Annotated in this window: 52 protein-coding genes (1 of these 52 cut by a window edge); 29 read left to right on the top strand and 23 right to left on the bottom strand. The window is 63.2% G+C overall.

The genetic code is table 11. The features are described 5' to 3' along the window. The 5 genes from hydA to VG320_RS10885 form a co-directional block, all read right to left on the bottom strand. A protein-coding gene (hydA, locus tag VG320_RS10905; RefSeq protein WP_327200120.1) for a dihydropyrimidinase crosses the window boundary here: on the bottom strand, positions 1–1,201 show its 5' portion. The gene continues 257 nt to the left of window position 1, outside the view; the window shows 1,201 of its 1,458 coding nt (coding positions 1–1,201); it begins with the start codon at positions 1,199–1,201; the stop codon falls past the left edge of the window. Positions 1,202–1,250: 49 nt separating this feature from the next. Continuing rightward, positions 1,251–2,765: an NCS1 family nucleobase:cation symporter-1 gene (locus VG320_RS10900; RefSeq protein ID WP_327200119.1), complete on the bottom strand. Its 1,515-nt coding sequence runs from the start codon at positions 2,763–2,765 to the stop codon at positions 1,251–1,253. Positions 2,766–2,819: 54 nt separating this feature from the next. Next, positions 2,820–4,097 carry an NAD-dependent dihydropyrimidine dehydrogenase subunit PreA gene (gene preA / locus VG320_RS10895; RefSeq protein WP_327200118.1) on the bottom strand — a complete coding sequence of 426 codons (1,278 nt, stop codon included), beginning with the start codon at positions 4,095–4,097 and terminating at the stop codon, positions 2,820–2,822. Between the two features lie 51 nt (positions 4,098–4,148). Then, positions 4,149–5,555 carry an NAD(P)-dependent oxidoreductase gene (locus VG320_RS10890; protein ID WP_327200117.1) on the bottom strand — a complete coding sequence of 469 codons (1,407 nt, stop codon included), beginning with the start codon at positions 5,553–5,555 and terminating at the stop codon, positions 4,149–4,151. 107 nt (positions 5,556–5,662) lie between these two features. Next, a complete protein-coding gene (locus VG320_RS10885) occupies positions 5,663–6,928 on the bottom strand; it encodes a Zn-dependent hydrolase (protein ID WP_327200116.1) in 1,266 nt (421 codons plus the stop codon). 435 nt (positions 6,929–7,363) lie between these two features. Here VG320_RS10885 and VG320_RS10880 point away from each other — a divergent pair, with 435 nt between their 5' ends. Further along, positions 7,364–8,083 carry a TetR/AcrR family transcriptional regulator gene (locus VG320_RS10880; protein WP_327200115.1) on the top strand — a complete coding sequence of 240 codons (720 nt, stop codon included), beginning with the start codon at positions 7,364–7,366 and terminating at the stop codon, positions 8,081–8,083. A gap of 18 nt (positions 8,084–8,101) precedes the next feature. Here the strand turns inward: VG320_RS10880 and VG320_RS10875 are convergent, their stop codons facing one another. Then, positions 8,102–8,584 carry an Lrp/AsnC family transcriptional regulator gene (locus VG320_RS10875; RefSeq protein WP_327200114.1) on the bottom strand — a complete coding sequence of 161 codons (483 nt, stop codon included), beginning with the start codon at positions 8,582–8,584 and terminating at the stop codon, positions 8,102–8,104. Positions 8,585–8,982: 398 nt separating this feature from the next. On the opposite strand from VG320_RS10875, the gene VG320_RS10870 reads away from it, so the two are divergent. Further along, the gene (locus VG320_RS10870) at positions 8,983–9,615 is read left to right on the top strand and encodes a LysE family translocator (protein WP_327200113.1); all 633 of its coding nucleotides are present in this window, start codon (positions 8,983–8,985) and stop codon (positions 9,613–9,615) included. A gap of 45 nt (positions 9,616–9,660) precedes the next feature. On the opposite strand, the gene VG320_RS10865 is transcribed toward VG320_RS10870, so the two are convergent. Together VG320_RS10865 and VG320_RS10860 are read right to left on the bottom strand one after the other, a co-directional pair. Beyond that, a complete protein-coding gene (locus tag VG320_RS10865; RefSeq protein WP_327200112.1) occupies positions 9,661–10,779 on the bottom strand; it encodes a DUF2242 domain-containing protein in 1,119 nt (372 codons plus the stop codon). Between the two features lie 392 nt (positions 10,780–11,171). Beyond that, positions 11,172–12,329, bottom strand: a complete 1,158-nt coding sequence (locus tag VG320_RS10860; RefSeq protein WP_327200111.1) for a branched-chain amino acid ABC transporter substrate-binding protein — start codon at positions 12,327–12,329, stop codon at positions 11,172–11,174. 378 nt (positions 12,330–12,707) lie between these two features. Here VG320_RS10860 and VG320_RS10855 point away from each other — a divergent pair, with 378 nt between their 5' ends. Continuing rightward, positions 12,708–13,379 (top strand): GntR family transcriptional regulator, encoded by a 672-nt coding sequence (locus VG320_RS10855; RefSeq protein WP_327200110.1) that lies wholly within the window; start codon positions 12,708–12,710, stop codon positions 13,377–13,379. 118 nt (positions 13,380–13,497) lie between these two features. Here the strand turns inward: VG320_RS10855 and VG320_RS10850 are convergent, their stop codons facing one another. After that, a complete protein-coding gene (locus VG320_RS10850) occupies positions 13,498–14,850 on the bottom strand; it encodes an APC family permease (protein WP_327200109.1) in 1,353 nt (450 codons plus the stop codon). A 284-nt stretch (positions 14,851–15,134) separates the two neighbouring features. After that, entirely contained in the window at positions 15,135–15,965 is an 831-nt protein-coding gene (locus VG320_RS10845) for a carbon-nitrogen hydrolase family protein (RefSeq protein ID WP_327200108.1), read from the bottom strand. 144 nt (positions 15,966–16,109) lie between these two features. On the opposite strand from VG320_RS10845, the gene VG320_RS10840 reads away from it, so the two are divergent. After that, the gene (locus tag VG320_RS10840) at positions 16,110–16,961 is read left to right on the top strand and encodes a helix-turn-helix transcriptional regulator (protein ID WP_327200107.1); all 852 of its coding nucleotides are present in this window, start codon (positions 16,110–16,112) and stop codon (positions 16,959–16,961) included. Positions 16,962–16,980: 19 nt separating this feature from the next. Here VG320_RS10840 and VG320_RS10835 read toward each other — a convergent pair whose 3' ends face one another. The 6 genes from VG320_RS10835 to VG320_RS10810 all read right to left on the bottom strand — a co-directional run bounded on the left by VG320_RS10835 (position 16,981) and on the right by VG320_RS10810 (position 21,385). Then, positions 16,981–17,412 (bottom strand): rubredoxin, encoded by a 432-nt coding sequence (locus VG320_RS10835; protein WP_327200106.1) that lies wholly within the window; start codon positions 17,410–17,412, stop codon positions 16,981–16,983. 59 nt (positions 17,413–17,471) lie between these two features. Next, positions 17,472–17,603, bottom strand: a complete 132-nt coding sequence (locus tag VG320_RS10830; protein ID WP_327200105.1) for a hypothetical protein — start codon at positions 17,601–17,603, stop codon at positions 17,472–17,474. 286 nt (positions 17,604–17,889) lie between these two features. Beyond that, a complete protein-coding gene (locus tag VG320_RS10825) occupies positions 17,890–18,447 on the bottom strand; it encodes an FUSC family protein (RefSeq protein ID WP_327200104.1) in 558 nt (185 codons plus the stop codon). Between the two features lie 156 nt (positions 18,448–18,603). Beyond that, complete coding sequence (locus VG320_RS10820) at positions 18,604–19,965, bottom strand: aspartate aminotransferase family protein (RefSeq protein WP_327200103.1); 1,362 nt, start codon at positions 19,963–19,965, stop codon at positions 18,604–18,606. A gap of 173 nt (positions 19,966–20,138) precedes the next feature. Further along, positions 20,139–20,552 carry a DoxX family protein gene (locus VG320_RS10815; RefSeq protein WP_327200102.1) on the bottom strand — a complete coding sequence of 138 codons (414 nt, stop codon included), beginning with the start codon at positions 20,550–20,552 and terminating at the stop codon, positions 20,139–20,141. A 107-nt stretch (positions 20,553–20,659) separates the two neighbouring features. After that, positions 20,660–21,385 carry a pirin family protein gene (locus tag VG320_RS10810; protein ID WP_327200101.1) on the bottom strand — a complete coding sequence of 242 codons (726 nt, stop codon included), beginning with the start codon at positions 21,383–21,385 and terminating at the stop codon, positions 20,660–20,662. Positions 21,386–21,503: 118 nt separating this feature from the next. On the opposite strand from VG320_RS10810, the gene VG320_RS10805 reads away from it, so the two are divergent. The 4 genes from VG320_RS10805 to VG320_RS10790 all read left to right on the top strand — a co-directional run bounded on the left by VG320_RS10805 (position 21,504) and on the right by VG320_RS10790 (position 25,602). Further along, positions 21,504–22,412 (top strand): LysR family transcriptional regulator, encoded by a 909-nt coding sequence (locus tag VG320_RS10805; protein ID WP_327200100.1) that lies wholly within the window; start codon positions 21,504–21,506, stop codon positions 22,410–22,412. Positions 22,413–22,846: 434 nt separating this feature from the next. Further along, positions 22,847–23,410, top strand: coding sequence for an alkyl hydroperoxide reductase subunit C (gene ahpC, locus VG320_RS10800; protein ID WP_069261621.1), 564 nt, complete (start codon positions 22,847–22,849; stop codon positions 23,408–23,410). A gap of 198 nt (positions 23,411–23,608) precedes the next feature. Further along, a complete protein-coding gene (ahpF, locus tag VG320_RS10795; RefSeq protein WP_327200099.1) occupies positions 23,609–25,210 on the top strand; it encodes an alkyl hydroperoxide reductase subunit F in 1,602 nt (533 codons plus the stop codon). Positions 25,211–25,335: 125 nt separating this feature from the next. Next, a complete protein-coding gene (locus tag VG320_RS10790; RefSeq protein WP_327200098.1) occupies positions 25,336–25,602 on the top strand; it encodes a cupin domain-containing protein in 267 nt (88 codons plus the stop codon). 53 nt (positions 25,603–25,655) lie between these two features. Here the strand turns inward: VG320_RS10790 and VG320_RS10785 are convergent, their stop codons facing one another. After that, complete coding sequence (locus tag VG320_RS10785; protein ID WP_327200097.1) at positions 25,656–27,035, bottom strand: AcvB/VirJ family lysyl-phosphatidylglycerol hydrolase; 1,380 nt, start codon at positions 27,033–27,035, stop codon at positions 25,656–25,658. Continuing rightward, on the bottom strand, positions 27,032–29,644 hold the full coding sequence (mprF, locus tag VG320_RS10780) for a bifunctional lysylphosphatidylglycerol flippase/synthetase MprF (RefSeq protein WP_327200096.1): 2,613 nt from the start codon (positions 29,642–29,644) through the stop codon (positions 27,032–27,034). The genes VG320_RS10785 and mprF overlap by 4 nt, the downstream gene beginning before the upstream one ends. Positions 29,645–30,322: 678 nt before the next feature. Between mprF and VG320_RS10775 the strand changes: the two genes are divergently transcribed. After that, positions 30,323–31,486 (top strand): porin, encoded by a 1,164-nt coding sequence (locus VG320_RS10775; RefSeq protein WP_327200095.1) that lies wholly within the window; start codon positions 30,323–30,325, stop codon positions 31,484–31,486. A 58-nt stretch (positions 31,487–31,544) separates the two neighbouring features. Here the strand turns inward: VG320_RS10775 and VG320_RS10770 are convergent, their stop codons facing one another. Then, a complete protein-coding gene (locus tag VG320_RS10770) occupies positions 31,545–31,991 on the bottom strand; it encodes a DUF2917 domain-containing protein (RefSeq protein ID WP_327200094.1) in 447 nt (148 codons plus the stop codon). Positions 31,992–32,488: 497 nt separating this feature from the next. On the opposite strand from VG320_RS10770, the gene VG320_RS10765 reads away from it, so the two are divergent. From VG320_RS10765 to VG320_RS10745, 5 genes are all read left to right on the top strand, one after another. Further along, complete coding sequence (locus tag VG320_RS10765; RefSeq protein WP_327200093.1) at positions 32,489–32,713, top strand: hypothetical protein; 225 nt, start codon at positions 32,489–32,491, stop codon at positions 32,711–32,713. Between the two features lie 20 nt (positions 32,714–32,733). Beyond that, complete coding sequence (locus VG320_RS10760; RefSeq protein WP_327200092.1) at positions 32,734–33,462, top strand: GntR family transcriptional regulator; 729 nt, start codon at positions 32,734–32,736, stop codon at positions 33,460–33,462. Positions 33,463–33,877: 415 nt separating this feature from the next. Beyond that, positions 33,878–35,125, top strand: coding sequence for a formyl-CoA transferase (gene frc / locus VG320_RS10755; RefSeq protein WP_327200091.1), 1,248 nt, complete (start codon positions 33,878–33,880; stop codon positions 35,123–35,125). Between the two features lie 46 nt (positions 35,126–35,171). After that, positions 35,172–35,984: a fumarylacetoacetate hydrolase family protein gene (locus VG320_RS10750; protein WP_327200090.1), complete on the top strand. Its 813-nt coding sequence runs from the start codon at positions 35,172–35,174 to the stop codon at positions 35,982–35,984. A gap of 42 nt (positions 35,985–36,026) precedes the next feature. Continuing rightward, positions 36,027–36,986: a hypothetical protein gene (locus VG320_RS10745; RefSeq protein ID WP_327200089.1), complete on the top strand. Its 960-nt coding sequence runs from the start codon at positions 36,027–36,029 to the stop codon at positions 36,984–36,986. A gap of 25 nt (positions 36,987–37,011) precedes the next feature. On the opposite strand, the gene VG320_RS10740 is transcribed toward VG320_RS10745, so the two are convergent. Beyond that, positions 37,012–37,956: a LysR family transcriptional regulator gene (locus VG320_RS10740; protein ID WP_327200088.1), complete on the bottom strand. Its 945-nt coding sequence runs from the start codon at positions 37,954–37,956 to the stop codon at positions 37,012–37,014. A gap of 361 nt (positions 37,957–38,317) precedes the next feature. On the opposite strand from VG320_RS10740, the gene oxlT reads away from it, so the two are divergent. Both oxlT and VG320_RS10730 read left to right on the top strand, forming a co-directional pair. Continuing rightward, on the top strand, positions 38,318–39,661 hold the full coding sequence (gene oxlT / locus VG320_RS10735) for an oxalate/formate MFS antiporter (protein WP_327200087.1): 1,344 nt from the start codon (positions 38,318–38,320) through the stop codon (positions 39,659–39,661). Positions 39,662–39,683: 22 nt separating this feature from the next. Then, a complete protein-coding gene (locus VG320_RS10730) occupies positions 39,684–40,655 on the top strand; it encodes a LysR family transcriptional regulator (RefSeq protein ID WP_327200086.1) in 972 nt (323 codons plus the stop codon). 56 nt (positions 40,656–40,711) lie between these two features. On the opposite strand, the gene VG320_RS10725 is transcribed toward VG320_RS10730, so the two are convergent. Both VG320_RS10725 and gltS read right to left on the bottom strand, forming a co-directional pair. Further along, complete coding sequence (locus VG320_RS10725) at positions 40,712–41,689, bottom strand: 2-dehydropantoate 2-reductase (RefSeq protein WP_327200085.1); 978 nt, start codon at positions 41,687–41,689, stop codon at positions 40,712–40,714. A 162-nt stretch (positions 41,690–41,851) separates the two neighbouring features. After that, positions 41,852–43,057 (bottom strand): sodium/glutamate symporter, encoded by a 1,206-nt coding sequence (gltS, locus tag VG320_RS10720; RefSeq protein WP_327200084.1) that lies wholly within the window; start codon positions 43,055–43,057, stop codon positions 41,852–41,854. 261 nt (positions 43,058–43,318) lie between these two features. On the opposite strand from gltS, the gene VG320_RS10715 reads away from it, so the two are divergent. The 9 genes from VG320_RS10715 (at position 43,319) to VG320_RS10675 (ending at position 51,335) form a co-directional block, all read left to right on the top strand. Beyond that, the gene (locus VG320_RS10715) at positions 43,319–44,728 is read left to right on the top strand and encodes a DUF2252 domain-containing protein (protein ID WP_327200083.1); all 1,410 of its coding nucleotides are present in this window, start codon (positions 43,319–43,321) and stop codon (positions 44,726–44,728) included. Between the two features lie 124 nt (positions 44,729–44,852). Then, positions 44,853–45,734, top strand: a complete 882-nt coding sequence (locus tag VG320_RS10710) for a LysR family transcriptional regulator (RefSeq protein ID WP_327200082.1) — start codon at positions 44,853–44,855, stop codon at positions 45,732–45,734. 33 nt (positions 45,735–45,767) lie between these two features. Continuing rightward, entirely contained in the window at positions 45,768–46,565 is a 798-nt protein-coding gene (locus VG320_RS10705; RefSeq protein ID WP_327200081.1) for an SDR family oxidoreductase, read from the top strand. A 76-nt stretch (positions 46,566–46,641) separates the two neighbouring features. Beyond that, positions 46,642–46,851, top strand: coding sequence for an oxidoreductase-like domain-containing protein (locus tag VG320_RS10700; RefSeq protein WP_327200080.1), 210 nt, complete (start codon positions 46,642–46,644; stop codon positions 46,849–46,851). Between the two features lie 31 nt (positions 46,852–46,882). Next, positions 46,883–47,758 carry an NAD-dependent protein deacetylase gene (locus VG320_RS10695; RefSeq protein WP_327200079.1) on the top strand — a complete coding sequence of 292 codons (876 nt, stop codon included), beginning with the start codon at positions 46,883–46,885 and terminating at the stop codon, positions 47,756–47,758. 74 nt (positions 47,759–47,832) lie between these two features. Continuing rightward, positions 47,833–48,450, top strand: coding sequence for a pyridoxamine 5'-phosphate oxidase family protein (locus VG320_RS10690; protein ID WP_327200078.1), 618 nt, complete (start codon positions 47,833–47,835; stop codon positions 48,448–48,450). 16 nt (positions 48,451–48,466) lie between these two features. Next, positions 48,467–49,114, top strand: a complete 648-nt coding sequence (locus VG320_RS10685; protein WP_327200077.1) for a DUF938 domain-containing protein — start codon at positions 48,467–48,469, stop codon at positions 49,112–49,114. 222 nt (positions 49,115–49,336) lie between these two features. Further along, on the top strand, positions 49,337–50,749 hold the full coding sequence (gene gndA, locus VG320_RS10680) for an NADP-dependent phosphogluconate dehydrogenase (protein WP_327200076.1): 1,413 nt from the start codon (positions 49,337–49,339) through the stop codon (positions 50,747–50,749). A gap of 256 nt (positions 50,750–51,005) precedes the next feature. Continuing rightward, complete coding sequence (locus tag VG320_RS10675) at positions 51,006–51,335, top strand: DUF4148 domain-containing protein (protein WP_327200075.1); 330 nt, start codon at positions 51,006–51,008, stop codon at positions 51,333–51,335. A 1,194-nt stretch (positions 51,336–52,529) separates the two neighbouring features. On the opposite strand, the gene VG320_RS10670 is transcribed toward VG320_RS10675, so the two are convergent. Beyond that, positions 52,530–52,787 (bottom strand): hypothetical protein, encoded by a 258-nt coding sequence (locus VG320_RS10670; protein ID WP_327200074.1) that lies wholly within the window; start codon positions 52,785–52,787, stop codon positions 52,530–52,532. Positions 52,788–52,915: 128 nt separating this feature from the next. Between VG320_RS10670 and VG320_RS10665 the strand changes: the two genes are divergently transcribed. The 4 genes from VG320_RS10665 to VG320_RS10650 all read left to right on the top strand — a co-directional run bounded on the left by VG320_RS10665 (position 52,916) and on the right by VG320_RS10650 (position 55,952). After that, complete coding sequence (locus VG320_RS10665) at positions 52,916–53,683, top strand: hypothetical protein (RefSeq protein ID WP_327200073.1); 768 nt, start codon at positions 52,916–52,918, stop codon at positions 53,681–53,683. A gap of 197 nt (positions 53,684–53,880) precedes the next feature. Then, the gene (locus tag VG320_RS10660) at positions 53,881–54,600 is read left to right on the top strand and encodes a hypothetical protein (RefSeq protein WP_327200072.1); all 720 of its coding nucleotides are present in this window, start codon (positions 53,881–53,883) and stop codon (positions 54,598–54,600) included. A 15-nt stretch (positions 54,601–54,615) separates the two neighbouring features. Further along, entirely contained in the window at positions 54,616–55,698 is a 1,083-nt protein-coding gene (locus VG320_RS10655) for an XRE family transcriptional regulator (RefSeq protein WP_327200071.1), read from the top strand. A gap of 50 nt (positions 55,699–55,748) precedes the next feature. After that, positions 55,749–55,952: a hypothetical protein gene (locus tag VG320_RS10650; protein WP_327200070.1), complete on the top strand. Its 204-nt coding sequence runs from the start codon at positions 55,749–55,751 to the stop codon at positions 55,950–55,952. Positions 55,953–56,128: the final 176 nt, after the last annotated feature.

The following is a 56,128-nucleotide window of genomic DNA, read 5'->3' as shown; positions in this document are numbered from 1 at the left end:
TGGCTTCCGGGTCCCAGACCACGAGATCGGCGTCCGCGCCAACGGCCACCGCGCCCTTGCGCGGATAAAGGTTGAAGATCTGTGCCGCGTTGGTGGAGGTGACACGCACGAATTCGTTCGGCGTGAGGCGCCCGGTATTCACGCCCTGATCCCATAGAATCGCCATGCGGTCTTCCACGCCGCCGCATCCGTTAGGAATCCGTGTGAAATCGTCGCGGCCCATCGCTTTCTGCGAGGCGCAGAACACGCAATGATCGGTGGCCGTGGTTTGCAGGAGGCCGCCTTGCAGGCCGCGCCAGAGCGCGTCGCGATGTTCTTTGGTGCGGAACGGCGGGCTCATCACGTGGGCGGCGGCGCGCGTCCAGTCGGGATCGCGATAAACGGCTTCGTCGATCACCAGATGTCCCGCGAGCACTTCGCCGAACACGCGCTGGCCTTCGGCGCGTGCGCGCGTGATCGCTTCCAGCGCCTCTTTTGCCGATACGTGCACGATATAAACCGGCACGCCTAGTACCTGAGCGATGCGGATCGCGCGATTCGCGGCCTCGCCTTCGACTTCGGGCGGACGCGAAAGCGGATGCGCCTCCGGCCCCGTGAAGCCGCGCGCGAGCAATTGCCGCTGCAACTGGAACACCAGTTCGCCATTTTCCGCATGGACGGTCGGCAATGCGCCCAGTTCGAGCGAGCGCGCGAAGCTGTTCACGAGGATTTCGTCGTCGGCCATGATGGCGTTCTTGTACGCCATGAAGTGCTTGAAGCTGGAGACGCCGTGATCGTTCACGAGCAGGCCCATGTCGCGATGCACGCTCTCGTCCCACCACGTCACGGCCACGTGAAAGCCGTAATCGGCGGCGGCTTTTTCGGCCCAGCCGCGCCACTCGCGAAAGGCTTCCATGAGCGGCTGCTTCGGGTTGGGAATCACGAAGTCGATGATCGACGTCGTGCCGCCCGCGAGGCCCGCTGCCGTACCCGTATAAAAGTCGTCGTGCGCCTTGGTGCCCATGAAGGGCAGTTCCATGTGCGTGTGCGGATCGATGCCGCCTGGCATCACGTACTGGCCGCCTGCATCGACCACGGTGGCGCCGGCGGGCGCGTCGAGGTTTTCGCCGATCGCCGTGATCGTGCCGTTGTCGCAGAGCACATCGGCGCGATACGTCTTGTCTGCGTCTACGACGGTGCCGCCTCGAATCAGGGTCGCCATGATGCTATGTCTCCTTCGGTTGAGTCTGCATTTCCAGTGCTAATGGATCTCATGCGCTCGCGACGCTCGGCCTGCGGCTCTTGCCGAGCTTCATCAGCACGCCGTAGACCACGGCGGCAATCGCGAGGCCCACGAACCATGCGTAGGTATAAAGCCCCTTGAACGCGTCCGGCACCGAGGGGAACGCGTTGGGGAACGCCACATTCAGAAAGCCCGGCAGGTTAGGCAGTACGCCCGCGAGCAGCGCGATCACGGCGGCGGGGTTCCAGCCGTTCGAGTACGCGTATTCGCCGTTTTCTTCAAAGAGTTGTTCCGTATCGAGCCGCGTGCCGCGAATCAGGAAGTAATCGACCATCAGAATGCCGGCAACGGGACCTAGCAGCGCCGAATAACCCACGAGCCACGTAAAGATATAGCCCTGCGTGGTGGCCAGAATCTTCCACGGCATCATGACGATGGCGAGGCCCGCCGTGATGAGGCCGCCCGCCTTGTACGAAATGCCCTTGGGCCAGAGGCTCGAAAAATCGTAGGCGGGGCCGACCAGATTCGCGGCCAGATTGCAGCACATCGTATCGAGCGTGAGGATCACCAGCGCGATACCCACGCCGACGCCTTCCATACGGCTGGTGAGGTCGATGGGGTCCCAGATCGCCTTGCCGTAGATCACCACCGTCGCCGAGGTGACCACGACGGAGACGATGGAAAGCAGCGCCATCGGGATCGGCAAGCCGATTGCCTGGCCGACCAGTTGATCCTTCTGCGTCTTCGCGAAGCGCGTGAAGTCGGGGATGTTGAGCGCGAGCGTGGCCCAGAAGCCGACCATCGCCGTGAGGCTTGGCCAGAACGTGACCCAGAAGAGGCCTGCTTTCTTGCCGCCCGCCGCGAACTGCGAAGGCTGCGAAAGCATACTGCCCACGCCGCCCGCCTTCGAACAGGCCCACCAGACCAGCGCCACGCACATCACCACCTTGATCGGCGCGGACCAGCTTTCGAGCCAGCGGATCGAATCCGTGCCGTGCAGGATGAAGTAGAGCTGCAGCACCCAGAACAGCAGGAAGCACGCGCCCTGGCCGATCGAAATGCCCAGGAACGGCAGCGCATCGCCCACCAGCGCGTTATGAAACAGGATATTTGCGAGCGTGTAGATTGCACTGCCGCCCAGCCACGACTGGATACCGTACCAGCCGCACGCCACGATGGCGCGCAGCATGGCGGGCAGTTTCGCCCCCTGGGTGCCGAACGACGAACGCACCAGCACGGCATAGGGGATGCCGTATTTCGTGCCCGCATGGCCAATCAGCAGCATCGGCACGAGCACGATCACGTTGCCGAGCAGCACAGTGATGACCGCCTGCCACGGCGACATGCCCTGCTCGGTCAGCCCAGCCGCGAGCATATAGGAGGCGATATTCATCACCATCCCCACCCACAGCGCCGCGAAGTGATACCAGCGCCACGTGCGCTGCGCGACGCCCGTGGGCGCGAGGTCGTCGTTGTACAACTCGCTTGCACTGCGGCGCGCGCTCGCGTCGCCTACGTCCCCACTCGCTGCTGGCTGGCTCATGATGCGGATTCTCCGGGTCTTGTCGTTAGGTTTATGTTGAATGACTACGAGCGATCAGGCCGCCTTCGGATCGGCCACACGGGCCGGATTGTTGGGATGCGTGGTCCAGTTCGAATAGCGGCCGGAGTCGACGCGCTCCATCGTGATGCATTCGTCGACCGGGCAGACATGCATGCATAAATTGCACCCGACGCAATTCGCGTCGACGACTTCGAAGTGACGCTGGCCGTCCTTCGTCGCGGTGATCGCCTGGTGCGAGGTGTCTTCGCAGGCGATATGGCAAAGGCCGCACTGGATGCAGCGGTCCTGATCGATGCGCGCCTTGATGTCGTAGTTCAGGTTCAGGTATTGCCAGTCGGTGACGTTCTGCACGGCGCGCCCGCGAATCGCATCGAGGTTGGCGTAGCCCTTGTCGTCCATCCAGTTCGACAGGCCGTCGATCATGTCGCTGACGATTCGGAATCCGTAGTGCATCGCGGCGGTGCAGACTTGCACGCTGCCCGCGCCCAGCACCATGAATTCGGCGGCGTCGCGCCAGTCGGAAATCCCGCCGATACCCGAGATCGGCAGGCCTTGCGTTTGCGGATCGCGCGCGATTTCGGCCACCATATGCAGGGCAATGGGCTTGGCGGCGGGGCCGCAATAGCCGCCGTGCGTGCCCTTGCCGTCCACGGTCGGCAGCGGTGCCATGACGTCCAGATCGACGCCCACGATCGAGTTGATGGTGTTGATGAGCGAGACGCCGTCGGCGCCGCCCTTGAACGCCGCGCGCGCGCCGTGGCGGATGTCGGTGACGTTGGGCGTGAGTTTGACGAGGCAGGGCATGCGCGTGCCTTCCTTGACCCAGCGCGTGACCATTTCGATGTACTCGGGCACCTGGCCCACGGCCGCGCCCATGCCGCGCTCGCTCATGCCGTGCGGGCAGCCGAAGTTCAGTTCCACGGCATCGGCGCCGGTGTCTTCCACTAGCGGCAGGATCCATTTCCAGTCGCTCTCGGTGCACGGCACCATCAGCGAGACGATCAGCGCGCGGTCGGGCCAGTCGCGCTTTACTTGAGCGATCTCTTTGAGATTGACGTCGAGCGGGCGGTCGGTGATCAGTTCGATATTGTTCAGGCCTGCGATGCGCTGGCCGCGCCAGGTGGTCGCGCCATAGCGCGAACTCACGTTGACCACATGCGGGTCGAGGCCGAGCGTTTTCCAGACCACGCCGCCCCAGCCCGCCTCGAAGGCGCGGTTGACGTTGTAGGCCTTGTCGGTGGGCGGCGCGGAGGCCAGCCAGAACGGGTTGGGCGATTCAATACCGGCAATCGAGCAGCGCAGATCGGCCATGATGCGACTCCTTGTTTTATCGATGGGGATGTGTCGTCGGGCGCGTGCGGATCACGCGGCCTTGCCGGTTTGCGCGGCCAGATAGCGGTCGATCGCGCGCGCCGCGAGCTTGCCATCCTGCACCGCCTGCACGGTGAGATCGGTCGCGCCGTGGCCCGCACAATCGCCGCCTGCCCAGACGCCTGCGAGTGAAGTCGCGCCATCGGCATCGACGGCGATACGCGCGCCGCCATCGCTCAATTGCAGTGCTTCCAGCCCGGCGGGCAGGAGCTTTTGCCCGATTGCCTTCAGCACCATGTCGGCTTCGATGCGCTCGATCTCGCCGCTTGCCTGCAATGCGCCGTTGGCGTCGAGCGCCACCCGCTCGAATTCCACTGCCTGCGCCGCTTGCTCTCCAAGGATACGCACGGGCTTCATCCACTCAACGATTGTCACGCCCTGCTGCCGCGCGAATTCCTGCTCGGCCCACGTTGCGCTCATCTGCGCGCTGCCGCGCCGGTAGGCGAGCGTGACGTGCTCCGCGCCCAGCTTGCGGCTTTGCACCGCCGCGTCGATGGCGGTGTTGCCGCCGCCAATCACCACCACGCGGCGGCCCACGGGCAGCGCGCCCAGATCGTCCGCTTCGCGCAGTTGTGCGATGAAGTCCACCGCGTCGCGCACGCCGTCGAGCCCTTCGCCTTCGATCTTCAGCGCATGTGTGCCGCCCAGCCCGATGCCGATGAACACGGCATCGAATTCACCACGCAGCGCATCAAGCGTGAAATCGCGGCCCAGTTGCTGACCCTGCTTCAATTCGATACCGCCGATGGACAGCAGCCAGGCCACTTCGCGTTGCGCGAAATCGTCCACGGTCTTGTACGCGGCGATGCCGTATTCGTTGAGGCCGCCCGGTTTCTCGCGCGCGTCGAACACGCTCACGCTATGCCCCACGAGCGCGAGCGTATGCGCGCACGCCAGACCCGCCGGCCCGGCGCCGATCACGGCGACTTTACGGCCCGTCTCGCTCGTGCGATGAAACAGCGGCGTGGCGCCCGCAGCTTCGCGCGCCATCTGGAAGTCGGTGGCATGGCGTTGCAGCGCGCCGATCTGAACCGGTTCGCCATCCTGATGATTTCTTACGCACGCGCCTTCGCAGAGGATTTCAGTCGGGCACACGCGCGAGCACATGCCGCCCAGCGGATTGGCGCTCAGAATATCGCGCGCGGCGCCCTTGAGATTGCCGTTGCCGATCTTGCGGATAAAGCTGGGAATGTCGATGCCGGTGGGGCAGGCCGCGACGCAGGGCGCGTCGTAACAGTAGTGACAGCGGTCGGAGGCGATGACGGCCGCGTTGGCGGAAAGCGGCGGGGCGACATCGGCGAACTGGCAGCCTAGTTCTTCTGCGCTGAGCCGTCCTGCGGCGATGCCCTGGGTGGCACGCGCGCTGTTACCGACAGGGTTCTTGACGGAGTGGGACATCCGGATGCTCCTTGCGAGGCAAAACACGGGTCCACCGGCTGCGCGCAAAGCGGCAGCCGGTACGTGGGGAACAGATTATTGATAGCGTTATGTTTTATACAGACGGCTCAACCGGGCTCGCTCGCGCGTTCGAGCATCGCATGCAGCAGCACGTTCGCGCCAGCCTCGATCCATTCCTGGGTCGCGTCCTCGATCTCGTTGTGGCTGATGCCGTCGATGCACGGCACGAATACCATCGACGTCGGCGCGACCGTCGCCAGATAGCAGGCATCGTGGCCCGCGCCCGAAACGATATCGCGATTCGAATAGCCAAAGCGCTCGGCCGCGGCGCGCACGGACTTCACGCAGGCCGCGTCGAACGGCACTGGCGCGTAATAGAAAATCTGCTCGATCTCGGCTTCCAGCTTGCCTTGCTCGACGATCTTCGCGATGCCTTCGCGCAACTCCGCATCCATCTTCGCGAGCACTTCATCCAGCGGATGGCGGAAGTCGATGGTGAAGAACACGCGGCCCGGAATCACGTTGCGCGAGTTCGGATGCACCTGCATCATGCCGACCGTCGCGCACGCAAGCGGCGCGTGACGCAGGCCGATTTCGTTGACGAGCTGCACGACGCGCGAAGCGCCCAGCAGCGCGTCGCGGCGACGCGGCATGGGCGTGGGACCGGCATGCGCTTCCTGACCCGTTAGCACGACTTCATACCAGCGTTGGCCTTGCGCATCCGTCACCACGCCAATGGTCTTGTTCTCCGCTTCGAGAATCGGCCCCTGTTCGATATGCAATTCGAACGCTGCGTGAATCTTGCGGCCGCCGCACGGCAGATCGCCCGCGTAACCGATGCGCTTGAGTTCCTCGCCGATGGTCTTGCCGTCCACGTCCTTGCGCGACAGACCGTAATCGAGCGTGAACACGCCTGCGAACACGCCGGAGGCCACCATCGCGGGCGCGAAGCGCGAGCCTTCCTCATTGGTCCAGATCACGGTTTCGATCGGGTGTTCGGTTTCGATGCCGTGGTCGTTGAGCGAGCGAATCACTTCGAGGCCGCCCAGCACACCATAGATGCCGTCGAAGCGGCCGCCTGTGGGCTGCGAATCCGCGTGCGAGCCGGTCATCACGGGCGGCAGGTCGTTGTTGCGGCCCGCGCGGCGCATGAACACGTTGCCCATCTGATCGACGCTCACCGTGCAGCCCGCTTCCTTCGCCCATTTGACGATGAGATCGCGGCCCTGTTTATCGAGGTCCGTGAGCGCGAGACGGCACACACCGCCCTTGGGCGTCGCGCCGATCTTCGCCATCTCCATCAGACTGTCCCAGAGACGCTGGCCATTCACGTGAATCGCGGTGGTCAGTGCGGCTTCGCTTACTACGTTCATGCGTGCTCTCCTGTCAATGTTCGACTGGGCGGTGCAGGGCGACGCGGCCTGTTTTCAAATGGCTGCTGTGGGGATCGCGACTGCCGTTATTCGATCAAGCGTGTTCATGAAGCGTGCATCGGCGCCATCGTCTGGGGCGTCTTGCGCGAAGTCGGTGCACGCGCTCGACGCTCATTCGGGGCGATGATTTTGCGCTCTCCGAATCCTGTCCGATTGGACAGGTTGTAGGCCATAAACTTCGGGAATTCAATGCGGTAATACGAGCGAAAAGCGTGCCATCGATGTTGCAGTGCGTGAAAAAGCGCGTGGCGCGCCACTCTTTCCGCAGGTTTACCCGCGGATTAGCAACACGCCCGACCACCTTGCGCGTCTCGCGTGTCTACAATGAAACCGGCATTGCTTTGCGATGCCTTCTCTTCCGAACGGACCGATGCCATGCGCGACGACGACACGAACACGCCAGCCGCGACCCTTGCCCTGCGCCAGAGTGCGAGCGAGGACCAGGACGCCAAACGCAAAGAGGTCAAGCCGCGCCGCAAGGCGTCGATCCGCGCGTCGAATGAAACGCATCTGCTGGCGTGCGCGGAAGCCGTATTCGCCGAGCGTGGTTTCGAAGGCGCCAGCACCGCGCTGATCGCCGAACGCGCGGGCCTGCCCAAAGCGAATCTGCATTACTACTTCCCGACCAAGCTTTCGCTTTACTGGCGCGTGCTGGACGATCTGTTCGAGGAGTGGAACGCAGCAGCCGATACCTTCGACGCGAGCGACGATCCCATCGAAGCCATCGGCGGTTATGTGCGCGCGAAGATGGAACTCTCGCGCCGCCGGCCTTTAGGATCGAAGGTGTGGGCCAACGAAATCATCAGCGGCGCGACGCACATGCAGGACATTCTGCTCAAGCGCGTGAAGCCGTGGATGGAGTCGCGCGTGACGCTGATCGAGCGCTGGATCGCGGAAGGGCTGCTCGCGCCCGTCGAGCCCAGGACGCTGCTCTTCATGATCTGGGCGACCACGCAGCACTACGCGGATTTCGAGGCGCAGATTCGCGCGCTCGCGGGCAAGCGCGCGTTGTCGGCGGCAAGCTTCGAGACGACGACCGAGGAGGTCGTCAAAATGATTCTGCGGGCGAGCGGGGCACGCTCACCAAACGCATGATTTAGTTTGGATGCCGAATCAAACCTGCATCGACGCCACATCCTTCATACAGCGCAACGCAAACATCGAACGGCTGTGGCGAATGCTGGAGATGCGATAGAGCTTCTCGCGCAGGAAGCGCTCGTAGCCCGCCGTGCCGTCCACGGCCACCTTGATCCAGTAGTCGTATTCCCCTGAGACCAGATACGCCTCCAGCACTTCGGGCAGCGCCGCTAGCTCCGAGCCGAAGCGCGCCAGCGCGTCGTCTTCGTGCCGGTCGAGCGTGACCTCCAGAATCACGATATCGGCGAAACCCAGCTTGCGCTGATTCACCAGCGCTACGTAGCCGTCGATATAGCCGTCGGCTTCGAGCTGGCGCGTGCGGTTCCAGCAAGCCGTGGTGGACATGCCGACCTGCTCGGCGAGTTCGGCATTGGATAGACGCGCGTTCTGCTGCAGCGCGCGCAGGATCTTGCGGTCCTGGTTGTCGAGGGTTTTAGGCGGGCGTTCGCGGCTGCTCATGGCGAAAAAGAATCTTGTACAGGGAAAGTCGATTCTATCGGAATAAGCTTCTGGTTTGACGGGGTTTCGGCTGGAAAACAGGGCGCTAATTCCGCCCCAATCCCGGTATATTTTTCACATGCCTTCTCGTCCGGCACGACCCACGCGGCCACCTCCCCGCGTTGGGGCGAGCCGCCGCAGCCACAAGCCGCGGTGGACCGTCTGAGCCGATCCTTCGCTGCACCCTGCGGCGGCTATCGGACGCGGCGCGCGACTATCTCGCGGCCAGCGGCGTCCGATCGGGCGAATGGCATTTGAAAACCGCGCTTTTGCGCGGTTTTTTGTTGCCCAGATTTGCGTGGCCGCGCCCTTTTTTGCGCCTCGCTTCCATCCACACGCCTTCGCCAGAACTTTCGGACATGTCGCTCCAGCTGTATTTGTCGTTTCTCGCCGCCGCACTGGTCCTCGTCTACACCCCCGGTCCCGTCAACGTGCTCACCATGAGTCAGGCGCTGCACGCCGGCTGGCGTCGGGCGCTGCCCTGCGTGTGGGGCGGCACGCTCGCCGTACTGTTGCAACTTGTGTTGACGGCGCTTTGTCTGAATTCGCTTCTGCTCATCAGTGAGCACTCGCTCACGGTGCTTCGCTGGGTCGGGGCGGCCTATCTGGTGTGGCTCGGCTGCAAACAATGGCGCAGCCGTACGCTAGGCGGCCCGCAGGAGAGCGAAATGGCGGAGCCTGCGCTCACTTCGCAGCGCGATCTGTTCTGGCGCGGGTTCGCCACGTCCGGACTCAATCCGAAGACGCTGCTGTTCTTTCCGTCGTTTTTTCCGCAGTTCATTAGTGCCGATGCGGCGTGGGGCGCGAACCGCCAGTATCTGGTGCTGGCGGCGACGTTTGCGGTGCTGTTCGCGGGCGGCGTGGCGTCGATGGCGCTGTTTTCGCACCGGCTGCGCCATGTGCTGCAACGGCCGAAGCGCTTGCGCGCGGTCAATCGCCTGATGGGCGGTCTGCTGGTGGGAATGGGCGCGATGATGGCGGGGCTGCGCTAAACCTGCGTCCGGCGCGCCGCCCCGTTTTGCCCCGTGAGATGCGCGTCAGGGGGCCGTGGTGGCCACCGGCGTGGCGCTGGCGGCGCTGGCCGTCGCCGCAGGCGATGCGGCGGCGAGCGTTTGCGCTGCGCTGGCGGGCGTGGCCGCCGAAGCTTGCACCGCCGAAGCCGCTGATGCTGCGGAAGTCGCCGCAGGTGCGGCCGCTACGCTTTGGCTTGCCGCGTGATCGGCGGCTGCAACCGGGGCGCTGGCAGGCGCCGCTGCACTAGCCGCGCTGGCCGCCGCCGCAACCGCAGCGGGCACCACCGGCGTGAGCAGGGTCGCCGTGGCAGCGGGTGCGACCGGCATGACCGCGTGCACCGCGCTGGTCGACTGTGTGGCCTGCACCGGCTGGATCGGTTGCATCGCGCCCAGCACCGGCGTTGCGGGCAGCGTGTCGGTATGAGCGACTGCCGCGCCCGTGGCCGCAGCAGCCACCGCCGCAGCAGGCGCGGCGGACGTGCCGGGCGTCGCTACGCCCGGAGTCGATACGCCGGGCGCACCGGCGTTGGCCAGCGCCGTGACCGGCTCCAGGCTCGGCGGCAAGGGCGTGATCTTGATCGCGCCGCTGCCGGGGATCGGCTCGCTTTTCGCAACCGTGTTCAGATAGCGGCTGACCAGGTCGAAGAAGCGCGTGTAGAACGCGCCCGACTGAATCGTCTCGCTCGACACCTTCACCATCTCGTCGCTATTCGAGCGGATCGGCAGCGACACCGACCCCAGAATCGACAAGCCGACGCTCGCCGACGTGTCGCTCTTCTTGAGCGCGTAGCCGTTCTGCACGGCATTCACGTACACGACGCTGGTGTTGCTCGCATCGGCCACGGTACAAACCACGTGCACTTCCACGACGATGTGCTGATCGTTGGTCGGCTGGAAGTTCTTGGTGGCGTCGACGGTGTCGTTGTGCGTCATCGTCGTCATGTAGCCCTGGCTCAGCAGCGCGCGGCGCGAAGCCTCGCAGGCATCGGCGCTGGCGTAGCTGAAATTGCGCGAGAACGGGCTTGGCGCGCTGCTCAGCAACTGGTCATCCTGAAACTTGTTGGGCTTCGCAGACGAGCAGGCGCCAAGCGCGGCAACCAGCGGAATCAGCAGGAACGGGGAAACTCTGAGAAAACGGGGCATGTTTGGTGCAAACGGGACGGCGTTCGAGACACAAACTCATATAACGAACGACCGGCAAACCAGTGGACGGCATGCATTGTAGTTCGGTTCCGGCCTGGACGACCGAACGCTCTTTTCGCACCGACCCTAAAGGGGCGCAAAGCCCCGCCCAGTGGCGCATGGTGGACTGCGGCGAATCGCTCTTGCAGCGCCCGAAAAAAATCGCGCAACAAAAAAACGGGCGTTCGCGTCGCACGAAAGCCCGTGTCAACCCGGCGCGCTGGCCGGCGAGCGGAGAAGGGTGCCCACCGGTTTGCGCCCCGCAGCCGGATACCGCCGGCTGTTTTGTGCACACCGCGCTGCCTCAAGCGTCTTGCAGGCCGTCGATGTGAGCATTCACTTACTTTGCGGCTTTACCGGGTGCCCACCGTCGTGAGCGGCTGCCACTGGCCGTTGACGACCTTGTAGACGGTCACGCCGCCGTACTTGAGGTCGCCGTACTGGTCGTAGCCCAGTTCGTTGGTGGTCACGCCCTTCATCGACGTGGTCTTGAGCGAGGCCAGATAAACGCGCGGATCGGTCGAATTGGCCTTCTTCATGGCCGCGAACACCGCGCGCGTGCCGTCATAGGCGTACGGCGAATACAGCTCGACCGGCTTGTTGTAACGCTTCGTATAGCGCTCGACGTAGCTCTTGCCGCCCGGCATCTGTTCGAGCGGACTGCCGCCCGAAGAAGCCAGCGCGCCATCGGCGGCCGGACCGGCGATCTTGATCAGTTCGGCGGAATGGACCATGTCGGGGCCGATCAGCGTCGCCTTGATGGCGAGCGACTTCATCTGCTTGAGCATTGGCGCGGCCTGGGTGTCGGCGCCGCCGTAGAAGATCGCGTCCACATCCGCCGACTTGATGTGCGTGAGGATCGAGCGGAAGTCGACGGCCTTGTCGTTGGTGAATTCCTGCGCGACCACCGTGCCGCCCGCCGCCTTCACGGATTTCGCGAACTCTTCCGCGACGCCCTGGCCGTATGCCGTGCGGTCGTCGATCACGGCGAAGCGCTTGAACTTCAGGTCCTTCACCACGTAAGCGCCCAGCACGCTGCCTTGCTGCGCGTCCGAGGTCACGAGGCGGAAGGTAGTCGGCAGGCCCTGGCGCGTGTAGGCGGGTGCAGTGGCCGTGGCGATTTCCGGAATGCCGGCCTTGGCGTAGATCGGTGCGGCCGGGATGCTGGTGCCTGAGTTGAAGTGGCCGATTACGGCGGCGACGTTGTCGTCGACGAGCTTTTGCGCGACGGTCGTGCCGGTGCGCGGGTCGGCCTGGTCGTCGTAGGCGTCCAGCACGAAATGCACGGGCTTGCCGCCAATGGTCGGGTTGGTGGCGTTCTCGTCCTCGATCGCCATTTCCACGCCGCTGCGGAAGTCGGCGCCGTAGTGGGCCTGGCCGCCGGTGAGCGGCGCGGCAAAGCCGATCTTCACGTCGTCGCCCTGGGCCAGCGCGGCGGCGCTCCACAGGCCGGCCAGCGCGGCGATCAGGACGGGTGCGCGCAGGCGCGGATTACGGATGTTGCGTGCCATCTTGGTTCTCTCCTCTGCGTTCTACGTTTTTCATGGGCGCAAGCGGGCCCGCACCGCGTGCCAAACGCGCGGCGTGCCTGATGCGCAGGGGTGAATCGACTGGAGCCGGGCAGGCGTCATCCCGTACCGTTGCGCACGCAACAGTCTCGGGAGGCCCGCGCGGATACGCTAAAATTGTTTGTTTTTCAGACGCTTACAACATCCCATAGGGTCTCCGGACAAGGATGCAGCAACAGTGAAGGACAGCTTTGCGGATACAACCAGGCAACATGCGTATCCATAGCTGACTGGATTGTATCCAATACTGGCAGACGAAAAAAACGACGACAACTGTTTTTCGTCGGCCTACGCTCGGCCGGCCAAAACGCTCACGAACACATGACGACAGTGCAGGGCAAGGAAGACCAACGATCGCTGCCTCAAACCATCCGCGATCAACTGCGCGACGAGATCCTGCGCGGCGTGCTGCCGCCGGGTGCGCAGTTGCGCCAGGAGGGGCTGGCGGAGCGCTTCGGCGCGAGCCGCATTCCCGTGCGTGAGGCGCTGCGCCAGCTCGAGGCCGAAGGGCTGGTGAGTTACCAGCTCAATCGCGGCGCGGTGGTGATGGCGATGTCCACGCGCGAGATCTGCGAACTGCTCGACATTCGCGCGGCGCTGGAGACGTATGCCGCAAAGCTGGCGGTGCCGAACATGGTGGCCGCCGATATCGACGTGATGAAGCGCATCCTCGCCGCCTACGACGCATCGACTTCGCCCGCCGACTGGGCCGAGTACAACCGCCAGTTCCACCTCGCGCTGTGCGCGCCCGCGAACAACACGCGGCTGCGCAAGATGATCGAGGAGTACTGTCTTTCGACGACGAACCGCTATCCGCATCTGCGCATGTCGCTGGATACGGAAAAAGGCGATGTGCAGCGCGATCACTACGAGATCGTCGATGCCTGCAAGCGGCGCGCGGTGGAGGATGTGGTCGCGTTGATCGAGCGGCATATTCTCGATACCAAACGCGAAGTGATGGCCGCCGCGCGGCTGGCGGGGCTTTCGGACTGAAGCTGCTCAACGCGCTTATGAATGATTGCGCGCACAACGAAAAACGGCGAGCGCCCCTTGCGGGACGCTCGCCGTTTGCTTTGACGCCTGGCTTAAGAGGCGCGCTGGCTGACGGTGCTTAAACAGCCATTTCCGGCGGCGCGCGGCGGAAGCAGCGCGTGATCCAGCCGAGGTAGGCCAGACCCAGCACGAACCAGATCACGCCCAGCACGATCGCCGTCTTTTCCAGGCTGCACAGCAGCCAGATATCGGTGACGGCGCCGATCAGCGGGAACACCACACCGCCCATGAAGCCGAAGCCGCGCGAACCGGCCGAGCCGCTGAAGTATTGGCGGATCACGCACAGGTTCACCGACGTGAACGCGAGGAACGCGCCGAAGTTGATGAACGAGGTGGACGTGGCGACGTCGAGCTTCAGCGCGATCAGGCCGACGATACCGGCGATCACGATGTTGATTGCAGGCGTGCGGAAGCGCGGGTGGATGTAGCCGAAGATCGACTTGGGCAGCACTTCGTCGCGGCCCATCGCGTAGAGCAGACGGCCCACGCTTGCCTGCGCCGAGATGCCCGAGGCGAACTGCGCGAGGATCAGGCCAGCCAGGAAGATGGTCACGAAGATATCGCCGCCCACTTTGCGGGCGATTTCGAACGCGGCCGAATCCGGGTCCTTGAACACTGCGCCCGGATGCGCGAGTTGCAGCGTGTACGCGGCGATCACGAAGATCGCGCCGCCCACCAGCGCGATCAGCACAATGGCGCGCGGAATGGTCTTTTCAGGCTCGATGGTTTCTTCGGTCAGCGTCGACACGGCGTCGAAGCCGAGGTACGAATACGCAGCGATCGCAGCGCCTGCCATCGTCGCCGACAGCGGCACGTGCGGCTGGAAGAACGGCTGCACCGTCAGCAGGCTGCCCGTACCCGCGGCCGTCACGTAGTGGCAGCACAGCACCACGAACATCGCGGCAATGCCCAGTTGCACGACCATCAGCACGATATTGAAACGCGCGGCCAGTTCGATGCCGAGCACGTTCAGGCCGCTGGTGAGCACGATGAACGCGACGATCCAGATCCACGTGGGCACGCTCGGGAACGCAGCGCCCAGATAGGCCGCGCCGATCAGCCAGATCACCATCGGCAGGAAGAAGTAGTCGAGCAGCGTGGCCCAACCGATCATGAAGCCCAGGTGCGCGTTAAAGCTCTTGCGCGTGTAGGTGTAGGCGGAGCCTGCCACCGGGAACAGGCGGGCGAGTTTGCCGTAGCTCAGCGCCGTGAAGACGATGGCGACGAGCGCGATCAGGTAAGCGAGCGCGGCCGTGTCCTGGCTGGCGCCGGCGAGCACGCCGTAGGTGCCGTAGACGATCAGCGGCGCCATGTAGGCGAGGCCGAACAGCAGCACGGACGGCAAGCCGAGTGTGCGCTTGAGATGAGTTTCTCGTGCGCTGCCGGCGGCGGGCGGTGATGATGGCTTCATGATGCAGGTGTCTCCAAAATGCTGCGGGTGTGGGTTGCGCCAACTCGCATGGCCGTGGCCGGCGAATCCGCGACAAACGTGCGGCGCGCGCTCTCCCTGCGTTGCGCGCCAGGTATTTCAGTTCGACTTCGCGATTCGTTTTGGTGTCCGAATCACTGGATGTTGCTTGCTTGAGCCCCTTGGGCCCTTCGTTAAGCGCGAAGGGCCAGGGTCATCGAGAAACCATGCTGCGGGGACCGGGCCGATAAACGCTGCGTGTGCGTTACCGACCCGGGTAAAGTGATTTAGCGTGTGCGCGCACGGATATTGAGCGAGCGGCGGCCTTGCGCGTCGTTCTCGTCCGCGAGGTTCAGCGCGATGCGCGCGTCGTGCAGATAGCTGTAGTGTTCGCGGCTTTGCGCGAGCAGCGCGCGGTCCGCGGTCACGGCCAGCACGGCGTCTTCGTTTTTCAGCTCGGCCAGCACGTCGCCGAACGGGCTCACGAGTGCCGATTCGCCGGGGAACGTGAGATTGTCGTCGCCTGCGCCGATGCGGTTCACGAGCGCCGCGAACATCTGGTTCTCCTGCGCGCGCGCGACGATGGCGCGGCGGTGCACCGGACCGAACGGGTCCATATTGCCGTTGGTGACAACCAGCATTTCCGCGCCGAGCGAGCCGACTGCGCGCGCCGATTCGGGAAACTCGATGTCGTAGCAGATCAGCAGGCCAACGGTCATGCCCTTGAATTCGCAGACCTCGAAACGGTCGCCGGGCGTGAAGACGCCGACGTCGGTGGCCCACAGGTGCGTCTTGCGATAGCGCAGGGCGATCTCGCCGCGCTCGTCGATCAGCACCGTGGTGTTGTAGAAACGATCGCCGTCACGTTCGGAAAGGCCCACGGCGACGGCCACGTTGGCGGCGCGCGCGGCGTCACGCACGGCGGACAGCGACGGGCCGGACAGCGTCTCGGCGATGTCGCGCACGTTCTCGCGCGTGGGGAAACCCGTGAGGGTGGCTTCGGGGAAGACCATCAGGTCGGTGCCCGCGCGGCGCTGGCCGATCGCGTCGATCGTGCGCGCCAGGTTCGGGGCGACAGCGCCGTCGACGAGGGGAATTTGCGCGAGTTCGAGTTGCATGCTTGTCTCCAAAAGCGTCTCAATCTTTCAGGCCCGGCGGCGATGGTGCTTTTAATTAGCCGCGTGAGCGTCTGGAGCGGCTATTATCACCACGTTATTTTTGTCCAGGAATTACCCAGCAGGGGTACCCTGATCGGAGGAACCATGGAACTCGACTGGCAGGACCGCGCGTTCCATCACCACATCGCGACGCTGATCGACGCCCTCGACGGCCCGGATTTCTGGACCCGCACGACACGCGTGATCGAACGCTTCGCCGCCTTCGACAACTGGGTCGCGCTCGTCTTCATACGGGGGCGCGCACCGCTTGTCTGCGCCGAGTCGCCCATGCCCGACGGCACCGTGGATCTCTTGTTCCGCGCGTATCTGGAGGGGATGTACCAGCTCGATCCGTTCTATATCAACGCCTGCGAAAGACCGCGCGCGGGGCTCGTCACGCTGGCCGAAGTCGCGCCCGATAACTTCCGCATGACGGACTACTATCAGCGCTATTTCAAGAGCAACATCATCGGCGATGAAGTGCAGTTCAACGTGCCGTTCGACGCGCAGCGCACGTTGATTTTCTCGCTGGGTGCAAAGCACCATTACACGGAGCGCGACATTGCGCAGTTCGCGCTGTTCGCGCCCTGGGTGATTGCGCTGATGCGCCAGCGGCTGGCTTACGAGCCGCTGATCGCGAACGATGGCGTGGCGGACGTGCCGCAATCGGAGGCAGTGGAGCCGAGTGCGCTGGCCGCGCTGCGCGAGGCGGACAGCGCGGGACGCTTCGAGGCGGTCACGCAGCAGAACGGCCGCACGCCGCTCACGGCGCGCGAAATCGAAGTGGTGCGGCAGAGTCTGTCGGGGTTTTCGACGCGCGCGATCGCCGAACGGCTCGAAATCTCATTCGAAACCGTGCGGGCGCATAAGAAGCACATTTACGCCAAGCTTGGCGTGAGTTCGCAGTCGGAACTGTTCGCGCTGTTCTACGAGCCGCATGCGCGCGAAGGCGGCTAGGCGGTAGCCGCCAGACGCCTCAAAACTCGACCAGCGCGAAGTCTTCCTTGCCCACGTCGCACAGCGGGCAGCGCCAGTCTTCGGGCACGTCAGCCCAGCGCGTACCGGGGGCAAGGCCGTCGTCGGGTGCGCCGGTGGCCTCGTCGTAGACCCAGCCGCAAATCACGCAGACCCATTGCTTGAAGGCGGTGTCGGCAGCGGCTTGCGTTGCGCTGGCTGCATGGGCTGCCTCAGTGGCAGGCGCGTCGGCTTGCGGCGTTTCGCGCGGCGTGTCGAGCGCGACCACGAGCGGCGCGGACGTGCTTTCGCGCGTGGCGAGCTTCGTTTGCAGCGTGTCGAGCAGCGCGGCGGCTTCTTCGGCGGTGAGGTCGATCCAGTACGGATCGCCGGCGCCGTCGTTCAGACGCTCGGGGGAGAACTGGATTTCGAGGGCGACGCCTTTCTTGTACATAAGCGAAAAAACAGGGGTTCAGGCGTCCCGCGCGGCGTGATGCCGCTCGCCCCAGTCGCTCAGACGAAGAGGCGCAGCACCAGCGAGGCCGCGATGCCGCCGAAGGCGATCAGCGCGAGCATTTGCAGCAGCGAAATGGTCTTGCGCGGTGCGGCGTTGGTGGCGGGGACAGATTGTTGGGTGGTATTCATGGCGTGCGGCGTCGCGAAAAACGTGTCGTTGGATCTCGTGCGCCCGGATTGGCGCGGCCGAGGAGTGTCGCACGATTTCGCGCTGGCGGGGGGCGATTCGACGCCGCCCGTGCGCTCCCGCCGCACCCGGCGATGCCGCTGCGCGCGCCCTGATGGGGCATCGCCGCATGGCGTGCGCCATTATCGCCGCTTTTGCGCAGATCATTGCGCAGCGACGGGAGATGGATTATTTCGTGAGGGTTGAGAGCGGCAAAATTCGTTCGCGATCACGCAGTCACCTACGCAGTCACCCATGTAACCACCGCCGCTCCGCGAACGAGAAAACCCAGCACACCGGCAGCGCGCAGGCCATGCCGATGGCCACCTCCGCCACGCGGAACAACGCGACGTCCCACACAGGCCCTTGAGTGGGCACGAGCAGCACGATGGTGGTCGTGATCGCACCCAGCCGTGCGGCGGTGCTCACACTCAGACACCAGCACGCCACGATCACCACGGCCACCGCCGCGAGGTAGGCGGGGATGTTTTCCGCGCCGAGCGTGGCCGCCGCAAAACCGACAATGCCGCCCGCAATCGCACCGATGAACTGGTCGCGCGACTGCGTGAGCGTATCGGCGTAATCGTGCTGCGTGACGGCGATGGCCGTGATCGCGGCCCAGAACGCCTGCTCGGTATGCAGCGCGCGGCCGATCGTATAGGCGAGGCCCGCGCCACAAACGGCACGCAACGCCATCAACGCGCCTTGCGCCACGCGGCTTTTGAGCGGCAACCGCTTGAGCGCGCCAAGCGCCGCTTGCTGAAGGGACGAGAGGTAAGCGTAGAGATTGTCTTGCGGGTCGTGCATGTCAATGTGCTGCCTGAAAACGCGGCCTGAAAACCAGCGTGAAAACGAAATCGAAAGCACGGCGCGGGTAGTGCGTTTATTGCATTGATCGCATTCCACGCGCGCCGTCAGGCCGCCAAGCATAGCAAGTCCACCTGCAGAAGCCGATCTCGCGCGTTAGCCGCACAACTCCGCAAGACAGGCATCGAATGCGCCGATCAAACGATCGACATCGGCTTCACTCGTCTCGGGGCACACCAGCATCATGTTGTGGAATGGCGTGATGAGCACGCCGCGATTGAGCAGATACAGATGGATGATGTGTTCGAGTTCGTCGTCCATGGCGGCGCGCGCTTCGCTGCCGTTGCGCGGCGGCGTGGCGCAGAACTGGAACTCGCTGCGCGCGCCCACGCGCGTCACGCACCACGGCAAGGCGTGGCGCGCGATCGTCGCGCTCAGACCGTCAGCGAGACGTTCGGCGAGCGCGAACATATGCGTGTAGGCGGACTCGGTCATGACTTCGTCGAGCGTCGCGCGCATCGCGCTCATCGACAGCGCGTTGGCCGTGAGCGTCGTGCCGATGCCCGAGTGCCCGGGCGGCGCGTCGAGCTTTGCCTGCTGCGCGCGCGCGGCCAGTTCCGCTGAAAAACCATAGACGGCGCAGGGCACGCCGCCGCCCACCGGCTTGCCGAGCACGAAAAGATCGGGCTCGATGCCGTGGGCGCGCGCGTAGCCGCGCGGACCGCTGCTAATGGTATGTGTCTCGTCGATTAGCAGCAGCGTGCCGTAGCGTTTGATGAGCGCCTGCGCGTCACGCCAGAAACCCGCTTCGGGCAGCACCATGCCGACGTTGGTCATGGCGGGTTCGGCCAGCACGCAGGCGACTTCGCCATCGGCGAGCGCGTTTTCGAGCGCGGCGAGATCGTTGAATTCCACCACGCGCGTGTGCGGCAGCAGGTCGTGCACCTGGCCGAGCAGGCTGGCGCGCTGGGTGGCCTCGCCATCGATGAGATCAACGAACACGTCGTCCACCGTGCCGTGATAGCAGCCGTTGAACACCACGATCTTTTGCCGACCGGTGGCCGCGCGCGCCCAGCGCAGCGCGAAACGGTTGGCGTCGCTCGCCGTCATGGCGAACTGCCAGTAAGGCAAGCCGAAGCGCTGCGCGAGCGCCGCGCCGACGGCCACGGCGTCCTCGCCCGGCAGCATGGTGGTGAAGCCGCGCTGCGCCTGGCGCGCGAGCGCCTGCGCGACGGCTGGCGGCGCGTGGCCGAACATCGCGCCCGTATCGCCCAGACAGAAGTCGATGTAGCGGTGACCGTCCACGTCGCTGAAGGTCGCGCCGCGCGCGCTATCGACATAGAGCGAGAAGGGCGTGGACCAATCGTTCATCCAGTGCAGCGGCACGCCAAACAGCAGATGCTGCGAGGCCTGCGCGGAGAGCGTTTGCGATTTGGGCCGCGCGGCAACGAAGGCATCGCGCTCGCGCGCCAGGATGCGCTGCGCGCGCTCCTGGTTCACGCCTTGACGGTCTTGCATGGACGGTTCCTCGTGGTTTTGACCCGTCAGATCGTCGCATGCACGCGCATCGGAAGTAAATTCGGGCAAACGGCCTATGCCATCTGGCCAGGTGCACAAAAGCAAAAAGGCGCGATACCTTCACGGTCATCGCGCCTTTCACCTTCACGCCCATGCAGAGCGTCAACTATTCCTTACTTGCGGTCGATCGAGAACTTCCCCGGACCCGTCACCGCCAGGGCGAGCAGACCGCCCGCGATGCTGACGTTCTTGTAGAAGTTGATCATGTTGGCCATTTGATCCGCGCCAGACATGTTCCAGAAGTGATGGCCGATGATCGCGGTGGCGATGGTGTAGAGCGCCAGCAGCACGGCCAGCGGTCGCGTATAGAAGCCCACGACGATCAAGATGCCGACCACGAATTCCATCACGACGGCAATGACCGCTGAGATCATCGGCGCGGGTGCGCCCACGTGCGCCATGTAATCGACGGTGCCCGAAAAGCCCGTGATCTTGGACCAGCCGAACAGCACGAACAGGGCGGCGAGCAGGATACGCGAGACCAGCAGAACGACGTCGTTGCTCTGGCCGAAGAGGTTGTAGCGCATGGTGTTTCTCCGAATTTTGTCGGCAATGCGTTGCCGTTGCAGTTTTTAAGCGGTTGCAGCGATGGGATGTTTCGTTTGCCGGGCGGCGAGCGCCCGGCAAGTCGGCTTTACGACCAGAGTTCCGACACTTCGATATTACGCAGATCGAACACCAGTACTTCGGCATCGTGTCCGTCCGTGAAGCTCAACTCGCGTTCCGAGCGGATGCGCGCACCGTCGCCTTCGCCCAGTTCCACACCGTTCAACTTCACGCTGCCGCGCGCCACGTGCACATAGGCGAAGCGCTCCGCGCCGATTTCGACCTTGGCGCTCTCAGTACCGTCGAAGAGCCCGGCGTAGACTCGCGCATCCTGACGCAGCAGCAGTGAATCGTCCGTGCCGTCCGGCGAGAGGATCAGGCGCAGCTTGCCGCGCTTGTCCGCCTGGGCGATGTTCTTCTGCTGATAGCGCGGCTGCGCGCCCTTCACGTTCGGCGCAATCCAGATCTGCAGGAAGTGCACGCCTTCATCGGCCGAGTGGTTGAACTCGCTGTGCGCCACGCCCGTGCCGGCGCTCATCAGTTGCACGTCGCCGGGCACGATCACCGAGCCCGTGCCCATCGAATCCTTGTGCTCGAGCGCGCCTTCCAGCACGTACGAGAAGATTTCCATGTCGCGGTGCGGGTGCTTGCCGAAGCCGCGCGCCGGGGCGACGCGGTCGTCGTTGATCACCAGCAGATCCGAGAAACCCACCTGCTTCGGGTCGTAGTAGTTCGCGAAAGAGAAGGTGTGACGCGAGCTGAGCCAGCCATGTTCACCGCGGCCACGTTGGTCTGCCTTGCGAAGTTCGATCATTTTTTCTCTCCAGTTCGTACGTTGTGTTGTCCTGCGATGGAAAGAAGTTTAGGTCAACCAGATCGACGTGGATGGCCGTAAAATACGACTCACTGTCACCATCAAGTGGACAATTGACGTGCAACTCGACGACATGCGAATCTTCGTCAACACCGTGGATGCGGGCAATTTCACGGCAGCGGCGCACCGGCTGCGGCTTTCGAAGCAGTTCGTGAGCCGCCGCGTGGCCGCGCTCGAAGCGGATCTGGGCGCGCGTCTGCTGGTGCGCAATACGCGCAAGCTCGCCGTGACGGATCTGGGGCAGGAGTTCTATGAGCGCGCGAAACGCATCCTCGGCGATGTGGCCGATGCCGAACGCGCGATGTCCGATCGCCGTTCGGAGCCGCACGGCCTGCTGAAGGTAAGCGCGCCGATGTCGTTCGGCATGGCACATCTCTCGCCGCTGGTCGCGGAATTTCTGCGCGAGCATCCCGATGTGCGCTTCGACATGGATCTGAGCGACCGCACGGTCGATGTGATCGGCGAGGGTTTCGACATGGCGCTGCGCATCGGGCGGCTGGCGGATTCGACGCTGGTGGCGCAAAAGCTCATCGACGTGCGCATGATCGCGTGCTGTAGTCCCGGCTACCGGCGTCGCAGGCGAGTGCCTGAAACACCGGCCGATCTCGCCCAGCATGCCTGTCTGCCCTACGGCCAGCAGGGCCGCGCTCCGTGGGAATTCATGATCGACGGGGTACGAACGCCATTCGAGGTGCACGGGCCGCTGCGCGCCAATAACGGCGAGGTGATCCGTGACGCGGCCATCGCGGGACTCGGTATCTGCTATTTGCCTGACTTTATCGTCGCGGGATCGGTCGATGCGGGGCTGCTCGTCGAGGTGCTGGAGGACTTCATGCCGCCATCCAACGCGCTGCATGCGCTCTATCCGCAGCATCGTGAAGCTTCGGTGACGATCCGCGCCCTGACGCAATTCCTGCGCGAACGACTGGCGGCGCGCGCGGCAACGGCGCGCGGCGGGGCGCTTTGACGCGGGCTTGCCGCGCAGGGTTGAGGAATGGCGGTTGCGCCCGCATCTGTTGTTTTGCGCGGCGTGTTTTTAGTAGCGTCGGGTCCGTGGAACCTTGCGCGGCTCTGGGCGATCACAGCCGTTGCATGTCCGGGCCGAACGCGCGCGTGCACCGCGATGGCGCATGAAAGTGGCTATAGAGCGCCTCGCGCGTGAGGTTCAATGTCGCAGTTTCGTTGTATGCTCACCGCCCCGAGGGTTGTTCGAGCCGTTCGAAGCGAACGGCAGCGGGCGCAGAACCCCGTTCCGGCGGGCTTTGGAGGCCGATTAAGGGCTTTCATCGAGCCCGATAGGCACGGTTTATTCCTGCGATCAAAGCAACCAATTTTTCAAATGGGCGCAGTTCCCGTAACCTTCGTCCATACCTTTTCCAACCCAGAGCGAGGAAACAACGCATGTCTCTCATCAACACGCAAGTCAAGCCGTTTAAGGCAACCGCATACCACAACGGTAAGTTCGTTCCGGTCTCTGAAGAAAACCTGAAGGGCAAGTGGTCGGTCGTCGTGTTCTACCCGGCTGACTTCACGTTTGTGTGCCCGACGGAACTCGGCGACCTGGCTGACCAGTACGCTGAATTCCAGAAGCTGGGCGTTGAGGTCTACGGTGTGTCGACCGACACGCACTTCACGCACAAGGCATGGCACGACACGTCGGACACGATCGCCAAGATCCAGTACCCGCTGGTTGGCGACCCGACGGGCGCAATCACGCGCAACTTCGACGTCATGATCGAAGAAGAAGGTCTGGCACTGCGCGGCACGTTCGTGATCAACCCGGAAGGCGAGATCAAGCTGTGCGAAATCCACGACAACGGCATCGGCCGTGACGCAAAGGAACTGCTGCGCAAGGTTCAGGCAGCGCAGTACGTTGCAGCACACCCGGGCGAAGTTTGCCCCGCCAAGTGGACGCCGGGCGCAGAAACGCTCAAGCCGTCGCTCGACCTCGTCGGCAAGATCTAAGCGTTGTTTTGCCGAAGCGGTTGTATTGACCGCTGTGTCGGCAACGTGATGCTGAAGTCTCACTAGCTGTATCTCCGGGCCGCACCCACGCGGCCGTGGCCCGGATGACCTGATCGCCTGTTGCGCCAAAAGCGGAGCGGCGAAGATACCAGGCAATACTTAAGAATTCCCCCGCTTCTTCTCTAGCCGGAAAACGCCATGCTCGACGCAAATCTCAAGACCCAACTGAAAAGCTACCTCGAAAAAGTCACGCAGTCGATCGAGATCACTGCGTTCCTGAACGACGGCGAGAAGTCGCAGGAACTGCAGCAACTGCTGCAGGACATCGCATCGCTTTCGGATCGCATCAGCTACGAAGAACGCCGTGGCGCCGCTGCTGGCGACGCGCGTACCCCTTCGTTCGAGATCAAGCGTGCGAATTCGGACGTGAAGGTCACGTTCGCGGGTATCCCGATGGGCCACGAATTCACGTCGCTCGTGCTGGCCCTGCTCCAGGTGGGCGGCCACCCGGTCAAGCTTGAAAACGACACGGTTGAACAGGTTAAGTCGCTCGACGGCGTGTTCTCGTTCGAAGTCTATATGTCGCTGTCGTGCCAGAACTGCCCGGAAGTCGTGCAGTCGATCAACGCGATGGCGTCGCTCAACCCGAACGTGCAGATCGTCACGATCGACGGCGCACTGTTCCAGGATGAAGTCGAGAAGCGCCAGATCATGGCCGTGCCGACCATCTACCTGAACGGCGAAGTGTTCGGTCAGGGCCGCATGGGCGTGGAAGAAATCCTCGCCAAACTCGACACGGGCGCCTCGGCGCGCGCTGCCGAAAAGCTGAACCAGAAGGACATTTTCGACATGCTGATCGTCGGCGGCGGCCCCGCTGGCGCGGCGGCTGCGATCTACGCGGCGCGCAAGGGCATCAAGACGGGCGTGCTGGCCGAGCGTTTTGGCGGCCAGGTGCTCGACACGATGGCGATCGAAAACTTCGTCTCGGTCACGGAAACGGAAGGACCGAAGTTCGCGATGGCGCTGGAGCAGCACGTGCGCGCCTATGACGTCGATATCATGAATCTGCAACGCGCCGACGCCGTGGTGCCCACCGGCAAGGGCTTCGAAGTGCGCACGCAAAGCGGCGCGACGCTGCGCGCAAAGAGCGTGGTGCTGGCGACCGGCGCACGCTGGCGCAATGTCGATGTGCCGGGCGAGCAGGAGTACAAGAACAAGGGCGTGGCGTACTGCCCGCACTGCGACGGCCCGCTCTTCAAGGGCAAGCGCGTGGCGGTGATCGGTGGCGGCAATTCGGGCGTCGAGGCGGCGATCGACCTGGCCGGCATCGTGAGTCACGTGACGCTGCTTGAATTCGGCGCGCAACTGCGTGCGGACGAAGTGCTGCAGCGCAAGCTGCGCAGCCTGCCGAACGTCACGGTGCACGTGAACGCGCAGACTACGGAAATTGCCGGCGATGGCCAGAAGGTCACGGGTCTGGCGTTCCTTGAGCGCACCTCGGGCGAAAAGCGTCATGTCGAACTCGAAGGCGTGTTCGTGCAGATCGGCCTCGTGCCGAACACCGAGTTCCTCAAGGGCACGGTGGCGCTGTCGAAGCACGGCGAGATCGAAGTGGATGCCCGGGGCCAGACGTCGGTGCCGGGTCTGTTCGCCGCGGGCGACGTGACGACCGTGCCGTTCAAGCAGATCGTGATCGCCGTGGGCGAAGGCGCGAAGGCTTCGCTGGCTGCGTTCGATTACCTGATCCGCTCGTCGGTCGACGAGGAAGAGGACGCCACGGCGGCTGCCGCCGTCGCGTAAAGTTTATTGCCGCGGGATGCCCCATGCGGACGCCGGCCAGTGGCCGGCGTTTTTTTTCGCGCGGGGATCGTGGGCATGCCACACTTTATGCCGTGACGCGCGGCCGTTCGAGGAAGGAGACTGCCGTGGATCGTGACACTTTTATCCGCACGCTGGCGGACGAAGGCTTTCCAGAACCGGTGCTCGTGACGCGCGAGCCGGGTCATATGGACGAGCATTCGCATCCGTTCGAAGCGAAGGCGCTGATCGTGGCCGGAGAGATGACGATCGGCGCGGCCGGGCAGGAACGGCTTTATCGCGTGGGCGATGTGTTTCATGTGCCCGCCAACGTGCCGCACGTCGAGCACTATGGACCGCAGGGCGTGCAGTATCTGGCGGGGCGGAAGGGGTGAGTGCTGGGGTGTGAGCTGGTTTCAGGCCGCGAGGCGGCCTGATGTGCCGCACCTCACCCCCGCACGGCGATTTCCTTCTTCCATCCTTCGATGATCTTCGCCGCCAGCGCGCTGTAGTCGCCGTCGAAGTGATGATTGCCGTTGGTCTTGACGAGATCGATGCCGGTGTTGGCCAGCGCAGGGCACAGCGTGTCTTTCTCATCCGCGCCATAGACGCATTGCACGATCGACGGCGGCACCTTGGCGAGTTCCGGCTGCACCTTGAGCGCCTTGTCGCTCGCGGGCATGCCGAGCCAGCCCACCACGCGGATCTGGAAGTCCGCGTCGGGCGCAAAGCCCAGCAGTGACATGTACGACACCTTCGCGCGCAGCGCATCCGGCAGTCGGTTATAGGCGAACGGCATCACATCGGCGCCGAACGAGTAGCCCACCAGCGCGATGTGCTTCGCGTGCCAGCGCGACGCGTAAGTGTTGATCACGCGCGCGAGATCGTGGCTCGTCTGCGCGGGCGACTTCTCGCTCCAGAAGTAGCGCAGCGCGTCCCAGCCAATCACCGAAATACCCTGCTTTTGCAGCGCTTCCGCGATCGTCTTGTCGAGGTCGCGCCAGCCGCCGTCGCCGGATATCACGACGGCCAGCATGTCGGTCGGATGCGCGGCGGGCAGCTCGACGAGTGGCAGATCGGAGACGTCTTCCTCGTTTTCCGAAGCCAGATGCAGATGCGGCGCGGCGAGCGCGACGAGCTTGTCGGCGTCGCTCAGGTTTGCGGCGAACGCGTGCGGCGCGACACCGGCGCTCGTTGCGGCCGGCGCTTTCGTTGCGCCCGCAACCGTCGTCACGCCTTGCTCGAAGAAGCCCGGCAAGCCCTTGCCGCGCGAGAGCGTGGGATCGGCGGGGCAGGGCGCGAAACGCGCGTCGAGCTTCGCGGCGGGGTCGAGCGACACTGCGCCCGCCATCGTGTTCGCGGGCGCCTGCGAAAGCATGCGCTGTGCGATCAACGCGCCTTCGCCGCTGCCGATGGCGATCGGCGCGAAGTACTGGCTCGACGCTTCCTGGCGTTCGAGCTGATGGCTGAGCGCTTCGGCGTCGCTGTAGAGCTTGTGGCAGGTCTCGTTCTTGAGCGCGGCGAGATTCGTCGCGTAACGCTCGCGGTCCACGCCCACCACCAGCGCGCCGTGATGCGCGAGCGCATCGGCGCGGGTCTGGTCGTCGGCGTTCCAGTGTTCGCCTGCGGAAAACAGCACGGTGAAACCGCGCATCGTGCCGATGGGGCGCGTCACGGCCACGTCGCCATAACGTCCACCGGACACGTGCGTGACGGCGCTATGCGCCGGAGCCTCGGTTGCATGGGCCAAGGTGGCGCCGAGCGAAAGCAATACTGCGCCCGCCGCCGCAACAGCCGTGCGCGGCAGCGAGAAAATACGATGAATCATGAACGCCAGCCTCCTGCCAGCAACGAAAGATCGGCGAGGGTGATGAAAACGCTCATCGAGCCCGAGGCGGCCAGATAACGCGGTTCCCAGCGCGGCGCGAACTTGTTCTTGAAGCCGCGCAGCCCCCGGAAGTTGTAGAACTTGCCGCCGAAACGCCAGATCAGCCCGGCCAGACGGTGCCACGACGACGCGAGCGGCGTCGGCCCCATGCCGGACAGCGGCGCCATGCCGAGCGAAAGCGACTGATAGCCGGCGGCTTTGAGATGCAGCGCGAGCTGCGTGAACAGATACTCCATCGCGTAGGGCGAGGCGCCCGGCAGATGGCGCATGACCCCGACGGTCGCGTCGGTGTTCAGATCGGTCGTCATGAAGGTGACGAAGGCAAGCGGCGCGCCGTTCTGGCGCACCAGCAAAACGTTCTGCGCGGCGAGGTAATCGTCCTCGAACGCGGCCACGGAAAAACTTTTCTCGCGCGCTTCGCGGTCTTCGAGCCACGCGTCCGAAATCGCGCGCAGGATCGGCAGGCTGTCGGCCATCTGCGCCGGTTCGATGTTCTCGAACGAGAAGCCGTCGCGTTCGCCGCGCTTGAGCGCGTAGCGCAGATGCGCGCGCTGCGGGCCCTTCAGGTCGAATTCCTGCAGCATCACGCGCGCTTCTTCGCCAAGCTTCATCAGCGTGAGACCGGCGTCGAGGTAGAGCGGCAGGGCGTCGGCGCGCACCTGGTAGAACGCGGCGCGGCCGCCGTGCGTGTGCGCGAGCGAGACGAATTCGCGGATCAGCGCGGGCCATTCGTCGCGCGGGCCGACCGGGTCGTGCAGCGCCGCCCACGTGCGGCCGCGCTTGGCGTACATCAGGAAGGCGTTGCGCGACTGTGAGAACAGGAAGCTCTTGTCACCCATCAGCGCGAGACCGGCGTCGCTGCGTTCCTGCGCGCGCACGATGCGCGCGGCTTCGGCCAGATCTTCGCTCGGCGGCATCACGAAGCGGCCCGCCGCCGGGCGCAGCAACTGCCACGACGCCAGCGCCGCGGCGAACACGCCCGCGCCCAGCGTGGCGCGCAGCGCCCGCGGCGCGCGCTCGTCGAAGGCGAACTGCCACCACAGATGCTGCGAGTAATCGACGTCGCGGAAGGCGAACAGCAGCACCCACACTGCGAGCGCGATCACGCAGCCGACCGAGGCGAGCCACGCGGGCGTGAAACGCTCCGCAAACAGCGACGAATGGCGATTGAAGCGCCCGCGCGTGGCGATCAGCAGCGCGATCAGCACGCACAGCACGCCCGCCTCGACAAAGGCGAGACCCTTGGTGAGCGAGAGCGCCAGATTGGCGACTGCGAGCATGAGCGCGAGCCACCAGGCGGCGTCGAGGCGGCGCAGCAGGCCGCGCGCGACGAACAGCAACAGCACGCCAAACAGGCTGCCGAGCAGTTGCGAGCTTTCGAGCACCCAGAGCGGCAGGAAGGTTTGCAGCAGCGCGATGCGCTTGGCGAACGCCGGCGTCGCGCCCGAGATCACCAGCATGCTTCCCGTCACGAAGGTGACGATGGCGAGGAACAGCGGCGCGAGTTGCGAGACGCCGTCGGCGCCGCGCTTCGCGAACGTGGTGTTGAGCGGGTTCTTGAGCGCGCGGCCTTCGAACACGGCGAGCAGCGCTGCCGACAGTGCGAGCGGCGCGCCAAAGTAGATCGCGCGATAGGCCAGCAGCGCGGCGAACACCTTCGAGCCTGGCACGCTTGTGCCGAGCGCGAACACCATCGCCGCCTCGAACACGCCGATCCCGCCGGGCGTATGGCCGATCAGGCCGAGCAGCATCGCGGCGGTGTAGACGGTCAGAAAATCGGCGAAATTCAGGTTGGCGTGCGGCATCACCGACCAGAGCGCGAGACCCGCGCCCACCACGTCGAGCGCGGCGAGCAGCAGTTGTGCGACGAGGTCGCGGCGCGCGGGCACCGTGAAGCGCAGCCAGGCGCGTTTGAAGGGCTCGATCTCGCGCGCGCGCGCCGGGCAGGCGGCGATCATCGCGGCGCCCAGCGCCAGCACGGCGCCGCCGATCCAGCGCAGCGCGTCGGGCGTGAGGTGCAGCAGGCCCGAAAGCGTGTCGGCGGAGGCGACCATGCCGAGCGCGGTCATCAGCGCGAGGGCGATGGCGAGCGTGACGCTCGTGAACACCGTCATGCGGCCGATCTGCGCGGCGGTGACGCCGGCCGGCCCGTAGACGCGGCAGCGCACCGCGCCGCCCGTGAGCGCGCCGAAGCCCGTCACGTTGCCGAGCGCGGAACCGGCGATTGCGCCTACCCACAGCGCGCCGCGCGAGACGCGCGTGCCCAGGTAGCGCAGGCCGACGGCGTCGCGCCCGACCAGGGCGACGAAGCTGAGCGCCGTGGCGCCGAGCGCGCCGGTCCATTGTCCTGGGGCCAGATGCCAGAGCTGGCGGATCACCGAGCGGTAATCTACCGACTTCGACAGATGCTGGAACACGATCAGCAGCAGCGCGCAGATGCCGAGCGCCAGAGCCGGCGCCGCGAAGCGCTGCAGGCGCAGGACGCGGGCGCGGCGGCGCAGCGCCACGAGGGCGGCGCGCGCGAGGCGCGATGGAGGCGATTGGAGCATGGGTCGGTCCGGCGATTCCCGGATGCCGCCAGGGCGCCGTGCTGGCGTCCGCGGGGGCGGCATCGCATGTTGGACGCTACGTTCCGGGCGGCGGACCTGGCTGGCGGCCCGCTGCGGCAAGCGAAAACGTAAACGTTTGGTAAATGACTGGTAAAGCAGCAAACGCGCGGGGCGTCTGGATGGTTGACTAAGTAGCTAAAGAAAACATCAAACGGGTCGGATGAAAATTCGCCATTTTGGCGTGTCCGAGCGACATTTTACGCATGGGCGTTCGTTGATCGGCGATTTCGGCGCAACTTATCCGAATCTTTATGTTTGCAAATGAAACGGAAAAGGCCGCGAAAATCGGCGGGCGAATAGCACGGCGATGAGTGAGAGGCAATGCTACCGGCATCTCAATTAACGTGGCGCTTCGAACAGAGCCGCCCGCCTTGGGACGGCGCCTCGGGTGCTTTGCTTCGTCGCGCGACTCAATGGATTACGGCAGGCGGCAACCCTTTCTGAATCCGCTGTTACCAAATCGAGACAGGCGTTTTAATTCTTTTACTTCGCGTCACGGTGGAGTTAGTCTGATTCAGTCAAGTGATGTGAACTGCGCCGGGGATCCTGCGACAAGTGATCCCGCATAAGGTCTTGCATCGGATCGGGGCATTGGCTCCGGTCGACAAGGAGAATGACGTGAAGAGACTCGCGTTAACTTCGCTTTCGCTCGTCGCGCTCGGCGCCGCCGGCGCGGCGCACGCCCAGACCAGTGTCACGCTCTACGGCACCATCGACACTTCGATTACCTACGTCAATCACGCCAACGGCAGCAAGAATCTCTGGACGCTCGGCAACAGCAGCTACGGGAATCTGTCGGGTTCGCGCTGGGGCCTGAAGGGCGCCGAGGATCTGGGCGGCGGCCTCAAGGCGATCTTCCAGTTGGAAAGCGGGTTTAATCCTTCGACGGGGTCGTCGGCGCAGGGCGGGCGGCTGTTCGGCCGCCAGGCATACGTGGGCCTGACCGCCGAGCAATATGGTTCGCTCACGCTGGGCCGTCAGTACGATCCGCTGATCGATCTGGTGCAGGGCATCACCGAGGATAACTACTTCGGTTCGGCCTTCGCGACCGCCGGCGACGTGGACAACTACGACAACAGCTTCCGCGTGAATAACGCCGTCAAGTACACCACGCCCGTGTGGAACGGCCTGCAGGCCGCGGCGATGTACTCGTTCGGCGGCATCGCAGGCACGACCGGCTCCGAGCAGTCGTATTCGGCGGCGGTCGCCTATAACAACGGGCCGATCGCGGTCGCGGGCGGCTACTTCTACGCGGCCAACAGCCAGGCGGGTCTGGGCGTGCGCTCCGACGGCTGGACCAGCACCTCGGACGGCACTTTCGACGGCCCCATCAACACCGGCTACGCGAGCGCTCACTCACTTTCGATCGCGCGCGTGGCAGCGCAGTACTCGCTGAACCTGTTTACGTTCGGGCTGGGTTACAGCAACGCGCAGTACGCGCCGGACGCCGCCTCGGTGTTCCGCGATACCGAGAAGTACAACACCGGCCAGGGTTTCATGAACTACCAGTTGAGTCCGGCGCTGCTGCTGGGGCTGGGCTACAGCTACACGCACGCCAATGGCGACACCAACGCGACTTACCATCAGGTGTCGATCGGTGCGGACTACAGCCTGTCCAAGCGCACCGATCTCTATATGACCGCGGCCTGGCAACACGCGAGCGGCGATCAGGGCGACGGCTCGGGTGGCTCGATGCCGGCCGAGGCGTCGATTGGCTCTTACGGTTACAACGGGACGTCGTCGCAGACCATGATCAATCTGGGACTGCGTCACAAGTTCTGACGACGACGCGAGGAGTACCAGCGCCGGGCACGCCGATTCAAGGCGCGCCCGGCGTTTTTTATGACTGACGCGTGCGGCGCAGCGTCAGCAACGAGAGCCGCGCAACGCAGCGCGCGATGATTCGACGTGCGCCGGCCAGTGGCGGGCGCCAGGCGCTGGTGATCGTGACGCGCGCCGTCTGGAGTTCGTGGGTGTTGGCTGGGTCAGATGGATCGCTGCTCAGCCAGATTCGCTCGCCACGCAGGACGCGCAGCGTGTCGCCGGGGTTCAGCCAGTGATCGTAGGGCGAGCGTGCGCGCGTGAGCCAGATGCGTGCGCCGTGGACGCGCACGGTGCTGTCGGCGGCCACGCGCCACGTGAGCGTGCGGCCGTCGGGCACGGCAAAGTGGATCGACTGCGCGGGCAACGCCGCATCGCGCACGATGCGCTCGAAAAGATCGAGGCGATCGAAACTCAAGGCTGAGGGACAGGCGCCGGCGGCGTCCTGCTGTGAAGCTTGATCCATCGCATTCTCCATTTCTAGAGCCGACGGACGGAGCGCTACTTCTGCCACCCACAAAACAAAAAGCCCCGTCGAATCGGCGGGGCTTGTGGTTTGCGTAACGACAGACTGCCTGAATTGCCTATACGCACACATTCCCCCGTGCCATGCCGTGTTTCGGCATATGCCACGGGCGATTAGTCGCGATCGTGTGGGGAAGGGCGGCAAAGGTGTGCATGAATTGAATGTACGGGGACTTTATTTGCGCTGTCAACGTATTTGTTCGGGCGCCTGGGCCTGTCGCGCAAGGGCAGTCGGCCGCTCGATACGGCTGGTTTCGACCCTCTTGCCGCGGCCGCGCGTTTGGTTCAGCATGATTTCTTTCCGTTTGCGCCGGGTGTGTATCGTAGAGACAACAAAGCAAATCTCTGTTTCTGATATATCACATACAGAATATTGATTTTTGTCGCGACGCAGCATATGATTCAGTTATTCACTGACTCAATCTTGCGGAGCTTCAAATGGATTTCGTCTCTCTCGCACTCTTCGGCGTGGCAGTGGTGGGTTTAGGCGCGGCTGCAACGGTTATGATCGCCAAATGGCTGCCGCAGTCGGCCATCGATCAGGCGGGCCAGCATGGCCGGTTCGCCGGTTTGGGTGAAACGCCGCGTGTCCAGCCGGTTCGTCAGCAAGTCCGCTCGCACGCGGGTCCAAAGGTTGGACCGCAGGTTGGTCGTATTGGTTAGCATTGGTTAAAGGGCATTGAATGTCGTCAGAACACACCGAAGCCGTTGCCACCCGGGACGCCGCGCCGCTCACGCTGGCGCTGCAGCCCATCAATGCCTCGCTGAGCCTGCGCGATCAGGCTTACGCGATGTTGCGCCAGGCCATCGCCGACGCCGACATCTACCAGTCGCGTGAGGAAATCCGCCTGGACGAGCGTGTGCTCAGCGAAACGCTCGGCGTGAGCCGCACGCCCGTGCGCGAGGCCATGACGCTGCTGGAGCAGGAAGGTTTTCTGCGCATGGTGCCGCGCCGCGGTATCTATATCGTGCGCAAGAACAAGCGCGAGATCGTCGAGATGATCCAGATGTGGGCCGCGCTCGAAAGCATGGCGGCACGCCTCGCGACGCTGCACGCCACCGACGAAGAAATCGCCCGCTTGCGCCATATGTTCGACGCCTTCCGCGACAGCACGCCAGCCGAACATATCGCCGAGTATTCCGACGCCAACATCGCTTTCCATCAGGCGATTGTCGAGTTGTCGAAGTCGCAGATCATCCTCGACACGATCAAGAATATCTTCGTGCATGTGCGGGCGATCCGCCGCATGACGATCTCGCAGAGCGACCGTGCGTCCCGCTCGATCGTCGATCATCTGCGCATCATTGAAGCGCTTGAAAAGCGTGACACCGAACTGGCCGAGCGCCTCGTCCGCCAGCATTCGCTCGATCTTGCCGTCTTCGTCGAGAAGAACTGCGACTTTCTCGATTGAGGCGGGCGGCGGCCTGGCCGCTTGAGCCTAAGGCGATACAGACGGGAGACTTTCGGGTCTCCCGTTTTCATTTGGGCTTGCATCTGCTTGAGGCGTGCCCGGGCGCGATTTCGTCCGAACTTTATGCGCATCAAGCCTGCACCGAGCCGACAGGCACATCCCGCACACCGAATCTGAAATATCTGCACGTAAAAGCGTCGGGGTTTTCCCGTTCATGCGACGCAGCAATTCCCTCTCGTTCCCGTCAAAGCCCTATCTGAAAAGGCGCGCAGCCTGATTGAGCCACTTTTCCAGCGGATAAACCCGCTCTTGCTTCGTTGTGATATATCACATACCGTATTGAAACGGACGCATCGCGGACTTCTCACCGATTTCGTTTCTCTCGCCCGGCCACGACTAATCAAGGAGACATGACATGGGCAAGGCACTGGATGGTGTGCGCATTCTCGACTTCACGCATGTGCAGTCGGGCCCGACCTGCACGCAACTGCTTGCATGGTTTGGCGCCGACGTCATCAAGGTTGAGCGCGCGGGCGCGGGCGATATCACGCGCGAGCAATTGCGCGATCTCCCGGACGCGGACAGCCTCTACTTCACGATGCTCAACGGCAACAAGCGCTCGCTCACGCTCGACACCAAGAATCCGCAGGGCAAGCGCGTGCTGGAGCGCATGATCCGCGATTGCGACGTGCTGGTCGAGAACTTCGCGCCTGGTGCGCTCGAGCGCATGGGCTTTAGCTGGGAGCACATCCAGTCGCTCAATCCGCGCATGATCGTGGCCTCGGTGAAGGGCTTCGGTCCGGGGCCCTATGAGGACTGCAAGGTCTACGAGAATGTTGCGCAATGCGTGGGCGGCGCGGCCTCCACGACCGGCTTCGACGATGGCCCGCCCGTGGTGTCGGGCGCGCAGATCGGCGATAGCGGCACGGGGCTCCATCTGGCGCTGGGCATCGTCACGGCGCTCTTTCAGCGCACCCATACGGGACGCGGCCAGAAGGTGCTGGCGGCGATGCAGGACGGCGTGCTCAACCTCTGCCGTGTGAAGTTGCGTGACCAGCAGCGTCTTGAGCGCACCGGCGTTATGAAGGAGTACCCACAATTTCCGAATGCGGCTTTTGGCGATGCGGTGCCGCGCGCGGGCAATGCATCGGGTGGCGGCCAACCGGGCTGGATTCTCAAGTGCAAAGGGTGGGAAACCGACCCGAACGCGTATATCTATTTCATCGCCCAGGCGCCGGTTTGGGATCGCATCTGCAAGCTGATTGGCCGGGAGGAGTGGATCGACGATCCGCATTACGCCACGCCCAGCGCGCGCCTGCCGCATCTGAAGGAGATCTTCGCCGAGATCGAGCACTGGACCATGCATCGCACCAAGTTCGAGGCGATGGCCGTACTCAATCGCCACGACATTCCCTGCGGCCCGATTCTTTCGATGAAGGAAATCGCCAACGATGCTTCGCTGCGCGCGAGCGGCACCATCGTCGAAGTCGAGCACCCGGTGCGGGGCAAGTACCTCACGGTGGGCAATCCGATCAAGCTTTCGGACAGTCCGACCGACGTCACGCGCTCGCCGATGCTGGGCGAACACACTGATGAGGTGCTTGCCGAGTTCGGCTATAGCGAAACGGAGATCCGTTCGCTGCGGGCATCGGGGGCGATCTAGATTTTGGATGCGTGCGCAACGAATATACAAACCGGTGGAGCAGAGCATGGATACATGGATGCGCTTGATGGCGAACGACGGCAGTATCGTGTTCGGACGCGTGGAAGACGGCTATCTGCATGAATATGAAGGACTAGACCAGCCGGTGCCGACGGGCGCGGTGCTCTCGCTGCGCGCGCTCACGCCGCTTGCGCCTTGCGCGCCTGGCAAGGTCGTCGCGCTCTGGAACAACTTTCACGCGCTCGCGCGCAAGCTCGAAAAGCCCGTGCCGGAGCATCCGCTCTTTCTGCTCAAGCCTGCGGAGTCGGTGATCGGCTCGGGTGAAACGATCGTGAGGCCGGCCCACTATGCGGGAAAAATCGTCTTCGAAGGCGAACTGGGTATCGTGATCGGCAAACGGTGCCGCAATGCGAGCGTGACGGACGCGCAGGCGGCGATCTTCGGCTACACGGTGGTCAATGATGTGACGGCGGCTGGCCTGCTGGCCGAAAATCCGCACTTCCCGCAATGGTGCCGCGCGAAGGGATTCGATACTTTCTGCTGTCTGGGACCGGCCATCGTTTCGGGTTTCGAGTGGCGTCAAGCGAGCGTCGTGACCTTGCTCGACGGTGTGGAGCGGCAGAACTATCCGCTCGCCGACATGGTGTTTACGCCCGCGCAGCAGGTCAGCCTGATTTCGCAGGATCTCACCCTGGAACCGGGCGACGTAATCGCGTGCGGGACGTCGCTGGGCGTGGGTTCGATCGGCGAGGGCGCGACGGTGGAGGTGACGATCGACGGCATCGGCACGCTTTCGAACACGTTGCGTTCACGCGAGGCAGCACAACAGCCGCAACATGAGGATGCGCGCGTGGTCTGAGCGCAGCGGCTGGGCCCACGATGTGACACACGAGGAGACAAGATGCCGGAGCATCTGGCCGACGCGGCGATATTTTTGGGCGCCGCCTTGCTGTTCGCCTGGTTTGCGTGTGCATTTGCACAATTCGCGGCGCTTGCGCCCGGTTGGGCGCGGCGCGCACCGGCCCGTGTGAAGCCGCCCTGCACACGTAACGCCGAGCCTTCACGGCATGTGCTGTTTTCGATTTCGTTCGCACTGCTAGTGACTGTCACGCCGGGCGTGCTGGCGGCGCTTTTCACGGGCAAAGCCGTGGTCGTAGCGGCGGCTCAGACGGGGGCGCTTGTCGGGCTCTGGCTGGCCGCGCGCTGTGACCTGATGCGGCGATCCCGTCTGATTACGGTATCGGGTTGCGCGTTGGGTCTCGCGGCCACGGGCGCGAGCGTCGTATGCATGCTGTTGCCGCCGTTTCACACGGATGGCATACGCGCGGCGCTGTATATGACTGCGATGCTGGGTGCGCTGACATCGGGGGCGGCGTCTATCGCTTTGTGTATGGTGCGCGACATGCGAAGACTGCATCGCAAGCGCGTCCCATTGGGTCGAGGCGAGCGCATGCTGCATTACACGGCGTTCGCGTTGATCGGCGCACTTGGCGTGGCTATCGTTCTGGAACCGGGGTCGATGGAATTCACCGCATCCGCGTTGGGGGCCGCGTGCGTGCTAGCCGCGGCGCTGGGCGCGCGCCTGATGGGCGGCGCCCGGCGCCATGCCCACGCACGCATCGCTCACGCAACGCACGACGTATCGAAACGATCCGCGCCTGAGCGCTTTGTCGTTGTTCCCGATGCGTGGCTGGTAGCCGCATGCGGCCCGGCGGCTTACCAACCAACGGACTTCGATACGTGGCTTTCCGTGTACGAGCCACCCGCCCAGGCCGTGCGCACGATGCACCACGCCTCGCGCGATTCCCCGCGCCGAAGGCGGCGATCCCACAGAATCGCTTCGATCATTAGCCAGACGTAAACGTTACGCCCGTAACCATAGATCCTTACTTATGAAGTGAGGCCTGTGAGACTTGTGTAATGTTTTCGATCAGCTGCGCGCCCTCTTCCATGAGGAAGCGCTTGAACGCCAGCGCAACCGGCGGCAGACGCTTGTTTTTGCGGTGCACGACATACCAGTTGAGCATGACGGGAAAGCCCTCTACATCGAGCACGGCGAGGTGGCCGACCTGCAGTTCGAGGCTGATCGTATGCGCCGATAGAAACGCGATACCCATGCCCGCGATCACCGCCTGCTTGATCGTTTCCGTGCTGTGGATCTCCATCGCGATCTTCAGGTTCGTGAGCTTGCCCGCGAAACCTTCTTCCATTGAATTCCACGTATCCGAACCGCGCTCGCGCACGATGAACGCCTCATTGGCGAGCGCGCTGAGCTTGATGCTGCGCTTGTGCGCAAGCGGATGCGTGGGCGCCGCGACGATCACATACGGATGCGGCGCAAACGTTTCGTTGACGGCATCCGTCGCGTGCGGAGGCCGCACCATGATCGCGAGATCGGTCTGATTGGTCGAGAGCTGCTGCAGCAGTTGCTCGCGGTTGTGTACGGAGAGATTGAGTTCGACGCCCTTGTAGCGCCGCGTGAATTCGGCGAGCAGGCGCGGAAAGAAGTAGTCGCCCGCACTGATCACCGCCACATTGAGCTTGCCGCCGGAGACGCCTTTTAGCTGGCTCATGGCTTCGTCGACTTCATGGAACTGCTGCATGATCGCGCGGCTGTAGTGAAGCATCTCCGTGCCGGCAGGCGTGAGATAGATCTTCTTGCCCAGTTGCTCGAACAGCGGCAGGCCGGCGTGCTCTTCGAGCTGTTTGACCTGGGTGGATACGGCTGGCTGGGTGAGATGCAACTCCTCCGCGGCACGCGAAAAACTGAGGTGGCGCGCCACGGTCTCGAAGACCTTCAACTGGCGCAGCGTGGCGTTCCGCATGGTCATGGCCGATCCATAAAGGATGGTGAATCCACATACTAACAAACTTTAATTGTGAGTAATTGAGCATTCACCCTAGCATGAGTTGAAAGGAGTCCGAATGCATCGTCTATTGCTTGCGGGTTAACGCGTAAGTTGCCATAAAACCCCGCGTTTATAGAGGAAAACCCGAATCATTCGACTGCCTTTTAAGCCATTCCCACGCGTCAAATGAATGCAATGCATCAAAGCGGTCACATGAGTTTCTATTCGATTTTTGGTGTGACAAATCGAATAAACAAAGGCTCAGATCTAGAACCATAAGTTGAAGACTATACAGGCCGGCAAAAGTACCGGCTCCCATGAATGGATAGCGGAGACAAGCGAGATGAATGCAATCGGTCAGAGGAGCGAAGGCGGTCCGTTCTGGACGAACCGCTGGTGTCAACTGGTGGTCGGCATGCTATGCATGGCGCTCGTCGCCAACCTGCAATACGCGTGGACGCTGTTCGTCGCGCCGATGAATGCGCGCCACCACTGGGGCGAAGCGTCGATTCAACTGGCGTTCTCGATTTTCATCCTGACCGAAACCTGGCTCGTGCCGGTTGAAGGCTGGCTGGTCGACAAGTTCGGACCTCGCCCGGTCGTTGCGGTTGGCGCGATCTGCGCGGGCCTCGCCTGGGTGCTCAATTCCTATGCGACCACCTTGCCGATGCTCTACGCGTCGTCGGTGATCGCGGGCATTGGCGCGGGCGGTGTGTATGGCACCTGCGTGGGCAATGCGCTCAAACTGTTTCCGGATAGGCGCGGGCTGGCGGCGGGTCTTACCGCTGCGGGCTTCGGCGCAGGCGCGGCTGTGACCGTGATTCCGATTGCCAACATGATCACGCGCTCGGGTTACGAGCACACGTTTCTTTTCTTCGGCATCCTGCAAGGCGCGGCGATACTCGTGCTGGCGTTCCTGCTCGTGAAGCCGGTGCCGCGCGCAGCCGGTCCTGCCCGCCGCCTTGTTTCGCGCATCGATTACACGCCTGGACAGATGGTGCGCCAACCGGTGTTCTGGATCATCTATGTCTCGTTCGTGGCGGTGGCGGCCGGCGGCTTGATGGCGACGGCGCAGATCGGGCCGATTGCGAAGGACTGGGGGCTCGCACGCATTCCGATGACGGTGTTCGGCGCGACGCTGCCGCTGCTCACTCTCACGCTGTCGATCGACAATATCTGCAACGGCTTCACGCGCCCCTTGTGCGGTTTCGTCTCGGACAAGATCGGCCGTGAAAACACCATGTTCATCATCTTCGTGGGAGAGGGACTCGCGCTGCTTGGCATGATGCAGTACGGCACCAATCCCTATGCGTTCATGACGTTCGCCGCGTTGATCTTCCTGTTCTGGGGTGAGATCTTCTCGATCTTCCCGGCGATTTGCGCCGATACCTTCGGCAGCAAGTTCGCCGCCGCAAACGCGGGCACGCTCTACACCGCCAAGGGCACGGCGGCGCTGCTCGTGCCGGTCGCTTCCGTGCTGTCCGCCACGGGCGGCTGGAGTGCCGTGTTCATCGTCGCGGCGGTTATCACGATCGCGGCGGGCGTGAGCGCGAAATTCATCCTGGCCCCGATGCGTCAACGTCTGATCGAGCAAAGCGGCGAAAAGCAGAGCAGCGAAACGTCGTCGCCCACGCTCGCGACACATACCGGCCCGCTGCAGCATTGGCCCAACCAGACCGGCGAATGACGCGCGAACTGTACAGATGGCGATGAACGTTTCGCTTCAGCAACTCAAGGTGTTTGTTGCGGTCGCGCGCTCGCGCAGCTTCACGCGCGCGGCGCGCGAATTCGGTCTTACGCAATCCGCGGTAAGTCGCTGCGTGCGCGAACTCGAAGAGGCCGTCGATCTGAAGCTCTTCGATCGCACCACGCGTCAGGTCGAACTTACCCAGGCGGGCAGCGGTTTCGAGCGGCGCATCGCGCACCTGCTCGACGAAATCGACATGGCCTTGAGCGAGGGCCGCGACGCGCACCAGGCGCATCGAGGCGTCGTGACGGTGGCAAGCAATCCGGCGCTGTCGTCGGGCTGGGTGCCTGTTGCGATGGCGCGTTGCGCTGCCGCGTTGCCGGATGTCGCGCTGCATTTGCAGGACTTGCCGCAAGAAGCGGTCTTGCAGGCCGTCGAACAAGGCGAAGTGGACTTTGGCGTTGTCGCCGAGGTGGTGCCCGCCGTGCGGCTTGCAGGCGGTCAGTTCGACGTGCAACCGATTGCCGCCACGCCGTTGTGCGCATTGTTGCCCGTGCAATATTCGCTGGCGGCGAGCGTAACGCTGCATTGGCGTGCACTTGCCGATGAGCCGCTTGTCACGCTCAATCGGGACTCGGGCTTCCTCAATGCGGTGATGCGTGCACTGGATTGCTCGCGTGAACCTGGGCATCGCGTGCAGGAACTCGCCCATGCAAGCGGTGTAGTCCGCATGTCTGAGCTTGGAATGGGCATTGGCATTCTGCCGGTTTGCCGCGCTCGTGCCGATCAAGACGCCTGCCACTGGCCCGCGCCTGCAGGGTCGTTAGTGGTGAGTGAGCTACATCCGCTCGTGCAGGTCAGCACGCTGCTCGTGCGCCGGCGTCAGCGGTCCTTGCGCCCGTGCGCGCAGGCCGCGTGGTCGCAGTTCGTCGCCGCCGGCCGCGTTGATCCTGTCGATGCTCAAGAAGCGCAACTCGTCGATTCCCTCGCGTGATGGACGCAATAAAAAAGCCGCGCTTTCGCGCGGCCTTCTAACGTTACCTCCGCATTTCAAGCCGCAAGTTTCATCATCTGTTCGCGCTGCTTGACGAGTGCGAGCACCGTATCGATAGCGGGCGTTGCCTCGCCTACCAGCATGCCCATTTCCTGCACGACGGTCAGAAGCGGATCGATCTCCATCGGCCTGCGCTGCTCCAGATCGACCAGCATCGACGTCTTGTGCGCGCCCACTGCGCCCGCGCCGTCGATACGACGTTCGACATCCACACGGAAATGCACGCCGAACTGCTCCGCAATGCGCTGCGCCTCCAGCATCATCGTGCGTGCCACGGCGCGCGTGGCGGGGTCCTGCGTGATGACGTCGAGCGTTGCGTGCGTGAGCGCGCTGATCGGGTTGAAGCAGAGATTGCCCCACAGCTTGAGCCAGATTTCGTCGCGGATATTGTCGCGGATCGGCGCATCGAAACCGGCTGCGGTCATCGCTTCCTGCAACTGCACGATGCGCGAGGTCCGTTCGCCCGACGGCTCGCCGATGGGAAACTTCTTGCCGTACACGTGACGGATCACGCCCGGCGCGTCGATCTCGGCAGCGGGGTAGAGCACGCAGCCAATCGCGCGCTCGGGGCCAAGACGCGTCCACTGCGCGCCATCGGGATCGATGCTTTCGAGTCGCGTGCCTTCGAACTTGCCGCCGTGCCGGTGGAAATACCAGTACGGAATGCCGTTGGTGCCGGTGACGATGGCGGTATGTTTGCCGATGAGCGGCTGCATCGAATCGATCACGCCTGCCACCGAATGCGCCTTGAGCGTGACGATCACCACATCCTGCACGCCCAGCTCGCGCGGATCATTCGTACAGCGAACCTTTGCGACGTATTCGTCGCCGTCCATCAAGAGTCGCGCGCCGTGGTCGCGCATGGCGGCCAGATGCGGGCCGCGCGCGACGAAACTCACGTCGGCGCCCGCGCGGGCGAGTTGCACGCCCATCATGCCGCCGATCGCGCCCGCTCCGAAGATGCAGATCTTCATGTGTTTCCCCAATGACGTTGAAAACCGCGTGTCCGTTCGTGCAGAAGCGATCCGGTAGATCGGCAGACGGACGATGATTCGAGCATAGGGGCAGCCATCGATTAACGACAGTTAAAGTTTATCCGCTGAATCATCAAGGATGACTTATGGAATTTGTGGCGTTTACTGAAAGATCGGCAGCGCAAGAAATAGCTTGATGACGATGGCGTTGGCGATGTCGATGAAGAACGCGGCCACCATGGGCACGACGAGAAACGCGAGATGCGAGTGGCCAAAGCGCGCCGTCACCGCCTGCATGTTGGCGATGGCAGTGGGCGTGGCCCCAAGGCCGAAGCCGCAATGGCCGGCGGCGAGCACGACGGCGTCGTAGTTCGCGCCCATCACGCGGAACGTGACGAACATCGCGTACAGCACCATCAGTACGGTCTGCGCGACGAGGATCGAAAACACCGGCAACGCCAGCGCGGCCAGATCCCACAGGCGCAAGGTCATGAGCGCCATAGCAAGAAAAAGGGCGAGGCTGACATTGCCGATCAGCGCGACGGCGTGTGCGGTGACGGGGTGCCGCGCAAGCGCGAGGCCGTTGGCGAGCAGCACCGCCACGAACAGCACGCACACGAACGCGGGCAGTTCGGCCGGCGTTCCCACCAGCCAGCGCGCGATGACGTTTCCGGCCGCGAGGCTGATAGCGATCAGCGTGAGCGTTTCGATGAAGGCGGCGGCGGTGGTGGGCTGCTCGGCTTGGGGTTCTTCGAACGCGTTGGTATCGGCGGTGCCCGGTGCTTCGGCCGATGCGCCTTCGCCTCGTCCGGAGCGCTTGAGCAGACGCTGCGCGACCGGGCCGCCAAGAATGCCGCCCATGACGAGGCCGAAGGTTGCGCAGGCGATGGCGGCTTCGGTCGCGGACTGCAAGCCGTGATGTTCGGTGAAGACCTTGCCCCACGCCGCGCCGGTGCCGTGTCCGCCCGAGAGCGAGACCGAACCGCCCAGCAACCCGAAGAGCGGATCGACGCCCAGCGCGTAGGCAAGGCCGATTCCCACCAGGTTCTGCAGCACGAGCAGACCGATGACAACGACCAGAAAGCGCGCGAGCATGGGGCCGCCGGTCTTGAGACTTGCGAGGTTCGCATTGAGGCCGATGGTCGCAAAGAACGCCAGCATGAGCGGCGTTTGCAATTCGGCGTTGAAGCTCACATCGATATGAGCGAAGGTATGCAGCCCGAACAGGATGAGCGCAGCGACGAGGCCACCCGCCACGGGCTCGGGGATTGTCCAGCGGCGCAGCAGTGGCAGCGCGGCCACGAGCCGGTTGCCGAGCAACAGCACGAGCGATGCGGCGACAAGCGTGCCGTAGACGTCGACATTCATGAAGGCCTCGCGATGCGGCGAAGGTCGATTCCGGGTGAGCCTGAAAGGCACCCGGGGATGCACCCGCTGACGCCGTCCCCGCGCGCGGCGTCCACTGCGCACGGTACACGAGCGAAACACAGGTTGCGCGCGCGCTGTGCGCTTGCGTAAAAGAGGGCCACACGATTAAATACAGCAGGTGCGCATTTCTGTCAGACAAACGTGCGCCAATGCGGAACGAATCACGGCATCCACGAACACCCTCAAGAACGGGAGCAGTTCATGAATGGAAGGACCGTTGCGGAACGCGAAGCGGCTGGACGCGCCGCGCGCGAGAAGGCGAAGCGTTCGAGCCACCGCATGGTGGGTGATCTCAAGCGCGATCCGCTCGCGCTGCTCAAGGAAAGCGGCGAGGGGCGCGTGCCCAATCTCTTGCCGCTGCGTTACGGGCGCATGATTGTTTCCCCGTTCACATTCTTTCGCGGCAGCGCGGGGCTGCAGGCGCACGACCTCGCGCAGGTGCCGAACACCGGCATGGCGATGCAGATTTGCGGCGATGGTCATCTGCTGAATTTCGGCGGTTTCGCGACGCCCGAGCGGCAACTCGTGTTCGATCTGAACGATTTCGACGAGGTCGCGCCCGGTCCGTGGGAGTGGGACCTCAAGCGGCTGGTGGCAAGCTTTGTGGTCGCTGCGCGGCACATGCGCTATTCGCGCGGCGTGGCCGAGGATCTGGTGATGACGGTCGTGAACACCTATCGCGACCGCATGCGCCAGTATTCGGAATATGGTGCGCTCGAACTCTGGTACGACAAGATCACCTTCGACCGCATGGCGGAAAGCGCGCTCACGCCGGATGGGCGCCGGCTGATCCGGCGCGGCATGGAGAAGGCCGCGGGCCGCACGCACGAAAGCATGCTGGAAAAGCTGGCGTTTCGCGACGGCGAGCACTGGACCATTCGCGACGCGCCGCCTGCGCTGTTTCATGTCCACGGCCCGAACTCGCTCTATGAATCCGAGGACAACTGGCTCACGCTCGGCGACTGGCGCGCGCTCATCCTGCCCACTTACGACGCCTATCTGAAGACGCTCGCACCCGACCGCCGCGAACTGCTCGAGCACTTCGATATGCAGGATCTGGTGTTCAAGGTGGTGGGCGTGGGCAGCGTGGGCACGCGTTGTCTCGTGATGTTGCTCGTCGATCATCACGACAAGCCGCTGTTCCTGCAGATCAAGGAAGCGCGCCGCTCGGTGATTTCGCAGTATTTCAAGTCGCCCGCGTTCAAGCACGAAGGCGCGCGCGTCGTGCAGGGGCAGCGCCTGCTGCAGGCGGCGAGCGATCTGTTTCTCGGCTGGTCGACGGGGCCGTCGGGACGGCATTTTTATTTCCGCCAGTTGCGCGACATGAAGCTTTCGGTCGAACTCGATCTGCTCGACAGCACCCTGCTTGCGGGCTACGCGCGCCTGTGCGGCTGGGCGATGGCGCGCGCGCACGCGAAGTCGAGCAACTCGGCCATTGAAATCGCTGCCTATATCGGCCGCAACGACCAGTTCGCGGAAGCGCTCGTGGGCTATGGCGCGGCCTATGCCGACCAGGTCGAGCGCGACTACGAGGTATTTGTGAAAGCGGCGCGCAGTGGCGAAATCTCCGCGCGTGGCGACGAGGACATGGCGGCCGACTTCCGCGTCTGAATTTGCCCTGGCTGTTTGCTTTCTGACGCATAGGGAGAACCGCGCGAACGCGCTATCCTTGCGCTTTTGTTTCGCCGCATGCGGGCCGCGCTAGCGCGTCCGCTTGCATGCGGCTCGCGCCCCCATGCGTCTACGTCACATCGAAGTCTTCCACGCGATCATGCGCACGGGCTCGCTCTCGAAGGCCGCCGAGCTGCTGTGCGTCTCGCAGCCCGCCGTGAGCAAGGTGCTCGCGCATGCCGAGCGCAGTGCGGGCCTCAAGCTGTTCGCGCGCGCCCACGGCCGCCTGCAGCCGACGCGCGAAGCCGAACTGCTGTTCGCCGAAACGCAGAAGCTGCAGGCGAATCTCGATAGCATCCGCGATCTTGCGCGCAATCTTTCGTTGCGCCCGCAAGGATTGTTGCGCATAGGCTGCCTGCCGAGCCTTGGCATGAGCCTGATTCCGCAGGCCGTCGAGGCCTTTCGCGCGAACTATCCCGATGTGTCGCTCAAGATCCAGACGCGCCATACCGTCGAACTGCTCAACGCCCTGCTCACGCGCGAACTGGATATGGGCGTCGCGCTCAACCCGCCGGCGCGGCCCGGTATCGAAGCGATCGAACTCGGGCGCACCGCAGTCGTTTGCGTCGCGCCGCCCGACGATCCATCGCCGCAAGACGAGCCGCTCGCGCTGGAGGATTGCGTGGCGGGCGAGTGGATCAGCATCGGCAATGTCGATCCGCTGGGCGAGGCGATTGGCCATCTGCTCGAAACGCAGGGCGTGGACGGGCAACTGGCCGCCGTGGAGGCGCAGACCTGGTATGTAGCGCGCTCGCTGGCGGCGCGCGGCGTCGGGCGCGTACTGCTCGACGAGATCACGGCGCGCAGCGCGGGCGAACCGGTGGCGATCCGCCGGGTGGCGCCGGAGCTGACGGTGGGCGTGTTTGCGGTGTGGCGCGACGGCGGCATGGATTCGCAGGCGGGCAGGGCGTTCGTGGAGGTGTTGCGCGCGCGGCTCGCGGGGTGAGCTAACGGATGTTTTCGAACGGAGGCAAAGACGATGACTCAAGCGGATCAGACAACGCACGCTACACAAGCTACCCAAGCGGTGCACAAGATCGCGCTCGTGACCGGCGCAGGTAGCGGGATTGGGCGCGCCTGCGCGCGCAAGTTGCTGGCGAACGGCTACGCGGTCGTGCTGGTGGGGCGGCGCGCGGAGCCGCTCGAAGCGCTCGCTGCCGAGGCGAGCGCGGCGGGCCAGCAGGCGCTGGCCGCGCCGTGCGACGTGACGGACGCCGCCGCCGTGGAAGGGTTGTTCGAGACTGTGCGCGCGCGTTATGGCCGCCTCGATCTGCTGTTCAACAACGCCGGGCGCAACGCCAAAGCTGTGGATATCGACGAGCTGTCGGTCGAGGACTGGCGCGCCGTGGTCGATACCAATCTGACCGGCGTGTTCCTGTGCACGCGCGCGGCGTTCGCGCTGATGAAGCGTCAGAGCCCGATGGGCGGGCGCATCATCAACAATGGTTCGATTTCGGCGCATGCGCCGCGGCCGTTCAGCATTGCCTATACGGCGACCAAGCACGCCATCACGGGCCTGACGAAATCCGTTTCGCTCGACGGGCGGCGCTACGACATCGCCTGCGGCCAGATCGACATCGGCAATGCGGCCACGGAGATGGCCGAGCGCATGGCGCGCGGCGTGCCGCAGGCCAACGGCGAGATCGCGGTCGAGCCGCTGATGGATGTCGAGCTGGTCGCCGATGCGGTGCTGCACATGGCGCAGTTGCCGCTCGCCGCCAACGTGCAGTTCATGACCCTCATGGCGACGAAGATGCCGTTCGTCGGGCGGGGATAGGGCCGCAGGCGCTGTCCAACGCGCCTGCGCGCGCTCCCGTATACTGGAAGGCGTTTAGCCCCAAACGCCTTTGCCGATGTCTCTGCCCCCAAGTCCCGAGGACGATCCGCGTCCGCAGCCGCCCGAGCGGCCCGATGACAACGCCTGCTGCCAAAGCGGCTGCGACCCCTGCATCTTCGATCTCTACAACGACGAAGTGACCCGCTGGCGCGCCGATCTGGCCGCCTGGGAACAGCGCGAGGCGCAACGGCAGGCGGCAACGCAAACCGCGAAAGCCACCGGCTGACACCGCATCCCGATCCCCGCCGAGCCGAGTCATGTCCGACACCGATACCGCCCCGATCATCGCCGTCAATTCGACAGTCGATCCCGCCGATCTCGACGCGCTGCACGCGTTTGTCCAGCGTCACCCGCGCCTGTTCGTGCTGACCGGCGCGGGCATCAGCACCGACTCGGGCATCCCCGGCTATCGCGACGACAACGGCGCCTGGAAGCGCTCGCCGCCCATCACGCTGCAGGAGTTTCTCGGCTCGGAAAGTTGGCGTCGCCGCTACTGGGCGCGCAGCATGATCGGCTGGCCGACTGTGGGCCTCGCCCAGCCCAACGGCGCGCATCGCGCGCTCGCGCAACTCGATGCGGCGCAGCGCCTGAGCGCGCTCGTCACCCAGAACGTCGATGGCCTGCATCAGCGTGCGGGCAGCCGCGACGTGATCGAGCTGCACGGCAGTATCGGCCACGTGCATTGCCTCGATTGCGGCGCGCAATACTCGCGCGCCTCGATCCAGCCGCAGCTCGTGGCGCGCAATCCCGCGATTGCCGGCGCCTACGCCGAACCGGCCGCCGACGGCGACGCCCACCTGGACTTCGACGGCGCCAACGCCTTCGACATTCCCGCCTGCGCGGCTTGTGGCGGCATGCTCAAGCCGTCGGTGGTGTTTTTCGGCGAGAACGTGCCGCGCGAGCGGGTGGCCGCGGCGTCGGCGGCGCTCGATGCGGCGGATGCCGTGCTGGTGGTTGGCTCGTCGCTGATGGTGTATTCGGGCTATCGTTTTTGCGCCTGGGCGCAGCAGCGCGGCAAGCCCGTGGCGGCCATCAACCTCGGCAAAACGCGCGCCGATCCGCTGCTCGCGCTCAAGGTGGCGGCGCCCTGCGCGGCTACGCTCGAAGCGCTGGTGGCGCGCCTCGCCGCCTGAGTTACGTTTCACCTGCATTGCCTGAATTGACCAGGAAACACCCATCGATCCGCTAATCGACGAGGAAGTGCCCCATGCTGAACACGACCGCCGATCTCGAAGCCCACTACGGCGCGCCGAACGAACGCTCGCTGCGCAAGGAAATCGACCATATCAACGCGGACTATCGCCGCTTCATTGAACTCTCGCCATTCGTGGTGTTGGCCTCCGGTGGCCCGGACGGGCTCGACTGCTCGCCACGCGGCGATGCGCCCGGCTTCGTGCGCATTCTCGATTCGCGCACGCTCGCGCTGCCCGACCGGCCAGGCAACAATCGCGTCGACAGCCTGCGCAACGTCGTGGCCGCGCCGCAGGTCGGCCTGCTGTTCATGGTGCCGGGCGTGGGCGAAACGCTGCGCGTGAATGGCCGCGCGCGCGTGAGCCTCGACGCCGCGCTGCTTGAAAGCTGCGCCGTGGATGGCAAGCCGCCGCGCTCGGTGCTGCTGATCGAGGTCGAAAGCGTCTACTTCCACTGCGCCAAGGCGATCGCGCGCTCGAATCTCTGGGACCCGGCGCGTCACGTTGAACGCTCGCAACTGCCGAGCGCAGGCGAAATGCTGCGCCGCGTGAGCGACGAGCAATATGGCGAGGGCTTCGACGTCGAACGCTACGAAGCCGATCTCGCCGAGCGCATGAAAAAGAGCCTGTACTGAAACCTTCCGGAACACGATGAACGACCCCCAAGCCAGCTTGCGCCTCACCGCACCCGCCGCCGCGCGCAACGCCGCGCCGATTCTCGACGTCCTGCGCACGGCGCTGCCTGTACGCGGTACCGTGCTGGAGATCGCGAGCGGCACCGGCCAGCACGCCGTGCATTTCGCGGCGGCGCTGCCCGGCATCGACTGGCAGCCAAGCGACGCCGATCCGCGCGCCCGCGCTTCCATCGCCGCCTGGCGCGATCATGCGGGACTCGCGAATCTGCGCGCGCCGCTCGACCTGGACGTGCGCCGCGAACCCTGGCCAGTCGATGCGGCCATCGGTTCGCTCGCGGCCATCGTCTGCATCAACATGATCCATATCTCGCCGTGGGAAGCCACGATTGCGCTGATGAAAGGCGCGGGCGCGCGCGTGGCTCCGGGCGGCGCGCTGGTGCTATATGGACCGTACCGGCGCAACGGCGCGCACACGGCGCCGTCCAACGAAGCCTTCGACGCCGATCTGCGTGCGCGCGACCCGGCATGGGGCGTGCGCGATCTCGAAGCCGTGGAGGCGCTCGCGCGTGCCGAGGGCTTCGTCCTCGAAGCCGTCGTGCCGATGCCGGCGAATAATTTCACGGTAGTTTTTCGCAAGGAGAAGGCAGCAGCGAGCGCTCATTGAGCCTCAACTGAGCGATAATCGCGGCCCTCGATAAGCGGCGCGCGCTCACGAAGCGCACGCCGGACGCGATGACGATGCAACGCCGCAAGCCAGCCGAAAGCGCCTTGCAGCGCGTGCGCGCAAGCAGGCATCGTTGTGGCGTTTCCCTTATCCTTGCACGATCGACGTCTTGCGCAAGACCTGCGCGGGCGTCACCCCAATCGATTGAAGTGGAGAGTCAACATGAGCAAACAGGCAATCGGCGTGGTGGGTCTGGCCGTGATGGGGCGCAATCTTGCGCTCAACATCGAGAGCCGCGGCCATGCGGTGTCGGTGTTCAACCGCAGCCGCGAGAAAACCGATGAGCTGATCGCTGAGTTCCCCGAGCGCAAGCTGGTGCCGACGTTCACGCTCGAAGAGTTCGTGGAATCGCTCGAAAAGCCGCGCCGCATTCTGCTGATGGTCAAGGCGGGCGAGCCCACCGACGCCACCATCGAGGCGCTCAAGCCGCTGCTGGACAAGGGCGACATCCTGATCGACGGCGGCAACACGCACTTCACCGACACGATCCGCCGTAATCAGGAACTCGCCAAGGCGGGCCTGCATTTCATCGGCACGGGCGTGTCGGGCGGCGAGGAAGGCGCGCTCAAGGGCCCGTCGATCATGCCGGGCGGCCAGCGCGATGCTTACGATCTGGTTGCACCGATCCTCACCGAGATCGCCGCGAAGGCGCCGGCGGACGGCGAGCCGTGCGTGGCCTACATGGGCCCGGACGGCGCAGGTCACTACGTGAAGATGGTGCACAACGGCATCGAATACGGCGACATGCAGCTGATCGCCGAAAGCTACGCGGTGCTCAAGCAGGTAGTGGGTCTGTCGAACGAAGAACTCGGCAAGGTCTACACCGAGTGGAACCAGGGCGAGCTCGACAGCTACCTGATCGAAATCACCTCGAAGATCTTCGACAAGAAGGACGACGAGACGGGGCAATACCTCGTCGACGTGATTCTCGACCGCGCTGCGCAGAAGGGCACCGGCAAGTGGACGAGCCAGAACGCGCTGGATCTGGGCGCACCGCTGCCGCTCATCACCGAAGCCGTCTTCGCGCGCGTGCTCTCGTCGCTCAAGACGCAGCGCGTGGCCGCGAGCAAGGTGCTTTCGGGCCCGCAGTCGAAGCCGTTCGCGGGCGACCGCACCGCCTTCATCGAAGCAGTGCGCCGCGCGCTGTACTTCTCGAAGGTGATTTCGTACGCACAGGGCTTCGCGCAACTGCGCGCCGCCTCGGACGAGTACAAGTGGGATCTGCAATACGGCACCATCGCCAAGATCTTCCGTGCGGGCTGCATCATCCGCGCGCGCTTCCTGCAGAAGATCACGGACGCTTACGCCAAGGACGCACAGCTGGCCAACCTGCTGCTCGATCCGTACTTCAGCGACATCGCTGCGAACTACCAGGCAGCGCTGCGCGACGTGGTGATCGAGGCGGTGAAGGCTGGCGTGCCGGTACCGGCGTTCTCGTCGGCGATTGCGTACTTCGACGCCTATCGCTCGGAGCGCGTGCCCGCAAATCTGGTGCAGGCGCAGCGTGACTTCTTCGGCGCGCACACGTTCGAGCGCATCGACAAGCCGGGCAGCTTCCACGCCGACTGGTCGTAATCGACTGACAGCCGTGAGCGGCAGTTAAGCGCTCACGGCGGCCCAAATGCGGCTATTACCCGCATTGTCGTTGCGGGTATTTGTCTAATGAATAGGGGAACCTCAAGGGGTTCCCCTATTTTATTACCGATTTCGCAACGGTGTATTTTGTAATTAGGGTTTTCCCTAGAGCGGATAAGAGCCTAGACTACAGTCAATCGCAGACGGACATGAACACCGGCCCGAAAGCGCAAATAAAACAGATGGAGGTCGAATCATGAAGAAGCTTATCCCCGCAGTTGTCGTGGCAGCCGCTCTTGTTGTTCCGGCACTTTCGTTTGCCCAGTCGAGCCAGCAAGGCCTGACCCGCGCCCAGGTGCGCGCCGAGCTCGTCGAGCTCGAACAGGCTGGCTACAACCCGTCGGCTGATCGTGTGAATTACCCCGATAACCTCCAGGCCGCTCAGGCTCGCGTGACGCAGGAAAAGCTGGCGCGCGGCGATACGAGTGGTTATGGCGCGCCGGCAGTCGGCACGTCGCAGGCAGGCGGCCCGGCTGTGCAACCGGCACATGTCACGCCGTCGCAGGCAGTGTATTTCGGCCACTAAGCAGAACGTGGTCGTTTGAAGCAAGCGGTTGGAAATGTAGTGCGTAGTTGAAGTGAGCAGTGCAGTAGTTGCAGGTCGTTGCAAGCACAGAGGTGTGGTTCGCAGTGGCAGTTTGTTGTTGTGTTGTTGCTTGAGTAGTGGCAGTAAGTAGTAAGCAGTTGATGTTGCAGTAGGCAGTAAGCAAAGAGGTGCAGCAGGCAGTTGCAGTGCGCAGTAGATGTTGTAGTTGTTGTTGCGTGAGAAAGAGGTAGTTGTAGTCAGCAGTGCGTAGTAGAAGTGGCAGTACGCAAAGAGGTTGCATGAGTTGTTGCAGTAAGCAGTACTCGCAGGTGTATCACGCAGTAGAGGTAATAAGTGAAGTACGCAGTAGCAGCATGCAGTCCAGCGCGGCCCGGTTCTTACCGGCCCGCGCTTTTCGCTTTTGGGCGTCGGGTTTTGTCAGGCTTCACCGCGCCGGCAAATGCGGCATGCCCTCGTTGCTCGTCACGCTCAACTGATGGATCGGCTCATTACGCGCAAGTGAGACGAATGGACATTGCAGGGGCCCAATGAAATCAAGGCAAAGCGGGGCTACTGGATAGTCCATTGTTCGAACTGAAAGATGGACGTGCCACGAACCGTTTGTCCATAAGCAGCAGGGGGAAAGTCGTCTGCCAGAGCACGGACGCCTGCGTGGTCGAAACGAGCTGTTTTCGACGGTTATGGCCTCATGCGTTTTGCGCCGACACGTCAACGATTGGTCCTCTGATTGGTTCAATGCGACCCATATCGTCGACATAACCTTAAAGAGCGTCGAAGCGGCGAGTGCGTCGCAGCTCGGCAGGGGTAACGGCCAAATGGATGAGTAGCGCAGAACCGTCCAGGCAAACGGATTTATGAACGCGGCGATCTCGATACGTCACCGTTACGAGTCGAATGACCGTAATGCGTCGAAATTCAGACATAGCTCACCTTCGAGCCAACGGCGCTTGATGGCCGGTCGGAGCCGATTGCACACTTGATGCGTCATGCACCAACGAGCGCATGTTAATAAACCCTGTACGTCCCTTCTGAATTGCCGAAATGTGCACTATATAAGCATAGAAAAAAGCCTCAAAGCCCCATCAGATGAGGCTTGGAGGCCAACTCGTCGCATCCGGACGATGCACGGGCGACGGGCGCGGCACGCCGCGCACCGATCATAATCACGCCCTTTTAGCGGGCGCCCGTCGGCGCGAGACTCGTCTCGCGCTCGGCCAGAAAGCCGAGATAGGTTTTCTTGGGGAGCGCCGTGCGTTCGAGCTCCGGCAAATTCCTGAGCAGCGGGATATCGCCCCCCGCTGTAATCAGCTTGATCCGCCCACGCGCAAACACCTCCTTAATTTCGTCGGCTGAACAGGAAGGCGCGAGGGCCTTGATGGCATTGATGTTGCCGTCCCGCTTGATGCGCGCGGCGAATGAGTTTTTCGACATGATATTTCTCCGTTAGGCCCTCCGCAACATTACGGTGGGCAGACGCAGCATGCCTAACACTCGACGTTACGGCGACATCTGCTAAAGTGAATGCAATTTGCTAAACAAAACTTTAGACGGGATCCGACATGCTTTCCGTACGAATTCGCCGTGACCTGCATATCCGGCTGAAGAAAGTCGCACAACTTCGGGGCGTGTCGCTCAGCACGCTAGTGGAAGACTTGATCGACGAGAACCTATTCGACGATGTCACTGCGCAAATGAAGCTTCAAAGCCTCCAAACAACGACGCATACACAAAAGCTCCATCTCGAAACGCTTGAAACCCTGATATTGAACGCCGCCGAAGCCCACAATGAAACCGACGCGGTGCGCCTTTTAAGCGAAATCCGAGATCTGATCCTCGAATGCCATGAAGTCAGAGCCCGTACACAACAAGAGATCGACGCGAGGCGTGAAGCGCGAGAGCAAGCGCTCTCAACCTCGCCTCCAAAGCAGAATCCTGCTTCTCCGTTTGATGGGCTTAGCATCGAGGATTTAGCGCGTGCTGATCACTCGCAATTGCAGCAGCCCCAGCGGCGCTATCTACGATTGTTGTGTGCCTTGAACCGGAGCCCAAAAGGAACTCGCACGCGACTGGCGAATGTGCTCGGAGTGTCGGCGTCTTATTTCAGTCAAATGCTATCGGGCCCCCACCATCCACGCGGACGTCCGATCAACGACGAAAAGGCTCGCAAGTTAGAAATTGCACTTGGAATACCTCCCGGGGCGCTCGACGCAATCGAGCCCCAAGCGGCGATTGTTTCCATCCAAAAAGCAAGCCTTGAGCTTGAGTCGGTCTTGCACAAGATCAAGCTGTCCACCGCCGAGTCACGCCGGGATCGAACCGACCACTGACCGGCGGCTTCGAACTATCACCGTTGTGCCAAAAGGCCGAGACCTGTATATTTGTACAGTAGCAAGCGCGTATGCGCAGATCACTTCAGAGTTCGACGGGCTCGATAGTGCAAAACCGAGGACGACGCGACTTCCGATTTCGAAACCTCATCCTGTGGTAGCATTTCCGGAAGTTCAATGCCCCATTGGAGGGATCCTTGTCTGAGCCATTGTTTGACTTCCAGCCGCAACCGAAGGGAACTGACGCCTCGGTCATCACGGATCGTGAAGCGGTTGCTGCACGGCTCGTGGAGTTGCATGAAACCTTGAACGAAGCTTTGCTCAAACAAGCAAACGAACATGGGTATAGCGCTCGGATCGAAGCGACTGAGCTACATGCACCGACTGCCGCCGGTTCGTATCACTGGCATGCAGCGCTTTACGCACTTCGCTACTCACTTGCCGCACTCGGCTGGGTAAAGCAAGATTTGCGGAACTGTCCTTTCATTGTGTCCCCGGATCGCAAAGTAGCCATCGCCGTTATGACAGGCGACCCAGACACCGGTCTCGAAAAAGGCAAACCCACGAATCAGGCTCAAAAAGGCGCTGTTCTGCGCCAGGCGGTTGATCAAAACCGACAGCTTGAACTTTTTGATCCTTCCATCGTGAGTGACCTCGCGAAGTCGAAAGATGCGACTCAGCTTTGGATTTTGCTGTATCACGTCGCGATTGGAACAGACGGCAAACCGGAGATTCGTGCAGAACTGTCCGTGCCCTCGCGATTTGAGCGCAAGCAAATTATCGGATGGTCACAGCGACTTATCCTCGAGTCCATACGTCCGGACAGCGATACGTTCATGGACGAAGACCAACCAACCGACCCGATCGCACCAACTGGCCCGATTGACGTGCCGGTTGAACGCCGTACAGGCACCTAGAAACTGAATACTTTGATGTTTTTTAATCCGTCGAGACTAGAATTTGCCCGCACGCGCCGCGGCTGGACGAAGGCACGCCTTGCAAAGGAGCTTGGCTTGCAGGTGCGGTCAATTCAGGGATACGAGTCCGGCGAATATGCGCCGGAACCGGACAAACTCGCATTGATATGCGAGCTGCTTCGGTTCCCGGCAGAATTCTTTGCGGGCGACGACTTACCCTCTATTGCACCACATGCCGCGAGCTTTCGCTCGATGTCGAAGATGTCCGCCACGCTGCGGAACGTAGCACTTGGCACAGGGATCACTGCATTCCTTTTGAATGACTGGATCGAGGAACGCTTCAGGCTCCCTGAGGCAGATGTACCTGATTTAAGTGACCTGTCGCCTGAGGATGCGGCAGCGTCTCTACGAAGAATATGGGGACTGGGCGAGGCACCCATAGGTAACCTAGTTCATTTGCTTGAATCTAAGGGTATTAGACTCTACTCGCTTGCAATAGAAGCGCGCGAAGTCGATGCATTTAGTGTTTGGCACGAGGGGAACCCGTTTGTCTTTTTGAATACGATCAAGTCAGCAGAGCACAGCCGCTTCGATGCAGCACATGAATTAGGTCACCTTGTTCGTGATCGTCATAGCATGTTGCATGGCAAGATTCATAGCCCTGACATGGAGCGTGAGGCAAATGCATTTGCTTCGGCCTTCCTTATGCCGAAGGCAAGCGTTTTGGCACGCCGAACAGGAATAGTTACGGTAGGCAAACTTATCCAACTGAAACAGAACTGGGGGGTGTCTCTAGCTGCGTTGGCATTCCGCATGAATCAACTTGGGTTACTTTCCGAATGGACTTATAGAAACCTGTGTATTGAGATTGCAAAAAACGGATACAGAACATCTGAACCGAATCCAATGCGCCACGAGACGTCCCAAGTACTTCGCAAAGTATTTGATGCACTACGTTCAGACGGCATCAGTCGAAGCGCTTTGGCTCGCGAACTATGCGTATCGAAAGAGGACATCGACAATTTGACTTTTGGCTTAGCGCTGTCGAGTGTCTCTCAAATAGATAGTCAATCGCAAAAACGCTTGCGTATCGGCTAGATACTCATACGGCACATCGCAAGTATGCGCATACTTTCGAGAGAACATTCATGAAATGGGTTGTTGAAAACGGGCAGTGGCTTTTTGATGGCGTCGGTGGCGCGTTCGCGATTGCAGTTATCGGCTGGATCGGAAGCGCACTATTCAATCGCTCTCGAGACGGTGGGCAGCAACAACGAGGGGGCAACAATTCAATAAACGTGCAAGCTGGGCGAGACGCCAACTTTGCCGATCTTCCTGCGAGGAAAAAGTGAATGGCCATGCTCGGCAATGAACAGAGTCAGCGGGGCGGAGATAACGCTGTGAATGCTCAGGCGGGGCGAGACTGTTGATGTTCACGCAGAACTGACCCACTAGAGCCGCAGATTTTCATCGAAATTTGACCCACGTGATTGAATGCCCTGCTCAATCTTTGAGCAGGGGATACAAA

Source organism: Paraburkholderia sp., from assembly GCF_035948235.1.
Taxonomy (GTDB): domain Bacteria; phylum Pseudomonadota; class Gammaproteobacteria; order Burkholderiales; family Burkholderiaceae; genus Paraburkholderia.
This window is presented reverse-complemented; position numbering and strand designations above follow the sequence as displayed.

Bases quoted from the DNA above. Each gene is read 5' to 3' on its own strand.
- ahpF (WP_327200099.1), top strand. From the start codon at position 23,609: ATGCTCGACGCAAATCTCAAGACCCAACTGAAAAGCTACCTCGAAAAA.
- VG320_RS10760 (WP_327200092.1), top strand. From the start codon at position 32,734: ATGTCGTCAGAACACACCGAAGCCGTTGCCACCCGGGACGCCGCGCCG.
- VG320_RS10650 (WP_327200070.1), top strand. From the start codon at position 55,749: ATGAAATGGGTTGTTGAAAACGGGCAGTGGCTTTTTGATGGCGTCGGT.
- VG320_RS10885 (WP_327200116.1), bottom strand. From the start codon at position 6,928: ATGAACGTAGTAAGCGAAGCCGCACTGACCACCGCGATTCACGTGAAT.
- VG320_RS10745 (WP_327200089.1), top strand. From the start codon at position 36,027: ATGCCGGAGCATCTGGCCGACGCGGCGATATTTTTGGGCGCCGCCTTG.
- frc (WP_327200091.1), top strand. From the start codon at position 33,878: ATGGGCAAGGCACTGGATGGTGTGCGCATTCTCGACTTCACGCATGTG.
- VG320_RS10715 (WP_327200083.1), top strand. From the start codon at position 43,319: ATGAATGGAAGGACCGTTGCGGAACGCGAAGCGGCTGGACGCGCCGCG.
- VG320_RS10850 (WP_327200109.1), bottom strand. From the start codon at position 14,850: ATGAAGCCATCATCACCGCCCGCCGCCGGCAGCGCACGAGAAACTCAT.
- VG320_RS10900 (WP_327200119.1), bottom strand. From the start codon at position 2,765: ATGAGCCAGCCAGCAGCGAGTGGGGACGTAGGCGACGCGAGCGCGCGC.
- VG320_RS10770 (WP_327200094.1), bottom strand. From the start codon at position 31,991: ATGGATCAAGCTTCACAGCAGGACGCCGCCGGCGCCTGTCCCTCAGCC.
- VG320_RS10845 (WP_327200108.1), bottom strand. From the start codon at position 15,965: ATGCAACTCGAACTCGCGCAAATTCCCCTCGTCGACGGCGCTGTCGCC.
- VG320_RS10865 (WP_327200112.1), bottom strand. From the start codon at position 10,779: ATGCCCCGTTTTCTCAGAGTTTCCCCGTTCCTGCTGATTCCGCTGGTT.
- VG320_RS10890 (WP_327200117.1), bottom strand. From the start codon at position 5,555: ATGTCCCACTCCGTCAAGAACCCTGTCGGTAACAGCGCGCGTGCCACC.
- VG320_RS10700 (WP_327200080.1), top strand. From the start codon at position 46,642: ATGTCTCTGCCCCCAAGTCCCGAGGACGATCCGCGTCCGCAGCCGCCC.
- VG320_RS10810 (WP_327200101.1), bottom strand. From the start codon at position 21,385: ATGATCGAACTTCGCAAGGCAGACCAACGTGGCCGCGGTGAACATGGC.
- gltS (WP_327200084.1), bottom strand. From the start codon at position 43,057: ATGAATGTCGACGTCTACGGCACGCTTGTCGCCGCATCGCTCGTGCTG.
- VG320_RS10880 (WP_327200115.1), top strand. From the start codon at position 7,364: ATGCGCGACGACGACACGAACACGCCAGCCGCGACCCTTGCCCTGCGC.
- VG320_RS10830 (WP_327200105.1), bottom strand. From the start codon at position 17,603: ATGAATACCACCCAACAATCTGTCCCCGCCACCAACGCCGCACCGCGC.
- gndA (WP_327200076.1), top strand. From the start codon at position 49,337: ATGAGCAAACAGGCAATCGGCGTGGTGGGTCTGGCCGTGATGGGGCGC.
- VG320_RS10860 (WP_327200111.1), bottom strand. From the start codon at position 12,329: ATGGCACGCAACATCCGTAATCCGCGCCTGCGCGCACCCGTCCTGATC.
- VG320_RS10655 (WP_327200071.1), top strand. From the start codon at position 54,616: ATGTTTTTTAATCCGTCGAGACTAGAATTTGCCCGCACGCGCCGCGGC.
- VG320_RS10710 (WP_327200082.1), top strand. From the start codon at position 44,853: ATGCGTCTACGTCACATCGAAGTCTTCCACGCGATCATGCGCACGGGC.
- VG320_RS10675 (WP_327200075.1), top strand. From the start codon at position 51,006: ATGAAGAAGCTTATCCCCGCAGTTGTCGTGGCAGCCGCTCTTGTTGTT.
- VG320_RS10765 (WP_327200093.1), top strand. From the start codon at position 32,489: ATGGATTTCGTCTCTCTCGCACTCTTCGGCGTGGCAGTGGTGGGTTTA.
- VG320_RS10785 (WP_327200097.1), bottom strand. From the start codon at position 27,035: ATGATTCATCGTATTTTCTCGCTGCCGCGCACGGCTGTTGCGGCGGCG.
- VG320_RS10665 (WP_327200073.1), top strand. From the start codon at position 52,916: ATGCTTTCCGTACGAATTCGCCGTGACCTGCATATCCGGCTGAAGAAA.
- VG320_RS10855 (WP_327200110.1), top strand. From the start codon at position 12,708: ATGACGACAGTGCAGGGCAAGGAAGACCAACGATCGCTGCCTCAAACC.
- VG320_RS10705 (WP_327200081.1), top strand. From the start codon at position 45,768: ATGACTCAAGCGGATCAGACAACGCACGCTACACAAGCTACCCAAGCG.
- VG320_RS10740 (WP_327200088.1), bottom strand. From the start codon at position 37,956: ATGACCATGCGGAACGCCACGCTGCGCCAGTTGAAGGTCTTCGAGACC.
- VG320_RS10815 (WP_327200102.1), bottom strand. From the start codon at position 20,552: ATGCGCTACAACCTCTTCGGCCAGAGCAACGACGTCGTTCTGCTGGTC.
- VG320_RS10825 (WP_327200104.1), bottom strand. From the start codon at position 18,447: ATGCACGACCCGCAAGACAATCTCTACGCTTACCTCTCGTCCCTTCAG.
- VG320_RS10685 (WP_327200077.1), top strand. From the start codon at position 48,467: ATGAACGACCCCCAAGCCAGCTTGCGCCTCACCGCACCCGCCGCCGCG.
- VG320_RS10870 (WP_327200113.1), top strand. From the start codon at position 8,983: ATGTCGCTCCAGCTGTATTTGTCGTTTCTCGCCGCCGCACTGGTCCTC.
- ahpC (WP_069261621.1), top strand. From the start codon at position 22,847: ATGTCTCTCATCAACACGCAAGTCAAGCCGTTTAAGGCAACCGCATAC.
- VG320_RS10695 (WP_327200079.1), top strand. From the start codon at position 46,883: ATGTCCGACACCGATACCGCCCCGATCATCGCCGTCAATTCGACAGTC.
- VG320_RS10750 (WP_327200090.1), top strand. From the start codon at position 35,172: ATGGATACATGGATGCGCTTGATGGCGAACGACGGCAGTATCGTGTTC.
- preA (WP_327200118.1), bottom strand. From the start codon at position 4,097: ATGGCCGATCTGCGCTGCTCGATTGCCGGTATTGAATCGCCCAACCCG.
- VG320_RS10820 (WP_327200103.1), bottom strand. From the start codon at position 19,965: ATGCAAGACCGTCAAGGCGTGAACCAGGAGCGCGCGCAGCGCATCCTG.
- VG320_RS10725 (WP_327200085.1), bottom strand. From the start codon at position 41,689: ATGAAGATCTGCATCTTCGGAGCGGGCGCGATCGGCGGCATGATGGGC.
- VG320_RS10835 (WP_327200106.1), bottom strand. From the start codon at position 17,412: ATGTACAAGAAAGGCGTCGCCCTCGAAATCCAGTTCTCCCCCGAGCGT.
- VG320_RS10670 (WP_327200074.1), bottom strand. From the start codon at position 52,787: ATGTCGAAAAACTCATTCGCCGCGCGCATCAAGCGGGACGGCAACATC.
- oxlT (WP_327200087.1), top strand. From the start codon at position 38,318: ATGAATGCAATCGGTCAGAGGAGCGAAGGCGGTCCGTTCTGGACGAAC.
- VG320_RS10730 (WP_327200086.1), top strand. From the start codon at position 39,684: ATGAACGTTTCGCTTCAGCAACTCAAGGTGTTTGTTGCGGTCGCGCGC.
- VG320_RS10840 (WP_327200107.1), top strand. From the start codon at position 16,110: ATGGAACTCGACTGGCAGGACCGCGCGTTCCATCACCACATCGCGACG.
- mprF (WP_327200096.1), bottom strand. From the start codon at position 29,644: ATGCTCCAATCGCCTCCATCGCGCCTCGCGCGCGCCGCCCTCGTGGCG.
- VG320_RS10690 (WP_327200078.1), top strand. From the start codon at position 47,833: ATGCTGAACACGACCGCCGATCTCGAAGCCCACTACGGCGCGCCGAAC.
- VG320_RS10875 (WP_327200114.1), bottom strand. From the start codon at position 8,584: ATGAGCAGCCGCGAACGCCCGCCTAAAACCCTCGACAACCAGGACCGC.